Raw genomic sequence first — 54,815 nt, forward strand, 5'->3', positions numbered from 1 at the left:
TTCGACCACGGCGCCTGGGTGCCGCTGTCGCTGATGTACCCGCAGGCGGATATCCCGGTGATTCAGCTGTCGCTGCCCAGCCACCTGGGTCCTGCCCTGCAGACTCGCGTCGGTCACGCCCTGACCAGCCTGAGGGAACAAGGCGTACTGCTGATCGGTTCCGGCAGCATCACCCACAACTTGCGGGAGCTGGATTGGCACGCTGGCCCGGAAAGCATCGAACCCTGGGCCAAGGCCTTTCGCGACTGGATGATCGAGCATCTGGCGGCCAACGATGAGCCGGCCCTGCACGACTACCGGAAACGGGCGCCCCATGCCGTGCGCAGTCACCCCAGCGATGAACACCTGCTGCCGCTGTATTTCGCCCGGGGTGCCGGGGGTGACTTCAGTGTTGCCCACCAAGGTTTCACCCTGGGAGCGTTGGGGATGGACATCTACCGCTTTGGCTGACGATTCACCTGTACAAACCCACTTACTGCCTGGCTGGGCAAACCCCAGGCAAAAAAAATCCCCGAACCAGTCGGGGATTTTTTATGTTCGATCAATCAGCCCGTGGGCGGATCAATCTTCGCGGTAGCGACGCAGCTTCAACTGCTTACCGGCAACGCGAGTGTCCTTCAGCTTGGTCAGCAGTTTCTCCAGACCATCTTCCGGCAGCTCCACCAGGGAGAAGCTGTCACGCACCTGGATGCGACCGATCGCTTCACGTGCCAGGCCACCTTCGTTGAGGATGGCGCCCAGCAGGTTCTTGGCAGCGATACCGTCACGCGCGCCCAGCGCGGTACGGCAGCGAGCACGGCCTTCAGCCAGCGGGATCGGCGCACGACGCTCACGATCACCACGGTCCGGACGATCACCGGTACGCTCAGGACGGTCACCACGTGGTGCGTTGTTCGGCACCAGTGGGCGTTCCTTCTCGATGGCCGCCAGGTTCAGCGCTTGGCCATTGGTGGCCTTGCGCAGCAGCGCAGCGGCCAGGGCACGCGGGCTGCAACCGATGTCGGCGGTCAAGCGATCCAGCAGCTCACCGTGGGTCGATTCAGCATCAGCGACCAGCGGCGACAGGCTGTTGGTCAGCTTCTTGATGCGAGCATCAAGAACGGCTTGGGCGTCCGGCAGGCGAACTTCAGCAACCTTCTGACCGGTTACACGCTCGATCACTTGCAGCATGCGGCGCTCACGTGGAGTCACCAGCAGCAGCGCACGACCTTCGCGACCGGCACGGCCGGTACGGCCGATACGGTGAACGTAGGATTCCGGGTCGTACGGCATGTCCACGTTGAATACGTGGGTGATGCGCGGTACGTCCAGGCCACGAGCAGCAACGTCGGTCGCCACAACGATGTCCAGACGGCCATCCTTGAGGGAATCGATCACACGCTCACGCTGGTTCTGGGCAATGTCACCGTTCAGCGCAGCGGCTTTGTAGCCTTTGGCTTCCAGGGCGCTGGCCAGGTCCAGGGTCGCTTGCTTGGTGCGCACGAACATGATCAGGGCGTCGAAATCTTCCACTTCCAGCAAGCTGAGAACGGCAGAAGTCTTCTGATCAGCGTGAACCAGCAAGTGAGCCTGTTCGATCGCGGTCACGGTCTGGGTCTTGCTCTGGATCTTCACGTGCTTCGGATCGCGCAGGTGGCGCTCAGCGATGGCACGAATCGATTGCGGCAGAGTGGCCGAGAACAATACAGTCTGGCGGGACTCAGGCATGGCCTTGAAGATGACTTCCAGGTCATCCATGAAGCCCAGCTTGAGCATTTCGTCCGCTTCGTCGAGAACCAGGTGGTTCACGGTAGCGAGGACTTTTTCGTCGCGACGCAGGTGGTCGCACAGACGGCCCGGAGTGGCGACAACAATCTGTGCGCCATTACGGATTGCTTTCAATTGTGGGCCCATCGGCGCGCCGCCGTAGACAGCCACAACAGTTACGCCCGGCATTTGCTTGGCGTAGGTTTCGAAAGCGGTTGCAACTTGCAGCGCCAACTCACGGGTTGGGGCCAGGATCAGAGCTTGCGGCTCGCGCTTGGACGGATCGATGCGGTGCAGGATAGGCAGGGCGAACGCGGCGGTTTTACCGGTACCGGTTTGCGCCTGGCCAATCATATCGTGACCGGCAAGGATGATCGGGATCGACTGCTGCTGAATGGCCGAAGGCTCTTCATAGCCGGTAGCGACTACTGCAGCGACAATATTGGGATGAAGTTCAAGAGCGGCGAAGCCGCCGATTTCCTGGGTCATGGGTCTGCCTCTAAGTGCATCCGCAAAGACCCATGCTCCAAAGCTGCGCATGCCGTGTAAGACTCAAGAGTCGCCCTGGCAGCTTTGTCGGCGGGGATTTGCGAAAACGATTGAATGAATGGATCGTCAAGGATAGCCCGCGCAGCGGACAAGCAGCCGAAGCTGACTTCGGGGAATTGCAATACCTAAACGTGGCCCGTCTAAAGGCCGGCGCGCACTATACCGGAATTACTCAAAAAAGGGAGTTTTTTTTATCGGAAAAATCCGCTGAACGCCTCTGTGGAACGGGCTTTGCGCAGCGTCCGGCAAAGGTCTATTTTGCAAAGGCCCGCCCCTGTTGGTCATCAAGCTTAAACGGTTCACCCAGTAGCCTGGAACCGTCGGTCCGAACCCTCTCCGCCACCCGAGGAAATGCGCCATGAGTCAGCCCAGCAGCAGTCGCGTCAGCCGTGAACAGCAGGGTCATCTGTTCCTCATTGGCCTGGACCGGGTCGCCAAGCGCAACGCTTTCGACCTGGCGTTGCTGAACCAGCTAAGCCTGGCCTATGGCGAGTTCGAGGCCAGCAGCGAAGCACGGGTGGCGGTGGTGTTCGGCCACGGTGAGCATTTTACCGCTGGGCTGGACTTGGCCAATGTTGGCGCCGCCATGGCCGAAGGCTGGCAGGCGCCGACCGGCGGTTGCGACCCCTGGGGCGTATTTGCCGGGCCCAGGGTCAGCAAGCCAGTGATTGTTGCGGTGCAGGGCTACTGCCTGACCATTGGCATCGAGTTGATGCTCGCCGCCGATATCAACCTGTGTGCCAGCAATACGCGCTTTGCCCAGATGGAGGTCCAGCGGGGGATTTTTCCGTTTGGCGGTGCGACGCTGCGCCTGCATCAGATTGCCGGCTGGGGCAATGCCATGCGCTGGCTGCTCACCGGTGACGAATTCGACGCCCATGACGCCCTGCGCCTGGGGCTGGTCCAGGAGGTCATGGCCAGCGAGGACTTGCTGCCGCGGGCCATTGAACTGGCCGAGCGAATCGCCCGCCAGGCCCCGCAGGGGGTGCAAGCCACCTTGATGTCCGCGCGCCAGGCCCGGCTGGAGGGCGAAACCGCCGCCGCCCAAGGGTTACCGCCCCTGGTGAAAAAGCTGCTCAACAGCGAGGACGCCAAGGAAGGCGTACGGGCCATGGTCGAGAGACGGCCCGGAGTGTTCAAGGGCTGTTGAACGGCGCGACGGACAATGGCCTCGCCGACCAGCCGGCACCTGGCATCAGGTGGCCGGACGAATGGCCTTGATCAGTGGCAGCAACGAATAACCCAGGCGCGGTGCCAGGATCTCGGCACGCTCAATCAAGGCCGCTCGGTCCAGTTCCTGGTCCAGATCGGCGGGCACGATCAGGATCACATTGCCCTCCTTCACCGGCAGCTCCCAGTAATGCCGGTGATACAGCCCGCGCAACAAGGCCGCGCCCAACGGCTTGCCGTCGTCGGTGGCCCACTGATTGATCACCAGCCAGCCTCCCGGGTTGAGGCGTTTCTGGCAGTTTTCCAGGAACCCCCACGCCAAGTGCCCGACGCCCGGACCGACGTCGGTGTACAGGTCGACAAAAATCAGATCGGCAGACTCGGCGCTGTCCAGCAGCTCCAGGGCATCCCCGACTCTTATATAGAGACGTGGATCGTCATCCAGCCCCAAATATTCGATGGCCAGGCGCGGCACATCCGGGCGCAGCTCAATGGCTTCAACGTCTTCCAGGGGCAGGAACTTCAGGCACGCCTGAGTCAGGGTGCCGGCGCCCAGGCCGAGGAACAGCGCACTCTCCGGCGCCTCGTGGCACAGGGCGCCAATCAGCATGGCGCGGGTGTAGTCGTACTCCAGCCAGCTCGGGTCGGCAGTGAAGACACAGCTTTGCTCGATGGCATCGCCAAACTCAAGAAAGCGGTAGTCCGCCACTTCCAACACCCGGATCATGCCGAACTCATCATGCACTTCGGCGAGCAGGCGCTCGACGCGCTCCTCAGTCATGTCATCTCCTAGCTGCGACGGGGCTCAACCTCGCCATCGCGATCAACCAGCCGCTCGACCGTGAGCGGGAAAGGCGCGATTGTCGGCCAACCAAGCGGAGCAGGTCACGCACTAAATTACTGCTAACATGCCTGCCCCCACCGTAAACACTTGAGCCGACGATGAGCCAACCCTGGAGTCCTGACAGCTGGCGCGCCTTGCCGATCCAGCAGCAACCCCACTACCCGGACGCTGCACATTTGCTGCAGGTCGAGCAGACCCTGGCCAGCTATCCGCCGCTGGTGTTTGCCGGTGAGGCGCGGGAGCTGCGCCGCCAGTTTGCCGAGGTCACCCAGGGCCGCGCCTTTCTCTTGCAGGGCGGTGATTGCGCGGAAAGCTTCGCCGAGTTCTCGGCGGCGAAAATCCGCGACACCTTCAAGGTCCTGCTGCAAATGGCGATTGTCATGACCTTTGCCGCCGGCTGCCCGGTGGTCAAGGTGGGGCGCATGGCCGGCCAGTTTGCCAAGCCGCGCTCGGCCAACGATGAAACCATCAATGGCGTGACCCTGCCGGCTTACCGTGGCGACATCGTCAACGGTATCGGTTTCGACGAAAAGAGTCGGGTGCCCGATCCGGACCGCCTGCTGCAGTCGTACCACCAGGCCACGGCCACCCTGAACCTGCTGCGGGCCTTCGCCCAGGGCGGCTTTGCCGACCTGCATCAAGTGCATAAATGGAACCTGGACTTTATCGCCAACTCGGCCCTGGCCGAGAAGTACAGCCAGTTGGCCGACCGCATCGATGAAACCCTGGCCTTCATGCGCGCCTGCGGCATGGACAGTTCGCCACAACTGCGTGAGACCAGCTTCTTCACCGCCCACGAAGCGCTGCTGCTGAATTACGAAGAAGCCTTCGTGCGCCGTGACAGCCTGACCAACGACTACTACGACTGCTCGGCCCACATGCTGTGGATCGGCGACCGCACCCGTCAGTTGGACGGTGCCCATGTGGAGTTCCTGCGCGGGGTGCACAACCCGATCGGGGTCAAGGTCGGCCCGAGCATGAACACCGAGGAGTTGCTGCGCCTGATCGACATCCTCAACCCGGACAATGACCCTGGGCGCCTCAACCTGATCGTGCGCATGGGCGCCAACAAGGTCGGCGATCACCTGCCACAGCTGATCCGCGCCGTGGAAGGTGAAGGCAAAAAGGTGCTGTGGAGCTCCGACCCGATGCACGGCAACACCATCAAGGCCAGTAGTGGCTACAAGACCCGGGACTTTGCGCAAATCCTCAATGAGGTGAAGCAGTTCTTCCAGGTGCACCAGGCCGAGGGCAGCTACGCCGGCGGCATCCATATCGAGATGACCGGGCAAAACGTCACCGAGTGCATCGGCGGCGCACGGCCGATCACCGAAGACGGCCTATCAGACCGCTACCACACCCATTGCGACCCAAGGATGAACGCCGACCAGTCCCTGGAACTGGCGTTCCTGATTGCCGAGACCTTGAAGCAGGTCAAGCGCTGAGAGCCCGGCCCGCGCCTGTCGGAAGCGGGCCGGTTTAAACCAGTAGCCCACGCAAACGCTGGGCACTGGCCCGCTGGCAATTGAGCTGGATGTCCGCCAGCCCCAGCCAGTCGGCCAGTTGCCGCAGGTTCAAGGCCAGCGCCTGCATCCCGGCGTCATCCAGCCCAGGCACTTCTTCATGCACCGCGTGCACCGCCAGACGGCCCTGGGCCCGTTCGGCACGCAGGTCGACACGTGCGGCAATGCGCTCGTGGTACAGGAACGGCAGCACGTAGTAGCCGTAGACCCGCTTGTGCTGCGGGGTATAGATCTCCAGCCGATAGCGGAAGTCGAAGAGCCGCTCGGTTCGGCTACGCTCCCAGATCAACGAGTCAAAGGGTGACAGCAAGGCACTGCCCTCAACCTTGCGCGGCACCTTGGGCGCCGGCAGGCAATAGGCCGGCTGCCGCCAACCTTGCACATTACAGAGTTGCAGTTGGCCATCCTCCAGCAGCTCAGCCAGGCGCGCCCCACTCTCAGCCGGCGTCAGGCGAAAGTAATCGCGCAAGTCCTTTTCCGTGGCCACGCCCAACGCCGTCGCCGCGTGCAGTAGCAAACCGCGCTGCGCCTCAGCCTCGCTAAGGGAGGAACGCTGCAGAATCCGCTGGGGAATCACGCGTTCGGGCACGTCATACAAGCGCTCGAAACCACGACGCCCGGCCACCGTGACTTCGCCGGCGGCAAAGAGCCATTCCAGGGCCATTTTTTCCGCGCTCCAGTCCCACCAGGGCCCGGCCCGTTCCTGCCGGGTCGACAGGCTGCCAGCCCCCAATGCCCCTTGGGTCTCGACCGCTGCCAATACCTGGCGAATGGTCGCCTGCTGCTCAAGGCCAAAACGCGCCAACTGGCCATAAATGCCCTGCCCTTGGCGTGCCTGCTGCATGCGCCAGCCCATCAGCGGGTACATCTCCAGCGGCAACAGCGACGCCTCGTGCCCCCAATACTCGAAAAGCGTGCGCTGGCGTCCCTGGCTCCAGGCGGCCTGGTCGAGCAACTGCGGTGCGTAGTGGCCCAGTCGCGAGAACAATGGCAGGTAGTGCGAGCGCACCAAGGCGTTGACCGAATCGATCTGCAGCACGCCCAAACGCTCGATCAGGCGGTTGACCTGGGCCGACTTGATCGTTGCCGGCGGCTGGCGCCCGGAAAACCCTTGGGCCGCCAAGGCCAGTCGCCGAGCCTGTTTGAGGGAAAAAGACAGTTCTGCGGGCATCGCATTCTCCTGGTCAGCCCGCAAACTACCTCAGCAAGAAGCGGCTTGTGTAGCGCTTTCGTGCTCATTTTTGCAGCGGGTCATCCCAAAACCGGCGCACCGCTTCATGCTCCACATCGGCCCGACTCAGGCCCAAATCCTTGAGTGCGTCATCGCTCAAGCTGGCCAGCATGGCCCGCTCATTATTGAGCTGATGCCAACGCCACACCCTGTGCCACAACCGGCTGAGGGAGAAGCCCTGAAGCGAGAATTTCTGTGCCAGCACATAACCTTTTTGACCTTTCATCATCTTGCCCTCCGTTGGGGATGACGAAAGTCTCTCGCGAGGAATAAGATCAATCCAACGAATGTTTCTTATGCAATACATCTCGGAGCTTGATGAGTGTCCCAGTTCCCCAGTATCGATACCGACGTCCTGCGCACCTTTGTCGCCATTGCCGATCAAGGCGGCTTCACCAAGGCCGGGGAGCACGTCAATCGCACCCAATCGGCAGTGAGCATGCAGATGAAGCGCCTGGAGGAGGACGTCCTGCAGCGCCAGCTGTTCCAGCGCGATGGCCGTCAGGTCAAGTTGACTGCCGAGGGCCAGGTGCTGCTGGGGTACGCGCGTCGCATCCTGAAACTGCACAGCGAGGTGTTCAATACCCTGCGCGAACCACACATGATCGGCACCGTGCGCATCGGCACCCCGGATGATTATGTAATGCGCTTCCTGCCGGGCATCCTCTCGCGCTTCGCCCAGTCCTACCCGCTGATCCAGATCGAAGTGCATTGCGAGTCTTCCAAGCAACTGCTGCAACGCCAGGACCTGGACCTGTCCATCGTCACCCGAGAGCCGGGCAGTGAAATCGGCCAACTGCTGCGCAAGGAGCGTTTTGTCTGGGCCCAGGCCCAGGGTTTCTGCGCCCACGAGCAAACGCCCCTGCCCCTGGCGATGTTCAACAGCGACTGCTTTTGCCGAGCTTGGGCGTGCAATGCCCTGGATGCCGCCGGGCGCGATTATCGGGTGGCTTACAACAGCTCCAGCCTGTCCGCACTCATGGCAGTGGTCAGCGCCGGGCTGGCGATCACCGCCCAGCTGGAAAGCCTGATCACCCCGGACATGCGCATCCTTGGTGAAGCCGAAGGCCTGCCCCTGTTGCCTGAGGCCAGCATCATGCTGCTGCGCAACCTCAACCACCCTTCGCCCATCACGGAATGCCTGGCCGAGCACATCGTCGAAGGCTTCAAACTTTAAAGGCGAGCATCACCGCGCAGAGCACCAGGAAGCCGCAGAACAGGCCGCGCAGCAGGCGCTCGGGCATTCCATGAGCGACTTTCACCCCCCAACTGATGCTCAGCAGGCCGCCGATGGCCAGGGGCAAGCCGATGGACCAGTCCACCTGATGGTGCACACCGTAGGTCACCAGGGTCACCCCAGTGCTCGGCAGGGCCAGGGCCAGGGACAAGCCCTGGGCAACCACCTGGGTGGTGCCGAAAATACTGGTCAGCACCGGCGTAGCCACCACCGCTCCCCCCACACCAAACAGCCCGCCCATGGCGCCGGAAGCGGCCCCGAGCACACCCAGCCAGGGCCACGAATAGCGCATCTGTGCCGAAGCCGGACGATTACCCACGAACATCCGGACCAGGTTGTATGCCGACAGGACCACCAAAAACACCACAAAACCGATGCGCATCAATTGGGCATCGATGCCGACCGCCCAGATCGAACCGAGCCAGGCAAAGGTGAAGCCCATCACGGCCAGAGGCAAGGCATGCCGCAACTCGATGCGATTGCGCTGGTGGTAGCGCCACAGCGCCAACATGACGTTGGGTACCACCATCACCAGGGCCGTCCCCTGGGCAATTTGCTGGTCCAGGCCAAACCAGACGCCCAGCACCGGAATTGCGATCAAACCGCCGCCAATCCCGAACAAGCCACCCACGGTGCCCAGCGCCGCGCCCAGTAACAAATACATCACTAACTCAATCAATGTCGCACTCCTCACCTCAAGCCTCGCATGCTACCCAGTCAGCACTGGTGCGGAAACGCACAGCAACGCACAATGGCTGTGCCAATCTCGCACAAGCACACACCATGAACCCCAACACCCTTACCGATCAGCTCGGGCTGTTCCTTGATGTCATGGAGGCTGGCAGCTTTTCCGCAGCGGCCCGTCGCCACCCGCTGACCCCTTCGGCGGTGGCTCGGCGCATCGACACCCTGGAAAACGCCCTGGGCAGCAAGCTGTTCATGCGCACCACCCATGCGGTGGTCCCAACGCCCGCAGGCCAGGCCTTCGCCGAACGAGCACGACGGATTGTCGCCGAGTTGCAGTTGGCCCGGGCGGAGGCGGTTTCCCTAAGCCATGCGCCGGAAGGGCTGATCCGCGTGGACGCACCGGCAGCGTTCGGTCGCCGCCACCTGGCGCCCGCCATTGCCGACTTTCTTGGGGTTTACCCCGGGCTGGACGTACACCTGCACCTGATCGATAGCTTCGTCGACATGCAGGGCTCGCATTTGGGCAAGGTCGACCTGGTGCTGCGCGCCGGGCAAATGGTCGACACGCGGATGATCGCCACCCCGCTGGCGAGCATTGTGCGTATCGCCTGTGCCAGCCCGGAGTACCTGAAACGCCGCGGCACGCCGGCTCATCCAGGCGAGTTGCGGGAGCATGACGGCCTCGACTGGGATGGCCTGGCCCCGCTGTTCGCCTGGCGTTTCGAGCGCGATGGGCAACTGCACAGTCATCGCCCAAACCGCATCCGCATGAGCGCCAACAACGCCGAAGCCTTGCTCTCCGGGGCCTTGGCGGGCCTGGGCATTGCCCACCTGCCCACCTGGCTGGCCAGCGAGTACCTACTGCGGGGCGAATTGCTGCCTCTGTTCTGTGACAACGGCCTGCCCAAGCCCGAAAGCGCCGGCATCTACGCTTTGCGCCTGGAACAACACACCAACGCCCGCAGCCGTTTACTGCTTGAATACCTCAAGACCCGCTTCAGCCCCATTCCCCCTTGGGACTTGGCCCTGCAAAGCAGCATGGGCGGAAACGGTGAGCAATGAGCGACGAACACCGCCGGTAGAATTACCTGGCGCATTAAAGATTTGCCCGCTAGATTCAGGACGCTTAATGATCAAGGCCCTCAGATGACCACTGAACGTTCCACCCCGGATAACTGCGACGACCTGCTGCTGGATAATCAGGTCTGCTTTGCCCTGCACTCCACCTCACTGTTGATGACCAAAGTCTACAAACCTCTGCTCCAGGCCCTGGGACTGACTTATCCACAGTACCTGGCGATGATGGTGCTCTGGGAGCGAGACGGACTGACCGTCGGCGAGATCAGCAGCCGCTTGCTCACCGATCCCGGATCTCTGACCCCGCTGCTCAAGCGCCTGGAAGCCGAAGGTCTGCTCAGCCGCACCCGCAGCCGCGAAGATGAACGGGTGGTGATTGTTGAACTGACAGACCAGGGCCGGGCCCTGCGAGACAAAGCCCGTGGCATTCCGCAGTGCATCCTGGGCGCCAGCGGTCAGACCCTGGAGCAATTGCGCCAATTGCAGGCCGACCTGCTGACCCTGCGCAGCCATCTGCAAGACAGCCTTTAAGCCAGGCGGTTGCTCCGTGACCGGCTAACCAGGGCCGGCCGACAAAAATAATGCCGTGTAAAAAACACATATAAATCAACTACCTGTCACGATTTTCAGGTCATGGCGAGGCGATTTCAAAAAATATATCTTGTGCACTAAATATTAGCACTATATATTTTCTTCGAACTTACTTAGCGCACAAACATTTAGCGCAAATAATCACACTGACAGAGGTTACCGCCATGCAAACTCTCTACACCGCCGTCGCTACTGCTACAGGTGGCCGTGATGGTCGCGCCGTTTCCAACGACAACATCCTCGACGTCAAACTCGCTACCCCCAAAGAACTGGGCGGCGCAGGTGGCCAGGCCACCAATCCCGAGCAGTTGTTTGCCGCTGGCTACTCGGCCTGCTTTATCGGCGCCCTGAAATTCGTCGCCAGCCAAAGCAAACGCAAGATCCCGGATGACGCCTCAATCACTGCCCATGTGGGTATCGGTCAGATCCCTGGCGGTTTCGGCCTGGACATCGACCTGCACGTCAGCCTGCCCGGCCTGGACCAAGCCGACGCACAAAGCCTGGTGGACGCCGCCCACCAAGTCTGCCCGTACTCCAACGCCACCCGTGGCAATGTCGATGTACGCCTGCACGTCAGCGTCTGATCCTGATTGCAAACGGCAAACGCCAGGCACAAAAAAGCCCGACTCAATGGTCGGGCTTTTTCGTTCGCGCGGTTTAAGCCAGGCTTAGACCTTGGCGCGCCCCTTGTAGGAGCCACCTTCGCGGGTATCGATCTCGATCCAGTCGCCGATTTCAACGAAATCTGCAACGCTCAGCTCGGTACCGTTTTTCAGTTTGGCAGGCTTCATCACCTTGCCCGAAGTGTCGCCGCGAGCGGAACCTTCGGTGTAGTCAACCTGACGCACGATGGTGGTCGGCAGGTCAACGGAAACCAGACGGTCGTCGAAGAACACCGCTTCGCACACGTCAGTCATGCCTTCTTCGATGAACGGCAGAACCGCTTCGATGTCTTCGGCGTTCAGCTCGTACATGGTGTAGTCAGTGGTGTCCATGAACGTGTAGGTGTCGCCGCTGATGAACGACAGGGTCGCTTCTTTGCGATCCAGGATCACGTCGTCCAGTTTGTCGTCCGCACCGTAAACGGTTTCGGTCTTGTAACCGGTCAGCAGGTTCTTCAGCTTGGTCTTCATGATCGCGCTGTTACGACCGGACTTGGTGAATTCAGCTTTCTGAACCAGCCAAGGATCGTTGTCGATACGGATCACGGTACCGGGTTTGAGTTCTTTACCAGTTTTCATTGCGAATATCCGAATTTGGATGGGATTTACAAAAATCTAGGCCGCGTATCATATCCAATTTAGGTAAAACTGCACCAGCGCCGCAGCAAGATCGGCCTGCAAGGCTTGTTCCAGACACCACTGTTCACTGTGGGCAGCGACTTCGGGCCAGTGTTGCAGCAGGTTTTTCCAGCTCGCCGCCATGTTTGCCTCGGTGTTCCACGCCTGCCACAGGGCGAGCACTGCACTCTTGGCTTCTGCCGATAAACCCCGTGTGTAGCGTTCAAGGAAGGCGTCGAGCTTGTCCAGGTGGATGTCGTCGTCCTGCCGATAGATGTGCCACAGCATGGGGCGCCCCGCCCATTGCGCGCGGACGAACGAGTCTTCGCCGCGCACGGCGTTGAACTCGCAGCACCACAGCAGCCGGTCGTAATCGTCCTGGCGGACGAATGGCAGCACTTGCACGGTCAGGGCGTCGCGCGTTTGCAGGGTGCCGACGGCAACCTCCCCCTCCCCCAGCCAGCGCTGCACATCCGCGAGAATCCGCCCCTCGGGCACCAGCAGATGAGTGGGACGACTGTCAGCGGCCAACGCATCCAGCCAACTGGCCAGGCCGCCATTCTCATAGGCGAACAACGAGATTAGGCGCGCTTGCGCGGCGGGGAAAACCTGCAAACCCGCCAAGAATGCCTGCTGCTGTGAAGGGTCTTGTTGAAAGCTGCGACGCCGCTCAAGCAACCCGGCCTCACGCAGCAAACCACCGGTTCCCGGCTGGAAACCGGGGAAAAAGAAGTACTTCTGTACCTGCTTGTATTTGACCGACGGCAAGCCGTGGCAACCGCTGACCCACTCCTCAGCGCTGAGGTAGTCCAGGTTCAACCACAACGGGCTCTGCGCGCGCGCGGCCATGGCTTCCATATAGGCCGAGGGCAATTGGCAGGCGAACGCGGCGATCACCACGTCCGCCGCCGGCACAGCAACCCAATCGGCCGACCAATGACACACTTCGACGCCGGACTGCCATTGGCGGGCCAGGTCGGTATCGATCTGCGGGCACATACGCTCGAAGGCACGCAGGTCATCGACCCACAGGCGCACCTGGTATTGATGCTCGGCCACCAACTGTCGGGCCAGGCGCCAGGTCACGCCGATATCGCCGTAGTTATCGACGACACTGCAGAAAATATCCCAGGAGGCTTTCATTCCGGGCTCCGATTGGCAAAGGCGCCGATTGTCCGCATAAATCCCCCTGCGCAGAAGAGCCAACGTCGATTAATCTTCGTGCGACAATCAGGCCTCGCAACCTATCACCCGCCAGGAGGCAGCCATGCCCTATCGCACCCCACCTCGCCGCGCCCTGAGTATCCGCCTGAACGGGCTGGCGCTGAGCGGCAGTATCGCCCTGGGCCTGTGGCTGGGTTTTCTGGCAATCGCCCTGACCTGCTGGCTGGCCTCACGTTTTCTGTTCGAGCAGCAACTGGCTCCGGTGGCTCAGGCGGTACAACAACTGGCAAAGCCACCAGTCGTGGTGGAACCGCCGGCAGCGAACCCGATGTTCGAGCAGTATCAGGAAAACCTGCGCAAAAACGAGCAACAACAGGCCTTGGATAACGCACGCAATAGCCTGCGTAACCAGTCCAACCCCAAATGCCAGTTCTGGCTGCAGCAGGACCAGACGGCGCCCACCGAAAAAAGCCGGGCCAACGTCCTGCAATTCTGCGACTGACCATGAACAAATCCGCTGTCCATCAACTGATTCTGGAAAAGCTCCGGGACGATCTCGACATTGCCCAGCGCGCGGCGCAAACCGCTTACGAAACCGCGACCCACGAAGAAAACATCGCCGAGAACAAGTACGACACCCTGGGGCTTGAAGCCTCTTACCTAGCGGCCGGCCAGGCCAAACGCGTCGAAGAAATTCGCCAAGCGTTGACCCTCTGCCAGAACCTGACCTTGCGCCCCTACGATGAGCAACAGGGTATTCAAGTCGGTGCATTATTGGGCTTGGAGGACGAACACGGCCATGAACAATGGCTGTTTCTCGCGCCGGATGGGGCGGGATTGAAAGTCTACGTGGTGGGGCAATTGATCACCGTCATCACCCCGCGCTCGCCGCTGGGTAAAAACCTGCTGGGCAAGTTCGAAGGGGATGACGTGGAGATTGTGGTGGCGGGTACTCGGCAACAGTTTGCTGTCACCGAGATCAAGTAGGCCCGACGGCAATCAGTGCACCGGCAATTCAACGCCGTCGAACAGCTCTTCCAGTTCCTGCTTGTTGTGGCACTGGATGGCCTTGGCCATCACTTCGCGGGTCAGGTGCGGAGCGAATTTCTCGATGAAGTCGCACATGAAGCCACGCAGGAAGGTGCCGCGACGGAAACCGATCTTGGTGATGCTCGACTCGAACAGCTCGCTGGCATCCAGCACCACCAGGTCATTGTCGAGCTTGGTGTCGACCGCCATCTTGGCGACGATGCCTACGCCCAGTCCAAGGCGTACGTAGGTTTTGATGACGTCGGCGTCGGCGGCAGTAAACACCACTTTCGGGGTCAGGCCGCGATGGCTGAAGGCCTCGTCGAGCTTGGAACGCCCGGTGAAACCGAAAACGTAAGTCACAATCGGGTATTCGGCGAGTGCTTCGAGGGTGAGTTTCGGCAGCTTGGTCAGCGGGTGCCCCTGAGGCACAACCACGCAACGGTTCCAGCGATAGCACGGCATCATCACTAGGTCACCGAACAACTCCAGTGCTTCGGTGGCGATGGCAAAATCCACCGTGCCGTCAGCGGCCATCTCGGCGATCTGCATCGGCGAGCCCTGGTGCATGTGCAAGGCGACATCAGGGTACTGCTTGATAAAGCTGCTGATCACCGGCGGCAGGGCATAACGAGCCTGGGTGTGGGTGGTGGCGATCGACAGGGTGCCTTTCTTCTCGTTGGAGAATTCCTGGGCGATCTGCTTGATGCTTTCGACCTTGCGCAGGATTTCGCCAGCGGTGGTGATGATTCGCTCGCCGGCTGGAGTAACGCGGGTCAGGTGCTTGCCGCTGCGGGCGAAGACTTCGACGCCCAGCTCGTCTTCGAGCAGGCGGATCTGCTTGCTGATACCAGGTTGAGAGGTGTAAAGGCTTTGGGCAGTAGCGGAGACGTTGAGGTCGTGGTGCGCCACTTCCCAGATGTAGCGCAATTGTTGAAGCTTCATATGAATCCCTCAAAGCAGGTAGACGCCACGGGTATCAGCGACGAGATATAACTATATTAATGGTTGAATGAATAAATCTAGAACTTTTTTATCAGATTTTTCCAATCCATCCCTATAGATCTCCGAGACGCCGCCGCTGCACCAACGGCACCAGGTACACCGGCACTTTGGCCAGTTGCAAGACCCGTGCGGCGGTTCTGCCCAAAGGCGTTTCAGCCCCTGCGCCATGGGTGTGACTTCCTACGATCAACAAATCCACAGAGAGTTTCGCCGCCTGCTCGAGAATGACCTGGGAAGGATCGCCCTGGAAAACCCGCACCGACTGAATCAGCGTCAGCTCCTGCAAATCCTCACCCAGCTCCTCTCGAAAGCTGTCGAGCACTCGCTGCTCGATACTGGCCATGACCGTGCTCAGCCCCTGCTTGTGGAACTCGTTCAGCGCTTGCTCGTCGAGATAGCTCTGCAGCACGGATTCGGCAAATAGCCCCATGGGCTCCACGGCGTGCACCACATGTAAGTCGGCATTGAACGTTCGAGCCAGTTCCAGCGCGTGCTGCATCACATAAGGTGCATACAGACCGAGGTCAGTGGCATACAGCATCGAACGAATCATATGACCTCCTCAACTGCCAAGATGGCGGAGATTGATTCAGCTTAGCAGCGCCCGGAAGACTGCGAGGCCTGGCGCAAAACCTTGTGCTGCGGGGCTTTACGCCTGGCTCTCGTTACTGATGCCGTGGGGCACGTGACCGGTGGCAACCACTTCACGAGCCAACTCGCAGTGACCCGCCTGGTCATCGAAAAACACGTCGGCAGCGAATGCCTCAAGAAACGCCGCCTTCTCCAGGCCGCCGAGGAACAGCGACTCATCCAGGCGAATGTCCCACTCACGCAAGGTACGAATCACCCGCTCGTGGGCTGGAGCCGATCGCGCCGTGACCAGGGCCGTGCGAATTGGACAGGCATCGTTGGGAAATTCGCCCTGCAGCAGGTTCAGTGCCGCCAGGAAGCCTTTGAACGGGCCGCCCGGTAACGGCTGGCGTGCCGACTCACGCTCATTGGCCTGAAAGGCTTCCAACCCACCCAGTTGATAGACCCGCTCCGATTCATCGGAGAACAGCACCGCATCGCCGTCGAAGGCGATGCGCAACTCGGCATTGGCCGCCCGTTGTGCGCCGCCGGACAGAATCGTCGCCGCAGCAAACCCCGCACCCAGTGCATTGCGCACATCTTCCGCATGGGTCGACAGAAACAGGTCGCAACCGAACGCCGCCAGATAAGGATAGGGGCTACGCCCGCCGACAAAAGCCGCTCGGGAAATATCCAGGCCGTAGTGCTGGATTGAGTTGAACACCCGCAGACCAGTGTCCGCACTGTTGCGCGAAACCAGCACCACCTCGACCCGTGCGCGCCCCAGGCTGGCATTCAGGCTGAGCAGTTTCTTGACCAGGAGAAAGGCATCGCCAGGCTCGAGGACCTCCTCTTCATGTTCGATCTGATACTGCCGGTAGGCTTCGACCCCCTCGGCCAGATAGACCTTGTGGCTGTCACTCAGATCGAACAAGGCTCGCGATGAAATCGCCACCACCAATTTGCCACCCAAGCCCTTTGCCATGCCTTACTCCCTGCCTGACGGCGTCAAGCGTTGTATCGATCGATAAAACTCAAGGCCTGGAACAAGGCCTCGATTCTCGGCAACTCGCAGCCCGCCGCCCGAGCAGCCGCCAGGGGCGCCTCATAGATGGCAGCCAACTCCAGCGCACGTTTATGCACATGGTCGTGATACATGCTCGGCCAATAATCAGGCATTTTTTCGGTCATGTTGAACAGCTGCTCCGCATAACCGTCAGGCAGGTGGTGGCCGCAGGCTCTGGCGCCCTGTACCACTTCATCCATCAAGGCCAGGATCAATGCGCGGCTGCTGGCATCAGCCATCAAGGGCGCAGTGCTAGCCTTGAGCAACACCGACAAGCCGTTGTAAGGCACGTTCCACACCAGCTTTTGCCAGCGCGCCTGTTGCAGGTTGCCCATGGCCAGAGCGTCGACGCCCGCCTGGCGGAACAGCGCAGCGCCCTCCTCGACGATCCCCTGGCGCAGAGGCTCGTTTTCGGCGGCAGGACCGCTGTGGTAACCCAGATGAACCGCCCCCAGCGCCTGATGCTCGATCAGGCCGGCCCCAGAGCGACTCACGCAAATAAAGCACAGACCGCCCAGCAGGTGCAGCGAGTCGGGCAACAGGCGCCGCAGGTCCTCTTCAACATCGAGGCCATTTTGCAGCAACAGCACCTTTGCACCCGGAGCCGATGCCTGAACGATCGTCGGCGCCAAATCTATATTGCCCGTGGTCTTGGTGCCCACCAGCAGCCAATCACAAGGCGGCATGTCTTCAGCAGCGCGGTAGGCCTGGACTGGGTTCAGGTTCAACGCACCATGCACGGCGCTGTTGAGTTGCAGCCCGTGCTCGACCACGGCGGAGAAATCACTGCGCAGCAGAAAGTGCACATCGAGACCTGCTCGGGCCAGCATCAGCCCATAAAATCCACCGATCGCACCGGTACCGATAATACCGATACGCGGCTTCTGGTTTGACTCCATCAAGGCAACTCCTCCGGAGTTCTGTTCAGCGCCTGCTCGAGGGTTTCGCTGAGCTCACGGGCATTCAGCCGCGAATGCACGGCACCGTAAAACTCGCCATCGCGCACCACGAACAACGCGGGCAAGTGAAAAACCTGATAACGCTGTACCACGCCACCGTTGTTCCCGGCATCGATCCAGCACAGACGGTCGATTGGCAATTTCAGGCCTGGAAGTTGCTGACGAGCCCAACGGCAACTGGCACAACCGGGGCTGGTGAAAATCACCAGCGAAACCCCGCTCAACGCCAGCAACCGTTGGTCTGCATCGAAATCGGTCAGTTCCAGTTCGGCCACTATACTGGCTGAAACAATGTCAAATAGCTGAGACTTGGAGTCCGCGCTCATGGGACGTTTTTTACCTCATCCTGATGATGTTCCGGTCGAGCTGACCTTACGTAAACACTCGTGTATTTCCCGTCAGCGGCTGCACACTATCAGCCTCGGCGGCATGGCTTGCAATTACCACCGGGCCTGGCGCCGCGGTACGGCGCTGGAGGTACGCATGCCCTCTCTGGGCGAGCACATCTGTTATCACGGCTATGTGGCCTGGTGCCTAAGGCGCAAGCATGGCTACCTGGTGGGCATCGCCTTTGTCGATGAACAGACCCTGTTTGGTGCGCGAATGGGCGAACAGGTTTTCCAGATCGAGCGCTATTGCCGCCTGCATGAACCCAAGGCCGAACAACAGCAGATGCAGGCGCTGGCACTGGAGTGGGTTCAGCAGCATGCCGAGGATTTTTCCCATGAACAGGTCCGTCAGGCTTTTGTGCAGCCTTAGCGGGATAAAACCCCTGTCTGCCCATTGTCGAGTCACCGGGTAACGCGCTAAGGTTCGGCTCCCCGACGCGCTTAAATCCGCTGTGCTCCGCCGCGCGGGGATCGCTGGCGGCCGGCACCCGTGACCTGACGAGTAACACGATGGCTGATTTACCGATCAACGACCTTAACGTCGCCTCGAACGAGACTCTGATCACCCCCGATCAGCTCAAGCGAGACATCCCTCTGAGCGACACTGCCCTGCGTACCGTAACCAAAGGTCGCGAGGTGATCCGCAATATTCTCGATGGCACCGATCACCGCCTGTTCGTCGTGATCGGACCGTGCTCGATCCACGATATCAAGGCGGCCCACGAGTACGCCGAGCGATTGAAAGTCCTGGCGGCTGAAGTCTCCGACACGCTCTATATCGTCATGCGCGTCTACTTCGAGAAGCCGCGGACCACCGTCGGCTGGAAAGGCCTGATCAACGACCCGTACCTGGATGACTCGTTCAAGATCCAGGACGGCTTGCACATCGGTCGTCAACTGCTGCTGGACCTCGCGGAAATGGGCCTGCCCACCGCCACCGAGGCCCTGGACCCGATCTCCCCGCAGTACCTGCAGGACCTGATCAGTTGGTCGGCCATCGGCGCACGCACCACCGAATCCCAGACCCACCGTGAAATGGCGTCCGGCCTGTCCTCGGCCGTAGGCTTCAAGAACGGTACCGATGGCGGCCTGACCGTGGCGATCAACGCCCTGCAGTCGGTTTCCAGCCCGCACCGGTTCCTGGGCATCAACCAGGAAGGCGGCGTGTCCATCGTCACCACCAAAGGCAACGCCTATGGCCACGTGGTATTGCGCGGCGGCAACGGCAAGCCGAACTACGACTCGGTCAGTGTCGCCCTGTGCGAGCAGGCCCTGGTCAAGGCCAAGATCAAGCCGAACATCATGGTCGACTGCAGCCACGCCAACTCCAACAAGGACCCGGCACTGCAGCCACTGGTGATGGAGAACGTCGCCAACCAGATTCTCGAAGGCAACCAGTCGATCATCGGTCTGATGGTCGAGAGCCATCTGAATTGGGGCTGCCAGGCCATTCCGAAAGACTTGGCCGAACTGCAATACGGCGTGTCGATTACCGATGCCTGCATCGATTGGGAAAGCACCGAGAAAACCTTGCGCAGCATGCACGCCAAGCTCAAGGACGTGTTGCCGAAACGCAATCGCAGCTGATTGCTTTTGGCAGACACAAAAACGCCGGGCATTGCCCGGCGTTTTTTATGGAGCGGCCTCGATCACAGCTTCGCGGCGTGGCGCTGATGACGCTCCATGTAGCGCTCGACATAGGAGCATGACGGAATGACCGTGTAGCCCATGCTCTCAGCGTAATCCAGCGCCTGCTCGGTCAGCGCAGCAGCAATGCCGCGGCCACGCAGCGCATTAGGTACAAAGGTCCGATAGATATCCAGGGTCTGCTTACCCAGGTCCATATAGGTCAGGTAGGCACGATGACCGTCCACATTGGTCTCGAACTGATGACCAGCCTGGTCATGGTGGATGGACAACGCCTCGCTCATCACTACTCCTTGCGGGTCTGGAATTATGACCCCTACCTTACCGATGTTTTTCCGGCGAAGGAACAACTACGCCACCCCGTGCCAGTTGGACACCGAGGAGAGCTATCGCTCTCGAACAACGAGCACGATACAAATAGTAGGCGTCATTGGCGCAAATGCTCAAGGCACGCTCGTCTTGGCAATCCATGACACAAGACCGCCAAGCCCCGATCAGCGTTTCACACAGATAGCACAATGAAAGCACTGCAAAATGGCCCACGGTCCAAACATCGCCGGATGTTGAACTTTAAGACGAGCGCACCTTCTTAAAGTCACCTCAACATGGATAAAGATACCTGGAGAGCGGTTGGCAAATCTGAAGAAAAGTGTAGCCCAGGCAATATAAAGCGACTCTAGCCTACACTCCGAAACTGCGACCTGGCTGGCCCGACAGAGCTATCACAGCGTGAGCCACAGCCCCCGGCCAGACCTTGCCATTGCATATTTTTTATACAACCGAATGAAAAGTTGCCCTAAAAAGATTCACCGCCTAGAATTTTTTTTGCTTCTTGCGCTACGTCAGTTTACTTACTACAAGTAATGGGTAGTATGTACGCCGGCTATTTCCTCACTCTGGGGTGATAGCTATTAATAGAAAGTCCTTGAAGGGGAACACGATGAACAACGTTCTGAAATTCTCTGCTCTGGCTCTGGCCGCAGTTCTGGCTACCGGTTGCAGCAGCGTAACTAAAGAAACCGAAGCTCGTCTGACTGCTACTGAAGATGCAGCAGCTCGTGCTCAGGCTCGTGCAGACGAAGCCTACCGTAAAGCTGATGAAGCTCTGGCTGCTGCTCAAAAAGCACAACAGACTGCTGACGAAGCTAACGAGCGCGCTCTGCGTATGCTTGAAAAAGCTAGCCGCAAGTAATAGTCCCTCGGGATTGTTATAAAGCCGATCCATTTTATGGGTCGGCTTTTTTATGGCCTGGACTTTCTTCCAGCCATAAAAAAACCCGCCGATACCCCCAGGTATAGACGGGTCTCTGCCCCATCGCTTACTGCTGCAGATCGATAGGCGCGCTAGACACGACGGGCGCATTGTTGGGTATGGCGATCTCTACCGGCAGGCCGTCTTCGGCTGCCACGACGTCACGCACCACGTCCCAATTCATACGCAGGTTGTTCGCCAGGTCCTCACGCTTGAGCAAGGCGTTGATCACCGCCGTGTGCTTGTCCACCACCGACGGGTTGCCCTTGTCATCCAACGGTGTATGGGCCTCCAGATAGACTTTGCCGGCGCTGATGCCGAACTTGTACGGGTCGTTGATAATCCGCACCGACGTACCCACCGGAACCATCCCGGCCATTTCCAGCACGTTGTTGTTGAACATGCGGAAGCAACCATGGCTGGTGCGCATGCCGATACCAAACTTCTTGTTCGAGCCGTGGATCAGGTAGCCAGGCGTACCCAGGGTGAACTTGAAGGGCCCCAGGGGATTGTCCGGGCCCGCCGGCACCACATTCGGCAGAGGATCACCATCGGCCGCATGCTCCGCCTTGATCGATGCAGGTGGCGTCCAGGTCGGGTTCGGCGTCTTGGCGGTGATGCTGGTGTGGGCGATAGGCGAGCCCCAACCTTCGCGACCGATCCCCAAGGGGAAGGTGTAGACCACGTTCCGGCCCTTGGGGAAGTAGTACAAACGGTACTCGGCCAGGTTGATGACAATGCCTTCGCGAGGCCCTGGAGGCAGGATGAAGCGCGTCGGCAACACCACTTCGGTGCCCGCACCGGGCAACCATGGGTCCACCCCCGGGTTGGCCGCGACCATCTCCAGGTAACCCAGGTCGTAGGTCGTGCCCAGGTCAGCAAAGGTGTCTTCGTATTTGGCCTTGATCACCTGCACCTGGCCGACAATGTCTTCGCCAGGCGGTGGTAGAGGCAATTCCAACGCTGCAACGGGGCCGGCCACACACAGTGCAGCAAGGGTCAGGCAGCGGGTGACGGCGGGAAAACGCGGCAACATCCGGAAAATCCTTCGCATGATCAACGGGAAATAAAAACGATTGTACACCGCCACCCAAGGCTGAGGCAGCCGCCTGGGCAGAAGCGCAGTCAGACGAAATCCCTGTCGAAATACCAGCAGCCGCGATGGCCTAGAGTTCGAAGCGTAACTCGGGCCAGATCGGTGGCGTGCCGCGCTTCTGCGATTCCAGAATCGCCCGACACAGTGGACAGAGCCGCTGGTCTTGGAAAATGGTTCGGTCCACGCTCGACCAGCGAGGTTGCGCCGGCAACAAGGTGCCGCACAAGGTCCGGTCGGCGGACCCACCCAACTCCAACTGCCGCGTGACCAGATGCACCTTAACTTCCTGGCAAGCGAACAGGTCAAGCTGTTCATCAGGCTCGATCAGTTGATAGGCAAACAGGGACCAGGCGGGACGCGGCATCGGGGGCTCCAAATCGGGGCGCCACATTAGCCGAAACACTGCCGCTAGAAAAGCGTCAAAGCAGCGGTTTTAGCGTCGGCCAGACATTTTCCAGCAACTTGCCCTGAGCGACTGCAGCGGGGTGCAGACCATCGGCCTGCATCAGCCCGGGAATCCCGGCAATGCCCTCCAGGAAAAATGGCACCCAAGCGACCTTCTTCTCGTCGGCCAGGTTGCTGTACACCGCCGCAAACGCCTGGGTGTAACGCACGCCATAGTTAGGTGGAATGCGCATGCCCAGCAGCAGCACCTTGGCACCGCTGGCCCGGGAGCTGTCGATCATCGACGCAAGATTTTGTTGCAATTGCTTTGGCGGTTGCCCACGCAGGCCGTCATTGCCCCCCAGCTCCAGGATCACCAACTCGGGCTTATGCTCTGCAAGCAGCGCCGGCAGGCGCGCCTGGCCTCCTGCACTGGTGTCGCCACTGACCGACGCATTGACCACCTGGTCATCGAAACCTTCGGCCTTGAGCCTCTGTTCGAGCAATGCGACCCAGCCTTGTCGGGTATCCAGGCCGAAAGCCGCACTGATACTATCGCCAACGATCAGGACTGTACCCGCCGCTGCGTTATGGGCCATGCACATCAGGGCCAAGCCAGCACTCAAAAACCACACACGCATCGGACTCTCCATGGGCGCAAGCATTCTCACTGCGCGGAACCTTAGCAAAGTGGTTCCCAGCGCGGAAGGTGAACTGACCATCCTGCACGAACTCAGCCTGGACCTGAACCAGGGCGACAGCCTGGCCATCGTCGGCGCCTCGGGTTCCGGAAAATCCACCCTGCTTGGCCTGCTGGCCGGGCTCGACCTTCCCAGCAGCGGCGAAGTCACGCTCGCCGGCCGCGCCCTGAGCACATTGGATGAAGATCAACGGGCGCGAGTCAGGGCCGAGCATGTGGGGTTCGTCTTTCAGTCCTTCCAGTTGCTCGACAGCCTCAACGCCCTGGAAAACGTCATGCTGCCGCTGGAGCTGGACGGTCGCAAAGATGCCCGGGAACGCGCCACACAACTGCTGCAACGGGTTGGCCTTGGGCAGCGCCTGAGCCATTCGCCACGGCAACTCTCCGGCGGCGAACAACAACGCGTCGCCATTGCCCGAGCCTTCGCCGCCGAACCCGACGTGCTGTTTGCCGACGAACCCACTGGCAACCTCGACAGCCATACAGGCGAGCGCATCAGCGATCTGTTGTTCGAGCTCAATCAGGAGCGCGGCACCACCCTGGTGCTGGTCACCCACGATGAACGCCTGGCCCATCGCTGCCGGCGCCTGATCCGTCTTGAAGCGGGCCTGCTGGTCGCCCCTCTGGAGCCTTGATGGCACGCTTGCCACTGTTGCGCTTGTTCAGCCTCGCCCTCCGCCAATTGCTGCGCGACACCCGCGCCGGCGAACTGCGGGTCCTCTTTTTCGCCTTGCTGGTGGCCGTTGCGGCCAGCACCGCCATCGGCTACTTCGGGGCCCGTCTCAACGGCGCGATGCTTTTGCGTGCAACGGAGTTCCTGGGGGCAGACCTGGTGCTTGAAGGCAGTTCGCCAGCGCGCGCTGAGCAGCTTAACAGCGGCCGAGAGCTGGGCCTCGAACACGCCCGCATCGTCGAATTTTCCAGCGTCATCGCCACGGACAACAGCATCCAGCTGTCCAGCATCAAGGCCACCGATGAGGCCTACCCCCTGCGCGGCCAACTAAAAAGCGCTGCCGCCCCTTATGCCGCAGAAGAAGCGGGGGGCGGCCCCAAACCGGGCGAAGCCTGGGTGGAGTCGCGCCTATTGACGGCCCTGGACCTGAAGATTGGCGACAGCATCGACGTTGGCATGAAAAGCCTGCGCCTGACCCGGGTCCTGACCTATGAACCCGACCGTGCCGGCAACTTCTACAGCCTGACGCCCAGAGTGTTGATCAACCTTTCGGACCTGGACGCCACCGGTGTGGTCCAGCCCGGCAGTCGAGTCAGCTACAAGGAACTGTGGCGCGGCACCTCATCAGCCTTGGAAACCTACCGGCAGCTGCTCAAGCCTGGCCTGGCGGCCAACCAGCGCCTGCAGGATGCCCGGGACGGTAATCAGCAGATCGGCGGTGCTCTGGGCAAAGCCGAGCGCTATCTGAATATGGCCAGCCTGGTGGCCGTGCTGCTTTCCGGGGTTGCGGTCGCGTTGTCGGCCAACCGTTTTGCCGCCCGTCGCTTTGATGCCAGCGCCTTGCTGCGCTGCCTGGGCCTGTCACGGCGGGAAACCCTGCTGCTGTTCAGCATGCAATTGGCCGTTCTCGGTCTACTGGCCAGCCTAAGCGGCGCCCTGCTTGGCTGGCTGGCCCAGTTCGGCCTGTTTTCCCTGCTTCATGACCTGCTGCCCAACGATGTGCCACCCGGCGGTTTACTGCCAGCCATCGCCGGCATCGGCACCGGGCTGGTCGCCCTCGCCGGCTTTGCCTTGCCGCCCTTGGCGGCATTGGGCCGCGTGCCGCCCCTACGGGTGCTACGTCGAGACCTGCTACCGATTCCCTCCAGCACCTGGCTGATCTACGGCGCCGCGCTCTTTGCCCTGGGGCTGATCATGTGGCGCTTGAGTCTGGACCTGGTGTTGACCTTCGCCCTGCTCGGCGGCGGTGTAGTGGCGGCGGTGATCCTCGGCGGGTTGCTGCTGCTTGTGTTGCAAAGCCTGCGACGCTTGCTGGCCCGCTCGTCCCTGCCCTGGCGCTTGGGCCTGGGGCAGTTGTTGCGCTACCCATTGGCCGCAGCCGGACAATCCCTGGCGTTTGGCTTGATCATCTTGTCGATGGCGCTGATTGCCCTGTTGCGCGGCGAGTTGCTGGACACCTGGCAGAACCAGTTGCCGAAAAACGCCCCCAACTATTTCGCTCTGAACATCCTGCCCGCCGACAAACAAGCCTTTACCGAGCGCCTGGTGCAACTCTCCGCACCGTCGGCACCGCTCTACCCGGTGGTGCCGGGAAGGCTGATCAGCATCAACGGTGAGGCCGTCCAGGAAATCGTCAGCAAAGACTCCAGCGGCGATCGCGCCGTGCAGCGCGACCTGAGCCTGACTTGGGCCGCCGACCTGCCGGCGGGCAACAGCATTACCGCAGGCACTTGGTGGTCGGCACAGCCCAGCGCTGATCTGCCTGGCGTCTCGGTGGAAGGCAAGGTTGCAGAGAGCCTGAAGCTGAAACTGGGGGATCGCCTGACGTTCACTGTGGCGGGCGTCAACCGAGAGGCCCAGGTCACCAGCCTGCGCAAGATCAACTGGGATAACTTCCAGCCGAACTTCTTCATGATCTTCCAGCCAGGCACCTTGAAAGACTTGCCGACCACTTACCTGACCAGCTTCTACCTCGGCGCCGGTAACGATCAGCAAATCGTCGAGCTGTCTCGGGCCTTCCCGGCGGTGACCATTCTTCAGGTCGAAGCCTTGCTCGAGCAACTGCGCAGCATCCTTGCCCAGGTCACGCTGGCCGTGGAATACGTGTTGCTGTTTGTCTTGGCGGCGGGGCTGGCAGTGCTGTTTTCCGGCCTGCAAGCCACCCTGGATGAACGTATTCATCAGGGTGCACTGCTGCGGGCACTGGGCGCGGAACGACGGTTGTTGGTCAAGGCACGCCGGATCGAGTTCGGCCTGCTCGGCGCCATGAGCGGCCTGTTGGCAGCCCTGGGTTGTGAGGTAATCAGCCTGGTGCTTTACCGCTTCGCCTTCGACCTGCCGTGGCACCCTCACCCTTGGTTACTGCTGTTGCCATTGATCGGCGCATTGCTGGTCGGAAGCGCCGGGGTATTCGGTACACGCCGCGCCCTGAACGCCAGCCCGCTGACGGTGCTGCGCGAGGGCTGAAGAGCTCAGCCCGCCGCACCTCGGGGCGGGCTTAGCGGTTGTACTCGATCAGGTTGATCCACCAGCAGGTCTCCCCCCCTGGCGTCTGAACCAACGCCTCATCGCCCACTTCCTTCTTCAGCAAGGCCCGAGCCATGGGGGCGTCGATAGAGATGTAGTCGTTACGCCCGTAAATCTCGTCGTAACCGACGATGCGAAAACGCTTGGTCTCACCCTCTTCGTTTTCAACTTCGACCCAGGCTCCGAAAAATACCCGTCCCTCCTGCTCAGGGACATAAGGAACAACTTTCATGTCCTCCAGGCGCTTGCGCAAATAGCGCACCCGGCGGTCAATCTCTCGGAGGAGCTTCTTGTTGTACTGGTAGTCCGCATTCTCACTCCGATCCCCCAAGGAGGCGGCCCACGTGACTTTTTGCGTAATGTCGGGGCGATGTTCCCGCCACAGATAATCGAGCTCTTTCTTCAGAGCTTCGTAACCTTCCTGCGTAATGAGCTTGGTACTCAATTGGCTAACCACCCTGGTGCTTTGAAGTCGCTGTTGCGCTGCCGAAACAAGCCCTGATAACTGATTCACGCCTCACTTCTGAATGCTCGAAGTCTTGCGCTGCCTTGCTAAAAACCTCAGTCCAGAGCCGCCTCGGTTAGGCCGCTGGGTAAGTTACCTTGCCGAGCCCGGATAATAAATCAACGCCGCCTGGCCGGCCCGCTTCGACAGCGAAAACCCTACCCGCAACAAGCCTTCCACGACCCTCACGGCCCCTCTCGACAAACCGGACACAACTATCAGATTTGTCCGATTTAGATTTCAGAGAGGTCAGACAATCATAAGCCTGAACAACAGCAACACGTTCAACCCAAGACTTAGCAACGACTTCCCGGCGCAAGCCACGACCACCCAAATGTTCAACCCACCAAAGGGAACGTACTCAATGGGAAACATCATTATCGTCGACGACCACCCGCTGATTCGGTTAGCGATAAGATCCATACTCGAACCCCATCACCACCGGATTATCGCCGAGGCCGACAACGGCGCCGATGCCGTTCAATTGGTGCGCAAGCACCTTCCGGACTTGCTGATTCTCGACCTGGGCATCCCCAAGCTTGACGGTTTCTCGGTCATCGCCCACATCAAATCAGCCGGGCTGCAAGTCAAGACCCTGGTCCTGACCTCCAGCGATTCCAAGAACTTCGCGCTGCGCTGCCTTCAAGCCGGTGCGGCAGGGTTTATCTGCAAAACTGAAAACCTGCATGAACTGGCCAGCGCCGTCAAAGCGATTTTGGCGGGTTACAGTTACTTCCCGGAAGACACCATCAACATCCTGCAGCAGAACACCAGTGCCGCAAGCCAGGAAAGCGTCTTGATCTCTCGGCTCACAGACCGAGAAATAACCGTCCTCAAAATGTTGGCCACAGGGCTCAATAACCAACAGATCGCTGAGACGCTGTTAATCAGCCACAAAACCGTCAGTACTTATAAAGTGCGACTGCTCAAACGGTTCAATATCTCCAACCTGGTGGCCCTGGCAGAGTTGGCCAAGCGCAACGCCGTCGTTTGAGGTAGGGATGTTTGCACCACTCGTTCGCTGTGCCGGTGAGCACCGTGCTCACTGGCGAACGATCACCGGGTGATATCAGCGCCGAGTCAGCAATCCCTGGCGGGCAATGCGGGTCAGATGCTTGATGACATCGGCGGCCTGCTCGGCATTGGGTGCCTGAACCACCGCCAGATCGAAACTGTCGTTGGCAAAGCGCGCCAATGATTCGCCATCTTCGACAAACTGAATCAGAAAGGCCGCCGGGCCTGCATTTCGCCGTGGCCAACCGTCGAGATAACGCAGCAGTGTGGGCTGGTGAGTGCCCGAGAGAAGGATTTTGGGATTGCGCAAGGCGAGGTTCGCCGTGATCGGCTCAAGACGTACAAAGGGGCGTAGTGCATTCATCGTGTCGTGTCTCTGCCTCAAGTTTCTGCCGGGCAGGTGAGAGGCAACACCGAACCAGCGCTTTAGCGGTATTTCGAAGCCTTGTTCAAGCTTCTATCGGTGGTCTTCTGACTCACCTGGCGCCCCGCAAGTAGCTGTTTAAATCGGCGCATGGGCAGCATCCTAGAGAAACGGGTAGGACAGTGTCAAGAATCTGCTGCAACGAAAAAGGCCCGCATTGGGCGGGCCTTTTTTGTTCAAACTCCGTGTTTACTTAATGATCGCGCCGTCCAGCGACAGCTTGCCAGCGCCTTCGAACAGGACAGCGATGGTGCCCCCCAGCAGAGCCAGGGCGAACTCATAACCGTTGTTGGCCATGAACAGGCCGTTGCTGATATGCACCGAGAAAATCGCCACCAGCAGCGTGAACGACAAGCCCAATGCCGCCGGCCGTGCCAACAGGCCGATGATCAATGCCAGGCCGCCGAAAAACTCCGTACCGCCCGCCAGCAATGCCATCAAGTAACCCGGCGCCAAGCCGATGCTCTCCATCCATTGCGCGGTCCCGGCCAAGCCATAGCCACCAAACAGTCCGAAGAGTTTCTGCCCACCGTGTGCGGCAAAAATGATACCGACAAAGATTCGCAAGACAGTCAAGCCATAGCCAGCGCGGGTGCTCAACAGCTTAGTGATCAGAGTGCTCATGGGGGTGTTCCTTGTGTTTGGAGAAGAATTGGTCGCCATACTAATCAGTTTTTATAATGATAAAAGCCGAAAAAACCCGTCAAAACAATCAGATTTATCGATTATTTGCGTGAGGCAACTTTTCTCTCCTGAGGCTCCAACGAGTCACGCTCCCGATCGAACGCCAAATAGTATTTATTGACGCTATTAACATAGCTGACCGCCCCCATTCCCACCTGCTCCATGGCGATGCGCTCCACCTGGAAGAACCACTGGTTCGGGTTCAAGCCCCTGCGCTTGGCCTCCGTGCGCATCCCTTGTACCCGCTCCGGCCCCATGTTGTAGGCCGCCAGCACAAAGGCCATGCGCTCGCGCTCATTCAGCTTGGGACTGGCGAAAAACTTGCGGCGAATCATCGCCAGGTACTTTGCGCCGGCCTGCACGTTGTTATCCAGGGACTGGATATTGCTCACCCCCACCCGCTGCGCCGCCGACGGCGTAATCTGCATCAACCCAGTGGGGCCGCTGCCGCTTTTGGCATTGGGTTGCAGCGCTGACTCCTTGAAGGCAAGCGCCGCCAGGTTCAACCAGTCCATACCCTGTTCACCGGCATGCTTCTGCAACACCGGACGCAGCTTCTCCAAGCGCTGGCGATCAGCCCGGGCCAACGGGTAATGCACTTGGTAAAGACGGCGGTAGATACGCAAGAAAGCCACGTCCAGGTCGGCCGGCGTTTTATAGGTCTTGAGGAAGCGGTCGATACTGGCACGCAACATTGACGCGTCACGCCGCACGAACCAATGCTCCTGCCCCGGCTCACTGATCTTCAGTTGCTTGTCAAAACGCAACTTGGGCAGGATCTTGCTCCAGCGCTCGGCAATCGGCTGCTCAACGATGGTCAGGTGGAATATCCCGCCCTGGACCATTTCCAGCACATCCTCGACCGCCAGGCTGGGATCGACCCACTCCACCTTGATCGGCGCCAACTTGTGCAGGGCCAGTTGTTGATTGAGCAAGCTCACAGAATCACCTGCAGCGCTGCCCGTGGTCAGCGCGAGGGTCTTGCCGGACAACTGCTCGACCCGGGTGTAACGACGCTCGCCCTTTTTCCCCACCAACAACAGTGGAACATTGCTGGCAATGGGGTCACTGGGACTAACAGCCTGCCCGGACTGAGCCTCCAGCAGTTCCCCGGGCGCTACCAGGTCGCCCTCTCCTCGCTGCAAGGCACCCAGCAGTTGGTCCTTGGCTTTGGGAATAATCTTGAGTTTGATGGCCTGGCCGTCACGGGCATACCCATTGAGGTATTGCTCAAAGGCCCTCAAGCGGTGGTACTCGACGCCAATGGCCTGGCCCTGGACCTCACCGGAGCTGTTGCGACTCTGATTGACCAGCACCCGTAGCACCCGGCTACTGCGAATCTCCGCCAGGTCGCGAACCTGGCCCGCCGCAATGACTTCCGGCGGGCCAGTCAAGCGCGCAACCGCAGGCAAGGGCAGCAGCCACGACAGGCACAGCACGAGTAAAACAGAGGGTCGGGTCATCCGCTCTCCGGAAGAATACGGGGTCAATCCTTCTTGCTTCTTGAAGAATTGCTCGAAAGAAACAGAGCGCCTGGAGCGCTGGCAACGTGCGAAAGACGGAGCGCGGCACGTGTGGATATCACAGGCAGTGCGTTCTTCCGGCAGCAACAGACAGCTTCAAGTCGTTGTAGTTCTTGGCTTTTCTTATAAATCCACAGCTCTGATATGCTTTCCGGCCGCAGGCGGAGGTAGCACCATGCAACTCATCGATATCGGCGTCAACCTGACCAACTCCAGTTTCGCCGAAAAACACCAAGCCGTTCTCGACCGAGCCTACGCGGCTGGCGTCTGCCAACTGGTCCTGACCGGCACCAGTATCGAAGGCAGCGAGCAGGCCCTGGAACTGTGCCTGCAACTGGACGAAAGCAACCAGCGACTGTTCTCCACCGCCGGTATCCACCCCCACTCCGCCAAGGACTGGAATGCCGACAGCGGCCGACGTCTACGTGGCTTGTTGAGTGAACCGCAAGTGCGGGCAGTGGGCGAATGCGGGCTGGATTTCAACCGCGACTTTTCCCCGCGCGCGCAGCAGGAAAAGGTCCTGGAAGAACACCTGGCCCTGGCCGTCGAGTTGCAATTGCCGGTCTTTCTCCATGAGCGCGACGCCAACCAGCGCATGCTGGAGATTCTGCGGGACTTTCGCGACCGCCTGCCGGCCGCGGTAATTCACTGCTTCACCGGTGAACAGCGAGCCCTGTTCAGCTACCTGGACCTGGACCTGCACATCGGCATCACCGGCTGGATTTGCGATGAGCGCCGAGGCACCCACCTGCACCCGCTGGTACGCGACATTCCTCGTGGACGCCTGATGCTGGAAAGTGATGCGCCCTATCTATTGCCACGCAGCCTGAGGCCCAAGCCTAAGAACGGGCGTAACGAACCGGCCTACCTGACGGAAGTCCTGCGCGAAGTGGCCCTGCATCGTAACGAAAGCCAGGAAGACCTGGCGGCCCACAGCACAGCGTGCTCACGAGCCTTCTTCGGTTTGCCAGAAATAGCTTGACCCATATCAAGATTCGTCTGACTGAGTAGCGGCAAAATAATGGCACCTTGCCAATACTGTTCCGCTCAATCAGAGAAGACCTTCCATGGGTGCCTGGCTTAGCAATATCTCGCTGAAGTACAAATTCTGGGCGGTCAATGCGGTCGCCTTTGTCACCACCCTGCTCCTGGTGCTGTACGCAGTACAGCTTGAACAACAAGCACGCAGCCAGGCTTCGCAACAATCCGCCCAGGCCCAGGCGCGATTGCTCAGTGCCTGGCCAAACGGGCAGCCCTTGCCCACTGCAGACCATCTGCTGAGCGTTCATCAGGGCCAGACACCCAGCCTCAACCAACAACCGCTCCCGGAACTGAGCACCGCCAAAGGCTGGGTCGAGCTCAGCTACATGCCGCTGTTCGGCGACAACCCGTTGATGGGTGCCGAAGTGGTCAGCCGAGCCGACGGTCAGCAGGTGGCGGTACTGGCTTACGGTCCTAGCCTGAGCCAGGTGTTCGGCGAACGTTTTGCCAACTATGCGGTGGCGGTGTTCATCCTTATGCTGGCGATGCTCGGGGCCTCCCAATTACTGATCCGCTTTCTCCTCAGCCAACTCAACACCCTCAAAGACGTGATGCTGCACGTGGAGAAAACCGGCGATCTGTCGGCCCGTGTCCCCCTAGCCTGCAAGGATGAAGTCGGGCAAATGGCCAACGCCTTCAACGCCATGCAGGCCGGTTATCAGCGGGTGGTCAACACCGTGGCCAACACCGCCCGGCAACTGGATCAAGGCGCGGCGCGCCTGGCCTCCAGCATGAACGAGGTGCGCCACGGCATGCTCGGCCAGCAAAGCGAGACCGATCAGGCCGCCACGGCCATCAACGAAATGTCCGCCACCGTCTACCACATCGCACAACACGCGGGCGCCACGCGGGACCTGTCAAAAACCGCCGATACCCTCGCCGGCAGCGGCCAGGAAGTGGTCAGCCGGGTACAAAAGTCCATCGCCGGCCTGTCCAGCGGGGTCCAACAAACCGCAGAAATGATTCAACGCCTGGCCGAAGACAGCCAGAAGATCAACAGCGTGGTCAGCGTTATCCACAGCATCGCCGAGCAAACCAATCTCCTGGCCCTGAACGCCGCGATCGAAGCCGCGCGAGCCGGCGAGATGGGTCGCGGTTTTGCCGTGGTGGCCGACGAGGTGCGAAACCTGGCCAAACGCGTACAAGCCTCCACCGACGAAATCACCACCATGGTGTCGGCGCTGCAAGCCGGAACCCGGGACGCGGTGGACTTCATGCAGGAAAGCTCGTTCAAAGCTGACGATTGCGTGCAACAGGCCCAAGAGGCGGGTGCAGCGCTGGCAGACATTACCGGTGCCGTGGCACAGATGCGTGAAAGCAATACTCAGATTGCGGTCGCCGCCGAGCAGCAAAGCCAGGTCGCGGAGGAAATGAATCGCGCGGTGGTGAGCATTCGCGATGTCACAGAAAACACGGTGCAACAGACCGTCAACTCGGCCACCACCAGCAACGAACTGGCGACCCTGGCCGGCGAATTGAGCAAAGCCATCGGTCAGTTGAAGCTGTAGCGGCATCCCACTCGCCCCGCTCTCTGTCAGGCGGCGCCTATGAACCCGATAGCCAGCCTTGATTCGTCGAGGCCACGGCGGCGAACTATTCTTGGCTCACGAGTTTTCATGAACTAAGGATGATCACCATGGGCAAACGTCACCCCAACCTTCCAGCCTGGCAATGGCGCGCCTACCCGGACAATCACCGCAACCCGACCAACCTGGTGTTGCACCTGATTGCCGTGCCGCTGTTCATCATCGGCTTCCTGTTGATTGCCTCGGGGATCTTCTCGTTGAGTTTCTTGAGCATTGCCATCGGGGTGGTCGGGTTGCTCGCTGCACTGGGTTTGCAGCGCCACGGCCACAGCCTGGAGGCGCAAGCAGCCGAGCCCTTCAGCGATCGCAAAGACGCCGTCCAACGCCTGTTGCTGGAGCAGTTCCTGACCTTCCCGCGCTTTGTGCTCAGCGGTGCGTGGTGGCGAGCCTGGCGCCAGCGCCACCACCGTTGATCAACGCCTCAGCCAAAAATCGTCACCGTCTGCCGGCTCAGGGCGATCAACTGGCCATCGGGACTCCACAAGGTGGCGGCGGTGTGCCCGTAACCGTCGCGGCCATGTTCGATCTCCACCCGATACTTGCACCAGTCCAGGGTGCTTAACGCCAACAAGGGCTGCACAAACTCAATGGTCCAGGTCAGGGTGCTGCCCGCCGCCGGCTTGGTCAGATGCGGCAACAGCGCCGGTGGCCAGGCATCCACCAGGGCCAGAAGATGGGCCTCGGTCAGCGGCTCCTCTTTGACGTCACCGCGCAAGCGCACCCAACCGCCCATCTCGCGGGATTGACTGCCGGTAAACGGCAGGTCGCCCAAGCCCCAGCGCATCGCCAGATGACGCAGGAACTCCGGGGTCACGCCCTTGATATAAGGCAGCTCCTGGCATTCATCCCAGTGTTTCATCGCAGGTGCAGGCAGCGCCGGAACCGTAACTTCGGACGGTCTTGAGGCACCAAAACTGCCTTGCACCAAGGTCACCACCTGCTCCTTCTGCATGACCCGTCCCAGCACTTGGCTGACTGCTTTGCCTTCGCGCAGCACGTCCACCTCAAAGCTCACCGGCACCTCCGGCTCCACCGGCCCGACAAAGGTAATCGCCAGAGAACGCAACGGCCGATCGAGCGGCACTTTGGCGCGCATCGCCTCGTACTGCAAGGCCACCACCAATCCGCCAAAACTGGCACGGCCCTGGGCCCACTCAGCCGGGATCGACAATGCCGATGGCTGGGCGCGAACAGCTTCGAGCAAATCGTAAAAGCGCATGCAAACCTCAAGGCAACAGAAGAAGACTCGGGGATCTTAACCAGCAGCGTACTGCCACACAGCCATTATTCCCGCCAAACCCGCGGACAGATAAGCCGAAGCGTCAGCGCTTGAAGCAATCGAGGCTGAGCCTGGCGAGGACCTTATCGGCACGGGCTTCGGCTTTGAGCATGGTGCTGCGCCAGACCGGCACACAGGGCAGCAGGTCGGGTTCGTGTTCGGCTCGCGCCAGCCATTGCCAGCAATCATGCCAATCCCCCAGCGCGCCTTGGGCGGCCTTGAGTCGGGACATGGCTTTGGCGGGCAACTGCCCCAGTTCCGGGTAGGCGTCAGCCGCGTAGCGCACGCGCTTGATCAACAAACGCAGGCGATGGCGATCATGGGCCGGGTCATGCAGGGTCTGGTCCAGGGCCCCCCACTGCTTGGCCAGGCGTTTTTCAATGCGCTGGCGCAAGCCTCGCAGTATCTTCTGGCGCTGCGCGGCCCGTAAGAATCGTGGAAACGCGTCCAACACCAAGAGCAATTGTGCCAACTCCGGCCCTTGCGCCACATTCGGATAGGCTTCGGCCATTTGCGCCATGCGCCGTGTGGCAGCCTCATGCTGGCCATGCTCATGCAGGTAGGCGGCCAGCACCTCTCGGTCGCGCAAAGGCGTGGTCACTTGGCCCACCGCCGACGCGGCTGCCTCCAGTTGCTCCACGCCCGGCAAACCACGCAACGGGCGCAACAGGCTGCGCAAGCGACGCACCGTAGTGCGCAAGTCATGCAGCGCTTCCGGATCGGTGGCCACCGCCAAACGCGCCTGACACGCCAACAAACGGACTTCCAGGCCCAGGACCTGAGCCACCAAACGATCAACCAAGGCAGACATTATTGACCCTCGAATCGAGCAATCCAGAGGACGGCTCCCTGCCGCCGCCCCAGTTGTCTCAAGAATGACACCGCAGGATGCCACAGCATTGCGCTGCGTCATAAAGGCCTGCGGAGCCCACAGCGTGAGTCCGAGGGCCGGCCCGCATCAGCGGCCGGCGCGGGATTCGCGAATGTAGAAGCGTGCTTTCTCGGCTTTCTTGGTGCAACCCTCGAAGGCCTCGAACTGCTGCTGGGTCTTGGCGCCGGTCAGCAACGACAGGGCTTTGGAATAGCTGACGGTGCCGGCGAAACCTTCGGCCTTGGCCAGGTCGAGCTCATGCCAGGCCGCGTCCAACTGGGTGCCGCAGCTGTCACGGTAGGCGGTTTTGCCGGCGCAACCTGCCAGGGCCAACGCAATCAGGGGTAAACAGATCCAGGCTTTCATCGATGACACCTCAAAAGAGCAAACAGTCGTAGAGCTTAAGACGGTGCCGACACTGAAAAGTGCCTAGCCCCTACAACGGAAAATCCAACTCGCCAGAGCATAGCCGGGCGATGGCATCGCCCCTAGAAAAACCCGCGCTGCTCGCGGCCGGGAATTGAACCCAGGCACCCAATAGGTGCATTGTTGCAAACTGATTGCCGAAGGGATGAGTCATGAAAAAGCGCGTTGCATTGGTCCTGGGCTCTGGCGGCGCCCGGGGATACGCCCATATCGGGGTCATCGAAGAAATCGAAAAGCGCGGTTACGACATTGCCTGCATCGCCGGCTGCTCCATGGGCGCAGTGGTGGGTGGGATCTACGCCGCCGGCAAGCTCAATGAATACCGGGACTGGATCGAAAGCCTGGACTACCTAGACGTGCTGCGCCTGGTGGATGTCAGCTTTCGCCTGGGGGCCATTCGCGGGGAAAAGGTCTTCGGGCAAATCCGCAAGATCGTTGGCGAAATCAACATCGAAGAGCTGCGCATCCCCTACACGGCCGTGGCCACGGACCTGACCAATCAGCAGGAAATCTGGTTCCAGGAGGGCTGCCTGCACCAAGCCATGCGTGCCTCGGCAGCGATTCCCAGCCTGTTCACTCCAGTGATGCAGGGCAACCGCATGTTGGTGGACGGCGGCCTGCTCAACCCACTGCCGATCGTGCCGGTGGTGTCCAGTCATTGCGACTTGATCATTGCCGTCAACCTCAACTCCACCAACCAGCGCCACTATCAACTGCCGGTCATCCAGCGCCCGCCGGCCTTCAAAAGCCGCTTCGACAGCCTGATCAACTCCCTCGGCTCGCACCTACCGTTCCGCCGCAAGCAGGCCGAGCAATTGTTGTTGCTCGAACAGGAAGCACTGAAGGCCCAAGCTGCCGATATCAACCCATGGATCGAGTCCGCCGAGCCCGAGGCCCAGCAACCGGCCGCAGCTCCGGAGTCCGAAGGCGCGCCGAAGTCGGCCAGTGGCTCGTTCATCATCGATAACGTCGGCCCGGCGTCCCTGCTGGACCTGATCAACCAGAGCTTCGAGGTGATGCAGACGTCATTGGCGCAGTACAAGATCGCCGGTTACCCCCCGGATATCCTGATCAACGTGCCCAAGCGGGTGTGCCGCTTCTTTGAGTTCTACAAGGCCCCGGAGCTGATCGCGCTGGGACGGGAAATTGCCCGCGATACCCTGGACCGCTACGAGAACGATTTGCCTTGAATGCACCGGCGGCCAGCCAGGCCCTGCCATGTTTTGCAGGCCGCGGAGAGCGGGTCATCAATGCCCTCAACCCTCGCCTGCCAACAAGCGGTAACCCACCCCCGCCTCGGTGACAATGAAGCGCGGCTGGGTCGGGTCATCCGCCAGTTTCTGCCGCAGATGGCCCACCACAATACGCAGGTAATGGCTGTCCTCGGTGTGGGTTGGGCCCCAGATATCCTTGAGCAATTGCTGTTGGGTGATCACCCGCCCCGGGTGCCGGGCCAACTGCGCCAGCACCGCATATTCCTTGCGGGTCAGAGCCACCTCGGCCCCGTCCAGCAACACACGGCGATAGGCCAGGTCCACAGTCAGCGGGCCCACTTGCAACGCCGCTTCCTGGGCCTCGCCCGCCGGTGCCTGACGCAACAAGGCGCGGATCCGCGCCAGGAATTCCTGAATGCCGAAAGGCTTGGTCACATAGTCGTTGGCGCCGCCGTCCAGGGCTTGGACCTTCTGCCCTTCGCTGGCCCGCACCGACAGCACCAGCACCGGCACCGCGGACCACTCGCGAAATTCACGCAGCACTTGCTGCCCGTCCATGTCCGGCAGGCCCAGGTCGAGCACCAGCAAGTCCGGTTTGTTCAGCGCCGCCTGGGCCAGGCCCTCGGTACCGGTACCGGCTTCCAGCACTTTGTAGCCCTGGGAGGCCAGGCTGATGCGCAGAAATTTGCGAATCTGCGGTTCGTCGTCGATGACCAGGATGGTCGCGATCTGGCTCATGGTGTGAATTCAACGCTGATAGAGGGCTGCAGAGTAGCGCAGCCAGCGGTGACACGGAGCTTGGCATTCAAGGTTCGCCCTCCAGCCCGGGCTGGGTCGGCAAAGGCAGGTGCAAGGTGATGCAGGTGCCATGACCCTCAATGCCGTCGCCAACACTGATGTGCCCACCATGGGCACCCACCATGCCCTTGCAGATGGCCAGGCCCAGCCCCGTACCTTGCCCACCCCGATCACCTCGCGCCGCCGTATAGAACATGTCGAAAATCTTGCTGCGCTCCTCGGGCGGAATTCCTGGCCCCTCGTCACTCACGGCAAAGCACAGTTCGCCGTCAGCGGCCGCGACCCGCAGTTGCAAGCGCCCTTGGACCGGGGAGAAGCGTGCGGCGTTTTCCAGGACATTGACCAGCGCCTGCTCAATCAGCGCGGCATGCACATAAAGCAGCGGCAACGCGGCTGGCACCTCGGTCGTGACGTGCAGGGGCGCCAACACCGCTCGCAAATGGCCCAGGGCGCTGCCGACAATGTCGCCGGGGGCCACCCAATCGCGGGCCAGCTTCAAGGCGCCGTGGCCCAGGCGCGTCATGTCCAGGAGGTTCTGGATGTAGCGATCCAGGCGCTCGGCTTCATCCCGGGTGCCCTCCAGCAGTTCGCGACGATCCTCCAGGGGAATCGCCTCGCCCAGGGCCAGCAGGCTGTCGATGCTGCCGCGCATCGAGGTCAATGGCGTGCGCAGATCATGGGACACCGAAGCCAGCAAGGCGCTGCGCAACTGTTCGGTTTCCCCATGCAGACGGGCCGCTTCCAAGTCTTCGGCCAGTTGCGCCCGGGCCAGGGCCTGAGCCAAGGGCTGGCTCAGGGCAGTCAGCAGGCGCCGCCGCTGACCACTGAAGGTCTCGCCCTCTTTGGGGCAGACACCCAGCAACCCCAAAGGTCCGTCCTCCACGGACAACGGCCACCACCACCAGCGCCCGGAAGGCAGGGTTCCGGTGCCCAGCCCGGCGGGCTGATCGTGCTGCCAGGCCCAGTCCGCGGCCGCCCGCTCCGACTCGGAAAACACCAAGGGCCCACCGGTTTCCACCTTCCAGCCACCTTGGCCGTCACGGTTGAGCAGGCAGAGCTGCATCTCCTCCCAGCCATTCAAATGCTGGGCGGCGGCGCTGATGACGGCTTGCCGATCCGTGGCGGCAGTCAACTTGCGCGACAGGTCCAGCAATTCGCTGGTTTCTTCCTGGGTATCACGCAGGGCCTGCAACTGCCGGCGCTGTCGCGCGGCAAGGTTGCCGGTCAGCGCCGCCATCATCAGGAAGAACAACAGGGTCAGGACATCCTCTTCGCGCTGGATGGAAAACGAGAAGTTCGGCGGGATAAACAGAAAGTCATAGGTCAGGAACGACAGCGCCGCACAGGCCAGGGCTGGGCCCAGGCTGCTGCGCACCGCCACCAGCAACACCGCGGCGAGGAACACCAGGGAGATATTGGGCAACGGCAGGACACTGGCCACGCCCCAGGCCAGGGCACTGGCCAAGGCCGTCGCCACCAGGGCCAGGGCGTAGTCAAACCAGACCGGGGAAGGTCGCACCCGCAGCCCCGGGGCTTGCTGTTGCAGTTCCGTGTCGAGGACGTTGATTTCCAGGCCCCGTGCATGGCGCAGCAGGCGCTCCGCCAACCCCCCACCGAACCAGCGACGACGAAAGCGTTGCCGCGACTGGCCCACCAGCACCAGGCTGGCGCGGCGCTCAGCGGCGTGTTGGATCAGGGTTTTCGCCACCTCGCCGGCGCGCAACAGCACCACCTCGCCACCCAGGCGCTCGGCCAATTGCTGGGCAGCCTGCAGACGCAAGCGTGACTGCTCATCGGCCGCCCGGCCGTTATCCACGTGCACCAGACTCCAGGGCAGGTGACGCCGCTGGGCCACCCGGCTAGCGTGACGCACCAGGCGTTCGGCCTGGTCATCGCCGTCCACACCCACCAACAGGCGGCCACGAACCGCCGGTGCCGCCTGCCCCAACTGGCGATAGCCCTGGGCCAGATCGTTATCAACCTGGGCCGCCGCCGTCTGCATGGCCAACTCACGCAGGGCCGTGAGGTTGGTCTGTGTGAAGAACGCATCGATGGCAGCCCGCGCCTGCTCCGGCACATAAACCTTGCCATCGCGCAGGCGCTCCAGCAGTTCCCGCGGCGGCAGGTCCACCAGCAGCAACTCATAGGCTTCTTGCAGGACCCAGTCGGGCAGGGTTTCCCGCACCTGGACACCGGTGATCCCGCGCACCTGGTCGTTGAGGCTTTCCAGGTGCTGGACGTTGACCGTGGTGAATACATCGATGCCGGCGGCGAGCAGCTCCTGGATATCTTGCCAGCGCTTCGCGTGGCGGCTGCCCGGGGCGTTGCTGTGGGCCAGTTCGTCCACCAGCACCAGGCTTGGCCGCGCTTTGAGCAGACCGTCGAGGTCCATCTCTTCGAGCATCACGCCGCGGTATTCGGAACGCACCAAGGGCTGCTGAGGCAAGCCGCCCAACAGGGCTTCGGTTTCCGCCCGGCCGTGGGTTTCCACCACCCCGGCCAGGAGTTTCACCCCCTGGCGCAATTGGGCGTGGGCCGCCTGGAGCATGGCGTAGGTCTTGCCGACGCCGGGGGCGGCGCCCAGAAAGACTTTGAGTCGACCACGACCGTCCCGGGGCAAATCAGCTAACAGCGCATCGGCGCGGTCGGAATCACTCATGCCATTCTCTCTCTGAACTCAAACCTATCCATCCTGCTGCGAGCCTGTGGTTACCTGTGTAGCGCAAGCCTGTCCGCACCTACAACGCTAGCCGTTGCAACGCCATGTTCAGCGCCAGCACATTGACCACCGGTGGCCCCACCAACGGTTGCTCAGTATGGGCAGCGACCAGTTGCTGCAAGGTCGCTGGCGGCAGGTTACGCGCCGCGGCGACCCGCGCCAGTTGATAGTTAATCGCTGCGGGAGGCAAGTGCGGATCCAGACCGCTGCCCGACGTGGTCAGCAACGCCAGGGGCACCGGCCCCTGACCGGGTACCTGCAACTTGTTGGCGTCGTCGATCACCCGCGTGGCCAGGGCCGGGTTGCTCGGCGCCAGGTTGCTGGCACTGCTGGATACCGTCGCAAAGGCCCCCGCCGAAGGACGCGGGTGAAACCAGGCATCGCCGGTAAAATCCTGGGCGATCAGGGCCGAGCCCCGCACCTTGCCGTCGGCATCTCGCACCAGGCTGCCATTGGCCTGATCCGGGAACGCCACCTGGGCCACACCCGTCACCACCAAGGGGTAGACCACGCCAGTGATCAGGGTCATCAACACCATCAGGCTCAAGGCCGGACGCAATACGCTAGACATCTCTCAATCCTCGATTCAGTCAGTCCCTGCAAGAGCCGGCGAACCGGCCCCTGCAAAAAGGGTTACACCAGATGCAGTGCGGTGAGCAGCATGTCGATCAGCTTGATGCCCACGAACGGCACCACGATCCCGCCCACGCCATAGATCAGCAGGTTGCGCCGCAGCAGGTGCGCCGCACTCGCCGCCTGCACCCGCACACCGCGCAGGGCCAGGGGAATCAGCACTACGATGATCAGGGCGTTGAACACAATGGCCGAGAGAATCGCACTCTGCGGGCTGCTCAAGCCCATGATGTTGAGCACGCCAAGCTGTGGATAAATCGCCGCGAACAGGGCCGGCAAAATGGCAAAGTACTTGGCCACGTCGTTGGCAATGGAAAAGGTGGTCAGGGCGCCACGGGTAACCAGCAGTTCCTTGCCGATCTGCACCACGTCCAGCAACTTGGTCGGATCGCTGTCCAAGTCCACCATATTGGCGGCCTCGCGGGCGGCCTGGGTGCCGTCGTTCATGGCCATGCCCACATCCGCCTGGGCCAGGGCCGGGGCGTCGTTGGCGCCGTCACCGCACATGGCGACCAGGCGCCCGTCGTTTTGCTCATGACGAATCCGTGCCAGCTTCTTCTCCGGAGTGGCTTCGGCCAACACGTCATCCACTCCCGCTTCAGCGGCGATGGCCGCAGCGGTCAAGGGGTTGTCGCCGGTGACCATCACCGTACGGATCCCCAGCTTGCGCAGCTCGGCGAAGCGCTCACGAATCCCGGGCTTGACCACGTCCTTGAGGTGGATGGCGCCCAACAACCGGCCCTCGGCACACACCAGCAACGGGGTGCCGCCACTCTGGGCAATCTTGTCGATTTCCCGCGACAGGGCCGGCGCCAGGTCGCTGCGTTGCTGGCCGACGAAGCTGAGTAGCGAATCCACCGCCCCCTTGCGGTAAACACGGCCTTGGTAATCCACCCCCGACAAACGGGTTTCGGCGCTGAACGGCACACCAATCAATGCATCGGCACCCGGCTCAGGCTGTGGATAAAGTCCGCGCAGGTAGTCAACGATGGATTTGCCTTCCGCCGTGTCGTCGGCCAGGGATGCCAACAAGGCGCCTTCGGCCATCTCCTTGGCGGTCACGCCCGGGGCAGCATGAATCGCCGCACAACGACGGTTGCCAAAGGTGATGGTGCCGGTCTTGTCCAGCAGCAACACGTGCACGTCCCCCGCCGCTTCCACCGCTCGGCCGGACTTGGCGATCACGTTCAGGCGCACCAGGCGGTCCATGCCGGCGATGCCGATGGCCGACAGCAGGCCACCAATGGTGGTAGGGATCAGGGTCACCAATAAGGCCACCAGAAACACCAACGGCAGGCTGCCGTTGGCGAAGTGGGCGAAGGGCTGCAGCGTCACGACCACCAGCAGGAAGATCAGAGTCAGGCCGATCAGCAGGATGTCCAGGGCCACTTCATTGGGGGTTTTCTGGCGTTTGGCGCCCTCCACCAGCGCAATCATGCGGTCCAGGGTCGACTCCCCCGGGTTGGCAGTGATCCGCACCAGCAGCCAATCGGACACCAGCCGGGTGTTGCCGGTGACGGCCGAGCGGTCGCCCCCGGACTCACGAATCACCGGCGCAGATTCGCCGGTGATCGCTGCCTCGTTGACCGCCGCGATGCCTTCGATGACTTCGCCGTCACCGGGGATCATCTCCCCGGCCTCAACCCGCACCACATCGTCTTTGCGCAACTGAGCGGCCGGGACAATCTGGAAGCCACCATCGGCTTGCCGACGCCGCGCACTGAGGCCCTCACTGCCCGCTTTAAGGCTGTCGGCACGAGCCTTGCCACGACCTTCGGCCAAGGCTTCGGCGAAGTTGGCGAACAGCACGGTGAACCACAGCCACAGGGCGATCTGCGCCGCGACGAAGGTCGGCACCGCGGTGTCGGGAATAAAGCACAGCACGGTGGTGAGGATCGCCGTCAGCTCGACCACCAGCATCACCGGCGAGCGTTGCAACTGGCGCGGGTCGAGTTTGACGAAGGCTTGCACCAACGCCGGGCGCCAGAGCGCTGCGATGGAGGTTTTCTGTTGCTCGGAGGCGCCGTGCCTGGCGTTGGCGCGCTGGCCCTCGGCAACCTGGGAAGCGGCCTTGTTCGAGGCTGGAATCTGCATATTCATGTTGGAATCCTCAGAAGCCCATGCTCAGGTGTTCGGCGATCGGGCCCAACGCCAGGGTCGGCAGGAAGGTCAAGCCGCCCACCAGCAAGATGGTCACCGTCAGCAACGCCACGAACAGCGGGCCATGGGTGGGAAAACTGTTCTGGCCGATGGGCGCGGTTTTCTTCAACGCCAGGCTGCCGGCCAGGGCCAGTACCGGAAGGATGTAACCGAAACGGCCAATCAACATGCCCAACCCCAGCATCAGGTTATGAAAGGGCGTGTTAGCGCCAAAGCCGCCAAACGCCGAACCGTTGTTGGCACTGGCAGAGGTGTAGGCGTAGAGCAACTGGCTGAAGCCGTGGGCCCCGGGATTGCTGACTGCGGCCACCGGCCCAGGCAGGCTGGCGGCAATCGCACCCAGCACCAGCACGCCGATCGGCATCACCATCAGGGTCAACACCAGCAGTTGCACTTCCTTGGCCTGAAGCTTCTTGCCCAGGTATTCGGGGGTACGACCGATCATCAAGCCGGCCAGGAACACCGCGATCAGCACGTTGAGCAACATGCCGTAAAGACCGGCCCCAACACCGCCGAAGATCACCTCGCCAACCATCATGTTGATCAACGCCACCATTCCGCTGAGGGGGTTGAGGCTGTCGTGCATGCCGTTGACCGAACCGTTGGACGCCGCCGTGGTGGTCACCGACCAGAGCACGGTGGCGGTGGTTCCGAAGCGCGACTCCTTGCCTTCCAGCGGCGCCGCTTGCTCGACCGCCGGGTTATTCAGCGCCGGGTTGGGCTGGTATTCGGCCCACAGCGAAGTGGCACCGCCAATCAGGAACAAGGCCAGCATGCAGGCGACGATGGCCCTGCTCTGCCGCAGGTCTTTCACGTAGTGACCAAAGGTGAAAACCAGGGCCACCGGAATGAGGATGATCGAGGCCAGTTCGAACAGGTTGCTCCAGGCGGTCGGGTTCTCGAAGGGATGGGCCGAGTTGACACCGAAAAAGCCCCCGCCATTGGTGCCCAGTTGCTTGATCGCAATCTGACTGGCTGCCGGCCCCAACGGGATCACTTGATCGGCGCCCTGCACCGTCAACGCATTCACATACTGGGCAAAGGTTTGTGGCACCCCCTGCCAGACCAGGAACAGCGCCAACAGCAGACACAGAGGCAACAGCCCATAAAGAGTGGCGCGAGTCATGTCAACCCAGAAGTTGCCCAGGGTCTGTGCCGAACGCCGGCCGATACCGCGACACAGGGCCACCAGCACCGCAAGCCCGGTGGCAGCGCTGACAAAGTTCTGCACCGTCAGGCCGGCCATCTGGCTGAGGTAGCTCAGGGACGCCTCACCGCTGTAGGACTGCCAGTTGGTGTTGGTCATGAAGCTGACCGCCGTGTTGAAGGCCAAGGTCCACTCCTGGCCCGGCAAGTGCTGCGGGTTGAGGGGCAGGTGATCTTGAAACAACAACATCGCGAACAGCAGGAGAAAACCTGCAAGGTTGAACGCGAGCAAGGCAAGGGTGTACTTCTGCCAGCTCTGTTCAACCTGCGGATCAACCCCAGCCAGCCGATAACAGCCCCGCTCCACAGGGCCGAGCAACGGACTCAGCCAGGTGCGCTGCCCCTCCATGACCAGGTAATAAAAACGCCCCAGGAAAGGGGCCGGCAATAGCACCAGGGCAAAGAAGGCGAGGATCAGCCAATAGTCATTACTGTGCATAACCGCAGCTCCTAGTTCCGATCCGCGCGCAACAGCGCAACCAGTAGATAAACGAACAGCCCCACTGCCAGCAGCAGTGACACCCCGTCCAGAACACTCATGGAATTTCTCCGTCGTACGGCGATTGCCGCGTGTAGGGGGATTGTCCCCAGGAGCGCCGTAAAGGAACGAGAGCGAGGCCGCGCACAGGCCATAAAGAAAGCGTAAAGACTGGCGGCATTGCACGGCCTGTCAGCGATCTGAGAGCGATGGGCGTTGATCACGATGCCCCTGAGCGTTGCATGCCCCTGCACCACGCTGAGCGATTTTTCCTGAGAAATAGCGCTGAACATCCTCGATACGACAGCTTTCCAGCCTTTGCGACGCTTTTTTGCGGACTGGCACAGCCGATGCAGAGCCCCTTTGGAGCACTTCAAACCGTTCAGGGAGCAACCGATGAACACACAACTAAAACCCACCTTGGGGACGTTGCATTTATGGGGCATCGCGGTCGGCCTGGTGATCTCCGGGGAATACTTCGGCTGGAGTTATGGCTGGGGCGTCGCCGGGACACTGGGCTTTCTGCTCACGTCACTGATGGTCGCGGCCATGTACACCTGCTTTATCTTCAGCTTCACCGAACTGACCACGGCGATTCCTCACGCAGGTGGCCCATTTGCCTATAGCCGCCGGGCTTTCGGCGAAAAAGGCGGGCTGATTGCCGGGCTCGCGACCCTGATTGAATTCGTCTTCGCCCCGCCGGCCATCGCCCTGGCCATCGGCGCCTACCTGAACGTGCAGTTCCCCGCCCTGGACCCAAAGCACGCTGCGGTTGGCGCCTATTTCGTGTTTATGGGCCTGAACATCCTCGGGGTGAAACTGGCCGCCACCTTTGAGTTGGTGGTGTGCATGTTGGCCGTGGCCGAACTGCTGGTGTTCATGGGAGTGGTGGCGCCAGCCTTCAGCTTCAGCAATTTCGCCCTCAATGGCTGGGCCGGTTCCGATACGTTTGGTGCCCCGGCGATTGCCGGCATGTTTGCTGCCATCCCCTTTGCCATCTGGTTCTTCCTGGCCATCGAAGGCGCGGCAATGGCCGCCGAAGAAGCCAAAGACCCTAAACGCACCATTCCAAAGGCCTACATCAGCGGCATCCTGACCCTGGTTTTTCTGGCGATGGGGGTGATGTTCTTCGCGGGCGGCGTGGGCGACTGGCGGACCTTGTCGAACATCAACGATCCCCTGCCCCAGGCCATGAAAACCGTGGTAGGCGACAGCTCCGGCTGGCTGCACATGCTGGTGTGGATTGGCTTGTTCGGCCTGGTGGCCAGCTTCCACGGGATCATCCTTGGTTACTCACGGCAATTCTTCGCCCTGGCCCGCGCAGGCTACCTGCCGGCCTCGCTGGCCAAGTTATCGCGATTCCAGACCCCGCACCGCGCCATCATTGCCGGCGGGCTGATCGGTATCGCGGCGATCTACAGCGACGGCCTGATCAACCTCGGCGGCATGACCCTGACCGCAGCGATGATCACCATGGCGGTCTTCGGCGCAATCGTGATGTACATCATGAGCATGCTCAGCCTGTTCAAGCTGCGCAAAACCGAACCTGAACTGGAACGCACCTTCCGCGCTCCAGGCTACCCGCTGGTACCGGCCATCGCCTTGGTCCTGGCCGTGGTGTGCCTGGTCGCCATGGCTTGGTTCAACACCCTGATCGGCCTGATTTTCCTGGGTTTCATGGCCGCAGGCTTCGTCTACTTCCAACTCACTGCCCAGTTGCGTGCCGATGCGCCGGCAGACGCCATGTTGACCGGGCTGTAAACCGCGCCAAAGCGGGGCCAAAGGATCAGGCATACAATGGAACCACTGTGAAATACCTTCACTCAAAGTGGTACAGGCAGGCCCGCGAGCGAACCCCTTCGCCACCCGGCCTGCTGTTAAGGAGAGCCCTATGCCCTGGTATGCCTGGTTGATTCTGGTGATTGCAATCGGTTCGATTGTCGGCGGCTTGATGATGTTGCGCGACACCGCCAACAAGGTGGAACTGACCGATGAGCAACGTAAGCGCGTGGCCGAACGCAACGCACAAATGGACGCCAAGGAAGCGCAAGACCGTTAACCTGCAAAGCCCCTGGCTGCAATGGCCAAGGGGCTTCTGGATACTTCAAGGCAAGGCTTGAAGCTTTAACGACAGTCCAGATACTTGAACAACGTGTAACGCACAAGACGCTTAAACGGTTGAAGGCCGGTCATTGACCGGCCTCCGCCCAAAAGCAACGCTCCGTCAATTGACCTCGAGTTTGTCCCGGTTGCGCTCCAGGAGCGTCTTGCCAATGCCTTTGACCTCCAGCAACTCATCTACGGAGGCAAAAGGCCCATGACTATCGCGATAGTCGACGATTGCTTTGGCCTTGGCCGCACCAATACCGAACAGCTCACGCTGCAGCGTCGGCAAATCTGCGGTGTTCAGGTTGACCTTGTTTACCCGGTCGGCGGCAGTGGGCGCCTCGATCACGGCGGGGCTTGTCTGAGCCGAAACAGCAGGGGCCGCGTTAACGACCAGGGAAGTGCTGGCCAACAGAGCGAAGATCAGCGAGGAAAAATAAGGGATACGCATAGGTGACACTCCATGACATCGATTGGGAAAGCAACTTTTCCAAAGCTGCCTCCCAAACCTAGGTGATGCCACGGGCAAGTCAAAAACCACTGAGTTACAGCTTATGTAGGCTCAAGGTTCCAAACGGCGCTGCTGATGAATCCAGTCGACAATTTCCCCGTCAGGCGAGTACCCGCTGACCGTTTCCCGAAGCAACTGACGAACCCTCGGATAGTCGTCTTGATCAATGGCAGCAAGGAGTTCGCTCAACTTAGCCTTCAAGACCTCCCACGGCAGGTGATCTTCGTTGGCGCTCATGATCATTGGGTGCTGAGTGGCAGAAACCTTGTCGCCAATCAGTAACTCCTCGTAAAGCTTTTCACCAGGGCGCAGGCCGGTGAACTCAATGGCGATATCGCCTTGCGGATTCTTTTCCGAGCGCAGGCTAAGTCCGGACAGATGAATCATTTTCTCTGCCAACTCGGCTATTTTCAACGGCTCGCCAATGTCCAAGACAAATACGTATTCGCCCCATCGAGCCAACTTGGATGACCAGTTGCTTCGCTTCGGAAATGGTCATGAATTAGCGAGCGGCACGATACTTGAAGTTACTAATACGTAAACTGCGAAGAGCGGAAATGTGCGGATGTTGAGTGAGATATTTTCACGAACTGAAGACAGAATGGGCACTGACACCGCTTAGCAGAGGTGTTTCCCTGACAAAAAATATCGGTAAGTGCCTGGGACGTAGCACACATCAAATCAACTCTATGAAAGGCAGACGTCCAATCTAGCCAGGAAAACTGAACGCAGCGCCTAAACGAGTGGCTGAATATATTCGACATCTATTACAAAAAACTGTGTAACACAAAATAAATAAAGCAAGCAGGCTTGAGGGCTTAGATGTGAGGATATCAATATTTAAAATCAAATAACTTACAGGTAAAACGGCTATCACATCAGCGCGAGCAGAATCATGACTTACGAAGCTCTTTCCAACGTAAGCCTAGCTAAGCTACATCAACACCAGACAGGTGATCAATGAAAGTCTGCGCCCTCTTCCTCGTCCTCATTAACTCGATCCCTAAGCTCCTTTCCTGGCTTGAAGTGAGGAACAAACTTGCCATCAAGGCTAACGGACTCTCCGGTCTTTGGGTTGCGGCCGACTCGCGGTGCTCGGTAATGCAAAGAGAAACTGCCAAACCCGCGAATCTCGATGCGATCCCCCGTCGCTAGACATTGAGACATCTGCTCAAGCATCGTCTTGATAGCAAGTTCAACATCCTTGGATGAAAGCAGCCCCTGATGGGTAACAATTCGCTCAATCAACTCCGACTTGGTCATATTTTTCCCTTCTTTTTCAAGCAGCTAGGAAAGTTCTCAAAAGGTTTTAGCATGCCGAGACGACTTTGAACAGCCCACCTATTGACTTATCTTCACTTAACCAGCTTGTACCTCCAGCACCCCGGCTGAAGCTCTAGAAAGCCCTAAACTTCTACTACTTACACATGACCAGCATGGTGCGAGTCAGGTATCCCGCCGGGTTCCAGCCAAAGGGGTAGTCTCCCTCCTCTTCTTTTGCGTCATCAGACCGGGTAATGACCTTATAGCCCTGAAGCTTGCATTCGCGTGCTGCACGCTTGTGACACTGCTCCCAGGTGCCCCCCAGGCCTGAACAATCAACCTCTATACCGCTCACCCCGCGCACCGCATGGGTCTTTACATTGGTCGTGCACCCCACCAAGAGAGCCAAGACAACAACGACACTTAGCTTGCTCATTCTCATCCCTATGCAGCAGGCGCTGCTCTGCCATCACTCAGGTGAAGCCTAGACTCGAATGAGCAATTAGCTCATGGATAAAAGCGCGTTCCGATCCCGCAAAAAATTCCAGGCACAAAAAAGGGCGACCGAAGTCGCCCTTTTTATGGTCTGACAGAACTTAGTTCTGTTTTTCCATCTGTGCACGCAGCAGGTCGCCCAGAGTGGTAGGACCAGCAGCGATATCCGAAGTGGCTGGCTTGTCGCGCAGGCTTTGGATAGCTTCTTTCTCGTCTTCAACGTCTTTCGACTTGATCGAGAGCTGGATTACGCGGCTCTTACGGTCAACGCTGATGATCTTGGCTTCAACTTCTTCGCCTTCTTTCAGAACGTTACGCGCATCTTCGATGCGGTCACGGCTGATTTCGGAGGCTTTCAGAGTAGCTTCGATATCGTTGGCCAGGGTGATGATGGCGCCTTTAGCGTCAACTTCTTTTACAACACCCTTAACGATTGCGCCTTTGTCGTTCTCTTGTACGTACTCGGAGAACGGATCGCTTTCCAGCTGCTTGATACCCAGGGAGATACGCTCACGCTCTGGATCAACAGACAGGATGACGGTGTCGAGCTCGTCGCCCTTCTTGAAGCGACGTACGGCTTCTTCGCCCACTTCGTTCCAAGAGATGTCGGACAGGTGAACCAGGCCGTCGATGCCGCCGTCCAGACCAATGAAGATACCGAAATCGGTGATCGACTTAATGGTGCCGGAGATTTTATCGCCCTTGTTGAACTGGCCAGAGAAATCTTCCCATGGGTTAGATTTGCACTGCTTGATGCCGAGGGAGATACGACGACGCTCTTCGTCGATGTCCAGAACCATAACTTCCACTTCGTCGCCGACTTGTACGACTTTCGAAGGGTGGATGTTCTTGTTGGTCCAGTCCATTTCGGAAACGTGTACCAGACCTTCAACGCCTTCTTCCAGCTCAGCGAAGCAGCCGTAGTCGGTCAGGTTGGTTACACGAGCGGTAACGCGGGTGCTTTCTGGGTAACGAGCCTTGATAGCGACCCATGGATCTTCGCCCAGTTGCTTCAGGCCCAGGGAAACACGATTGCGTTCGCGATCGTACTTCAGAACCTTGACATCGATCTCGTCGCCAACATTGACGATTTCGGAAGGATGCTTGATACGTTTCCAAGCCATGTCGGTGATGTGCAGCAGGCCATCGACGCCACCCAGATCGACGAATGCGCCGTAATCGGTGAGGTTTTTGACGATACCTTTGACTTGCTGACCTTCCTGCAGGGATTCCAGCAGAGCTTCACGCTCAGCGGAGTTCTCGGCTTCGAGGACGCTACGGCGGGAAACGACAACGTTGTTGCGCTTCTGGTCGAGTTTGATGACTTTAAACTCGAGCTCTTTGCCTTCCAGGTGCGTGGTGTCGCGCACTGGACGGACGTCAACCAGAGAACCTGGCAGGAACGCACGGATGCCGTTAACGTCGACAGTGAAGCCGCCTTTAACCTTACCGTTGATAACGCCCTTGACCACTTCTTCGGCTGCGAAGGCTGCTTCCAGAACGATCCAGCATTCAGCGCGCTTGGCTTTTTCACGGGACAGCTTGGTTTCACCAAAGCCATCTTCAACCGAGTCCAGCGCAACGTGAACTTCGTCACCGACGTTGATAGTCAGGTCGCCAGCGTCGTTGTAGAACTGCTCAAGCGGGATGAGTGCTTCAGACTTCAGGCCAGCGTGAACGGTTACCCAGCGAGCTTGGTAATCGATATCAACGATAACACCGGTGATGATGGAGCCTGCCTGAAGGTTCAGGGTTTTTAGGCTTTCTTCAAAGAGTTCCGCAAAGCTTTCGCTCATTTTAATTCCTGTTGATAAGGGCGAAGAATACGCCCATCTGCCACATCCCAGACGATGTGGGTTACGTTCATATAAAAGAAAGACCGCAGGACTATGACTGGTCCCCTGCGCCCTTTCTTGTTCATCCGGCGATATCGCGAATGGCGATTTCACTCATGATGCGTTCAAGCACCTGATCGATGGACAACTCCGTAGAATCCAGCAGTATGGCGTCAGCCGCCGGCTTGAGCGGGGCTACTGCGCGCTGGGTATCACGCTCGTCGCGTGCACGGATCTCATCTAGCAGACTCGACAGACTAACACCATCGACTTTCCCCTTCAACTGCAAGTAACGGCGACGGGCACGTTCCTCGGCGCTGGCGGTCAGGAAAATCTTCAATGGAGCGTCGGGAAACACCACAGTGCCCATATCGCGCCCATCAGCCACCAGTCCGGGAGGCTCTTGGAAGGCCCGCTGACGCTGCAGCAGTGCGTCACGCACTGCCGGTAGCGCCGCCACTTGAGATGCCCAGGCGCCAACCTGCTCATTGCGCAGGTCGTCGGTTACATCATCCCCTTCAAGGATGATGCGTTGCGGATGACCTTCGGTCGCCCCAAGAAATTGCACGTCCAGATGAGCCGCCAGCAGCTTCAGCGATTCCTCATTGGTCAGATCGACACCGTGATTCCTGGCAGCGAACGCCAGCAGGCGATACAGGGCACCGGAGTCCAGCAGACACCAGCCCAAACGCTTGGCGAGAATGCCGGCGATAGTGCCTTTGCCAGACCCGCTTGGCCCATCGATGGTGATCACGGGTGCCTTGATGTTCACGACTTGGCCTCTTGCGCAACGCGGATACCGACTTGGGCGCACAAGGCGAGGAAGTTCGGGAAAGAGGTGGCAACGTTGGCACAGTCGTGAATACGGATCGGCGCATTGGCCCGCAACGAGGCCACACTGAACGCCATGGCAATACGGTGATCGCCGTGACCGTGTACTTCACCACCGCCAATCTGGCTACCGTCGATGATGATCCCGTCCGGGGTTGGCTCGCACTTGACGCCCAAGGCAAGCAGGCCGTCAGCCATCACCTGAATACGATCCGACTCTTTTACCCGCAGCTCTTCCGCGCCGCGCAGCACGGTACGGCCTTCAGCGCAGGCCGCCGCCACGAACAGCACCGGGAATTCGTCAATCGCCAATGGAACCAGCTCTTCGGGAATCTCGATCCCCTTGAGCTTAGCCGCCCGAACCCGCAGGTCCGCTACTGGCTCGCCACCGACTTCGCGCTGGTTTTCCAGGCTGATATCCGCACCCATCAAGCGCAGGATGTCGATCACCCCGGTACGAGTCGGGTTGATGCCGACGTGCTCAAGCACCAACTCGGAACCTTCGGCAATGGAAGCAGCCACCAGGAAGAATGCCGCGGAAGAAATGTCCGCCGGCACTTCAATATGGGTCGCCTTCAGCTTACCGCCAGACTCGACCGACGCCGTAGCGCCCTCGACCGTTACCGGGTAGCCGAAACCACGCAACATGCGCTCGGTATGGTCCCGCGTCGGCGCAGGCTCAGTGACCGTAGTCTTGCCTTCAGCGTACAAACCAGCCAACAGCAGGCAGGATTTCACCTGGGCGCTGGCCATCGGCATGGTGTAAGTCAGGCCCTTGAGCTTGTGACCACCGCGAATGACCATCGGTGGACGGCCCTCCGGTGCGGTTTCGATGACCGCGCCCATTTCTCGCAACGGGTTGGCTACGCGATTCATTGGACGCTTGGACAGCGAGGCATCCCCGGTCAGGGTGCTGTCGAAGTTCTGTGCGGCCAGCAGGCCCGACAACAGACGCATCGAAGTGCCGGAGTTACCCAGATAGATCGGGCCCGGAGCAGGCTTGAGGCCGTGCAGGCCAACGCCGTGAATGGTCACGCGACCATGGTGCGGGCCTTCGATCACCACCCCCATATCACGGAACGCCTGGAGCGTTGCCAAGGCATCTTCACCCTCGAGGAAGCCTTCGACTTCGGTAGTGCCTTCAGCCAGGGAGCCGAGCATGATCGAGCGGTGAGAAATCGATTTGTCGCCTGGTACACGAATCCGCCCATTGAGGCGGCCACCAGGATTTGCCAGGAAAATCAGGTCGTTGGAATTCATAGCGTCCACATAGGCCCGGCGGGCCAGGATTTTACTGAAATGCTCGCGGGCAACCCGGGCGCGAGTGAATACGCCCAACAGCTGGTGCCCGTCCCCTGCATCGACCGCGTCGCGCAAGGCGTCGAGGTCGTTGCGAAATGTATCGAGTGTGCGCAAAACCGCTTCGCGATTGGCGAGGAAGATGTCATGCCACATGACCGGGTCACTGCCGGCGATTCTCGTGAAATCGCGGAAACCGCCAGCAGCGTAACGGAAGATGTCGAGATTTTCACTGCGCTTGGCCAAGGAGTCGACCAAACCAAACGCCAACAAGTGCGGCAGATGACTGGTCGCGGCCAACACTTCATCGTGACGCTCAACCTGCATGTGCTCGACATCCGCCCCCAGCTCGCGCCAAAGCCGGTCGACCACGGCCAGTGCGGTCGGATCCGTCTGCGCCAGCGGCGTCAGAATCACCTTATGTCGACGGAACAACTGGGGGTTGGAGGCTTCGACACCGCTCTGCTCGGAGCCGGCGATCGGATGCCCGGGCACGAAGTTCGCAGGCATGGCACCAAAGGCTTCGCGGGCAGCACGCACCACGTTGCCCTTGGCACTGCCGACGTCGGTCAGGATCGCCTGCCCCAGATCCATATCCGCCAATAGGGCGAGCAACTTTTCCATGGCAAGGATCGGCACCGCCAGCTGAATCACGTCAGCCCCCTGGCACGCTAGCGCCAGGTCTTCCTCACATCGGTCCACCACCCCCAGCTCAACCGCCAACTGACGGGATTGCGGGTCGAGATCGACGCCGACTACTTCACGACAAACACCGCTTTCACGCAGGCCTTTGGCAAAGGAGCCGCCAATCAGCCCCAGGCCGACCACCACTAGGCGACCGATCATAGGCTTGGCAGATTGCATTGAAATGACATCACCCACGAGCCAGAACCTTGGTCAGCGCTTCGAGAAAGCGGCTGTTCTCCGCCGGCAGCCCGACGGTGATACGCAAGTGGTTCGGCATGCCGTAGTTGGCCACCGGCCGCACGATCACACCCTCACGCAACAGGCCCTGAAACACCGGCGCCGCCACCTGCCCCAGGTCCACAGCAATGAAGTTGCCCTTGGAAGGGATCCAGCTCAGGCCCAGCGCCAGGAAGCCGGCTTCCAACTGCTGCATGCCCGCCTCGTTCAGGCGCCGGCTTTCCGCCAGGTAATCAGCGTCCTGCAATGCTGCACAGGCGGCAGCCAGGGCCAGGCTGTTGACGTTGAACGGCTGGCGCACGCGGTTCAGCACATCGGCCACCACCGGCGTCGACAAGCCATAACCCACACGCAAAGCGGCCAAGCCATACGCCTTGGAGAAGGTTCGCGAGACCAGCAGGTTCGGGTAGGCCGCGAGGAAATCCAGGCCGTCCGGCAGGTCGCTGCCCTCGGCATACTCGATATAAGCCTCATCCAGCACCACCAACACGTGGGCGGGCACGTCTTGCAGGAATTCGTCCAGCGCCTCGGCACCGAACCAGGTCCCGGTCGGGTTGTTCGGGTTAGCGATGAAGACTACGCGGGTGTTGGCGTC

General features: G+C 60.4%; 58 protein-coding genes and 1 pseudogene (2 of these 59 running past the window's edge). 22 read left to right on the top strand and 37 right to left on the bottom strand.

From position 1 onward, the window contains the following. Positions 1 to 450, top strand: partial view of a DODA-type extradiol aromatic ring-opening family dioxygenase gene (locus M1B35_RS07055; protein ID WP_268261588.1) — the 3' portion only. The gene continues 318 nt to the left of window position 1, outside the view; only the last 450 of its 768 coding nucleotides appear in the window; its start codon lies beyond the left edge, outside the window; it ends in the stop codon at positions 448 to 450. 111 nt (positions 451 to 561) lie between these two features. On the opposite strand, the gene M1B35_RS07060 is transcribed toward M1B35_RS07055, so the two are convergent. After that, complete coding sequence (locus tag M1B35_RS07060; protein ID WP_123328230.1) at positions 562 to 2,235, bottom strand: DEAD/DEAH box helicase; 1,674 nt, start codon at positions 2,233 to 2,235, stop codon at positions 562 to 564. Positions 2,236 to 2,345: 110 nt separating this feature from the next. On the opposite strand from M1B35_RS07060, the gene M1B35_RS07065 reads away from it, so the two are divergent. Next, positions 2,346 to 2,657, top strand: a complete 312-nt coding sequence (locus M1B35_RS07065; protein ID WP_185039059.1) for a hypothetical protein — start codon at positions 2,346 to 2,348, stop codon at positions 2,655 to 2,657. Further along, positions 2,654 to 3,445: a crotonase/enoyl-CoA hydratase family protein gene (locus M1B35_RS07070; RefSeq protein ID WP_123328231.1), complete on the top strand. Its 792-nt coding sequence runs from the start codon at positions 2,654 to 2,656 to the stop codon at positions 3,443 to 3,445. The genes M1B35_RS07065 and M1B35_RS07070 overlap by 4 nt, the downstream gene beginning before the upstream one ends. A 45-nt stretch (positions 3,446 to 3,490) precedes the next feature. Here M1B35_RS07070 and M1B35_RS07075 read toward each other — a convergent pair whose 3' ends face one another. Next, positions 3,491 to 4,246, bottom strand: a complete 756-nt coding sequence (locus M1B35_RS07075) for a spermidine synthase (RefSeq protein ID WP_123328232.1) — start codon at positions 4,244 to 4,246, stop codon at positions 3,491 to 3,493. Positions 4,247 to 4,407: 161 nt separating this feature from the next. On the opposite strand from M1B35_RS07075, the gene M1B35_RS07080 reads away from it, so the two are divergent. Beyond that, complete coding sequence (locus M1B35_RS07080) at positions 4,408 to 5,754, top strand: class II 3-deoxy-7-phosphoheptulonate synthase (protein ID WP_123328233.1); 1,347 nt, start codon at positions 4,408 to 4,410, stop codon at positions 5,752 to 5,754. A 34-nt stretch (positions 5,755 to 5,788) separates the two neighbouring features. On the opposite strand, the gene M1B35_RS07085 is transcribed toward M1B35_RS07080, so the two are convergent. Further along, positions 5,789 to 7,003, bottom strand: coding sequence for a winged helix-turn-helix domain-containing protein (locus M1B35_RS07085; protein ID WP_268261589.1), 1,215 nt, complete (start codon positions 7,001 to 7,003; stop codon positions 5,789 to 5,791). Between the two features lie 64 nt (positions 7,004 to 7,067). Then, positions 7,068 to 7,289, bottom strand: a complete 222-nt coding sequence (locus M1B35_RS07090; RefSeq protein ID WP_123328797.1) for a DUF1127 domain-containing protein — start codon at positions 7,287 to 7,289, stop codon at positions 7,068 to 7,070. A 96-nt stretch (positions 7,290 to 7,385) separates the two neighbouring features. On the opposite strand from M1B35_RS07090, the gene M1B35_RS07095 reads away from it, so the two are divergent. Continuing rightward, positions 7,386 to 8,240 (top strand): LysR substrate-binding domain-containing protein, encoded by an 855-nt coding sequence (locus tag M1B35_RS07095; RefSeq protein ID WP_268261590.1) that lies wholly within the window; start codon positions 7,386 to 7,388, stop codon positions 8,238 to 8,240. Here M1B35_RS07095 and M1B35_RS07100 read toward each other — a convergent pair. Beyond that, positions 8,230 to 8,979, bottom strand: coding sequence for a sulfite exporter TauE/SafE family protein (locus M1B35_RS07100; RefSeq protein ID WP_123328236.1), 750 nt, complete (start codon positions 8,977 to 8,979; stop codon positions 8,230 to 8,232). The genes M1B35_RS07095 and M1B35_RS07100 overlap by 11 nt on opposite strands. 104 nt (positions 8,980 to 9,083) lie before the next feature. On the opposite strand from M1B35_RS07100, the gene M1B35_RS07105 reads away from it, so the two are divergent. From M1B35_RS07105 to M1B35_RS07115, 3 genes are all read left to right on the top strand, one after another. Then, a complete protein-coding gene (locus tag M1B35_RS07105) occupies positions 9,084 to 10,049 on the top strand; it encodes a LysR family transcriptional regulator (RefSeq protein ID WP_123328237.1) in 966 nt (321 codons plus the stop codon). 84 nt (positions 10,050 to 10,133) lie between these two features. Further along, positions 10,134 to 10,595 carry a MarR family winged helix-turn-helix transcriptional regulator gene (locus tag M1B35_RS07110; protein WP_268261591.1) on the top strand — a complete coding sequence of 154 codons (462 nt, stop codon included), beginning with the start codon at positions 10,134 to 10,136 and terminating at the stop codon, positions 10,593 to 10,595. A gap of 224 nt (positions 10,596 to 10,819) precedes the next feature. Continuing rightward, positions 10,820 to 11,239, top strand: a complete 420-nt coding sequence (locus tag M1B35_RS07115; RefSeq protein WP_123328239.1) for an organic hydroperoxide resistance protein — start codon at positions 10,820 to 10,822, stop codon at positions 11,237 to 11,239. A gap of 84 nt (positions 11,240 to 11,323) precedes the next feature. Here the strand turns inward: M1B35_RS07115 and M1B35_RS07120 are convergent, their stop codons facing one another. Both M1B35_RS07120 and earP read right to left on the bottom strand, forming a co-directional pair. Next, entirely contained in the window at positions 11,324 to 11,896 is a 573-nt protein-coding gene (locus M1B35_RS07120; RefSeq protein ID WP_123328240.1) for an elongation factor P, read from the bottom strand. Positions 11,897 to 11,944: 48 nt separating this feature from the next. Then, positions 11,945 to 13,078, bottom strand: coding sequence for an elongation factor P maturation arginine rhamnosyltransferase EarP (gene earP, locus M1B35_RS07125; protein ID WP_268261592.1), 1,134 nt, complete (start codon positions 13,076 to 13,078; stop codon positions 11,945 to 11,947). Positions 13,079 to 13,202: 124 nt separating this feature from the next. On the opposite strand from earP, the gene M1B35_RS07130 reads away from it, so the two are divergent. Both M1B35_RS07130 and M1B35_RS07135 read left to right on the top strand, forming a co-directional pair. Continuing rightward, positions 13,203 to 13,601 (top strand): hypothetical protein, encoded by a 399-nt coding sequence (locus M1B35_RS07130; RefSeq protein WP_123328242.1) that lies wholly within the window; start codon positions 13,203 to 13,205, stop codon positions 13,599 to 13,601. 2 nt (positions 13,602 to 13,603) lie between these two features. Further along, complete coding sequence (locus M1B35_RS07135) at positions 13,604 to 14,086, top strand: GreA/GreB family elongation factor (protein WP_123328243.1); 483 nt, start codon at positions 13,604 to 13,606, stop codon at positions 14,084 to 14,086. A 12-nt stretch (positions 14,087 to 14,098) separates the two neighbouring features. Here M1B35_RS07135 and cysB read toward each other — a convergent pair whose 3' ends face one another. The 5 genes from cysB to M1B35_RS07160 form a co-directional block, all read right to left on the bottom strand. Beyond that, positions 14,099 to 15,073 (bottom strand): HTH-type transcriptional regulator CysB, encoded by a 975-nt coding sequence (cysB, locus tag M1B35_RS07140; RefSeq protein ID WP_123328244.1) that lies wholly within the window; start codon positions 15,071 to 15,073, stop codon positions 14,099 to 14,101. A gap of 112 nt (positions 15,074 to 15,185) precedes the next feature. Further along, a complete protein-coding gene (locus tag M1B35_RS07145) occupies positions 15,186 to 15,686 on the bottom strand; it encodes a universal stress protein (protein ID WP_123328245.1) in 501 nt (166 codons plus the stop codon). Between the two features lie 96 nt (positions 15,687 to 15,782). Further along, positions 15,783 to 16,688 carry a 5'-nucleotidase gene (locus M1B35_RS07150; RefSeq protein ID WP_123328246.1) on the bottom strand — a complete coding sequence of 302 codons (906 nt, stop codon included), beginning with the start codon at positions 16,686 to 16,688 and terminating at the stop codon, positions 15,783 to 15,785. A gap of 23 nt (positions 16,689 to 16,711) precedes the next feature. After that, the gene (locus tag M1B35_RS07155) at positions 16,712 to 17,668 is read right to left on the bottom strand and encodes a putative 2-dehydropantoate 2-reductase (RefSeq protein ID WP_268261593.1); all 957 of its coding nucleotides are present in this window, start codon (positions 17,666 to 17,668) and stop codon (positions 16,712 to 16,714) included. Then, positions 17,668 to 18,054: a thioredoxin family protein gene (locus M1B35_RS07160; protein WP_268261594.1), complete on the bottom strand. Its 387-nt coding sequence runs from the start codon at positions 18,052 to 18,054 to the stop codon at positions 17,668 to 17,670. Before M1B35_RS07160 ends, M1B35_RS07155 begins: the two co-directional genes overlap by 1 nt. Here M1B35_RS07160 and M1B35_RS07165 point away from each other — a divergent pair. Then, complete coding sequence (locus M1B35_RS07165) at positions 18,053 to 18,487, top strand: PilZ domain-containing protein (protein ID WP_123328249.1); 435 nt, start codon at positions 18,053 to 18,055, stop codon at positions 18,485 to 18,487. The two genes, M1B35_RS07160 and M1B35_RS07165, sit on opposite strands and share 2 nt — an antisense overlap. A 140-nt stretch (positions 18,488 to 18,627) precedes the next feature. Next, entirely contained in the window at positions 18,628 to 19,704 is a 1,077-nt protein-coding gene (locus M1B35_RS07170; protein WP_123328250.1) for a 3-deoxy-7-phosphoheptulonate synthase, read from the top strand. A gap of 62 nt (positions 19,705 to 19,766) precedes the next feature. Here M1B35_RS07170 and M1B35_RS07175 read toward each other — a convergent pair whose 3' ends face one another. Beyond that, complete coding sequence (locus M1B35_RS07175) at positions 19,767 to 20,048, bottom strand: GNAT family N-acetyltransferase (RefSeq protein ID WP_123328251.1); 282 nt, start codon at positions 20,046 to 20,048, stop codon at positions 19,767 to 19,769. A 656-nt stretch (positions 20,049 to 20,704) separates the two neighbouring features. Between M1B35_RS07175 and oprI the strand changes: the two genes are divergently transcribed. Continuing rightward, positions 20,705 to 20,956 carry an outer membrane lipoprotei OprI gene (gene oprI, locus M1B35_RS07180; protein WP_013791646.1) on the top strand — a complete coding sequence of 84 codons (252 nt, stop codon included), beginning with the start codon at positions 20,705 to 20,707 and terminating at the stop codon, positions 20,954 to 20,956. 127 nt (positions 20,957 to 21,083) lie between these two features. On the opposite strand, the gene M1B35_RS07185 is transcribed toward oprI, so the two are convergent. The 3 genes from M1B35_RS07185 to M1B35_RS07195 all read right to left on the bottom strand — a co-directional run bounded on the left by M1B35_RS07185 (position 21,084) and on the right by M1B35_RS07195 (position 23,137). Next, complete coding sequence (locus tag M1B35_RS07185) at positions 21,084 to 22,052, bottom strand: L,D-transpeptidase family protein (RefSeq protein ID WP_123328252.1); 969 nt, start codon at positions 22,050 to 22,052, stop codon at positions 21,084 to 21,086. 130 nt (positions 22,053 to 22,182) lie between these two features. After that, a complete protein-coding gene (locus M1B35_RS07190; protein ID WP_025127171.1) occupies positions 22,183 to 22,476 on the bottom strand; it encodes a hypothetical protein in 294 nt (97 codons plus the stop codon). Between the two features lie 55 nt (positions 22,477 to 22,531). Further along, positions 22,532 to 23,137, bottom strand: coding sequence for an arylesterase (locus M1B35_RS07195; RefSeq protein ID WP_123328253.1), 606 nt, complete (start codon positions 23,135 to 23,137; stop codon positions 22,532 to 22,534). A gap of 10 nt (positions 23,138 to 23,147) precedes the next feature. On the opposite strand from M1B35_RS07195, the gene M1B35_RS07200 reads away from it, so the two are divergent. After that, the gene (locus tag M1B35_RS07200) at positions 23,148 to 23,831 is read left to right on the top strand and encodes an ABC transporter ATP-binding protein (RefSeq protein WP_123328254.1); all 684 of its coding nucleotides are present in this window, start codon (positions 23,148 to 23,150) and stop codon (positions 23,829 to 23,831) included. After that, positions 23,831 to 26,335 (top strand): ABC transporter permease, encoded by a 2,505-nt coding sequence (locus M1B35_RS07205; RefSeq protein WP_268261595.1) that lies wholly within the window; start codon positions 23,831 to 23,833, stop codon positions 26,333 to 26,335. Before M1B35_RS07200 ends, M1B35_RS07205 begins: the two co-directional genes overlap by 1 nt. Before the next feature lie 31 nt (positions 26,336 to 26,366). On the opposite strand, the gene greB is transcribed toward M1B35_RS07205, so the two are convergent. After that, positions 26,367 to 26,840: a transcription elongation factor GreB gene (gene greB / locus M1B35_RS07210; RefSeq protein WP_221178410.1), complete on the bottom strand. Its 474-nt coding sequence runs from the start codon at positions 26,838 to 26,840 to the stop codon at positions 26,367 to 26,369. Positions 26,841 to 27,264: 424 nt separating this feature from the next. Between greB and M1B35_RS07215 the strand changes: the two genes are divergently transcribed. Next, positions 27,265 to 27,894, top strand: coding sequence for a response regulator transcription factor (locus M1B35_RS07215; protein ID WP_123328256.1), 630 nt, complete (start codon positions 27,265 to 27,267; stop codon positions 27,892 to 27,894). Positions 27,895 to 27,969: 75 nt separating this feature from the next. Here the strand turns inward: M1B35_RS07215 and M1B35_RS07220 are convergent, their stop codons facing one another. From M1B35_RS07220 to M1B35_RS07230, 3 genes are all read right to left on the bottom strand, one after another. Continuing rightward, positions 27,970 to 28,278: a class I SAM-dependent methyltransferase gene (locus tag M1B35_RS07220; RefSeq protein WP_123328257.1), complete on the bottom strand. Its 309-nt coding sequence runs from the start codon at positions 28,276 to 28,278 to the stop codon at positions 27,970 to 27,972. Positions 28,279 to 28,527: 249 nt separating this feature from the next. Then, on the bottom strand, positions 28,528 to 28,962 hold the full coding sequence (locus tag M1B35_RS07225) for a DoxX family protein (RefSeq protein WP_268261596.1): 435 nt from the start codon (positions 28,960 to 28,962) through the stop codon (positions 28,528 to 28,530). A gap of 101 nt (positions 28,963 to 29,063) precedes the next feature. Next, the gene (locus M1B35_RS07230) at positions 29,064 to 30,485 is read right to left on the bottom strand and encodes an MltF family protein (protein WP_123328259.1); all 1,422 of its coding nucleotides are present in this window, start codon (positions 30,483 to 30,485) and stop codon (positions 29,064 to 29,066) included. 235 nt (positions 30,486 to 30,720) lie between these two features. Between M1B35_RS07230 and M1B35_RS07235 the strand changes: the two genes are divergently transcribed. From M1B35_RS07235 to M1B35_RS07245, 3 genes are all read left to right on the top strand, one after another. Then, positions 30,721 to 31,527, top strand: coding sequence for a TatD family hydrolase (locus M1B35_RS07235; RefSeq protein ID WP_123328260.1), 807 nt, complete (start codon positions 30,721 to 30,723; stop codon positions 31,525 to 31,527). Between the two features lie 85 nt (positions 31,528 to 31,612). Beyond that, positions 31,613 to 33,094, top strand: a complete 1,482-nt coding sequence (locus M1B35_RS07240) for a methyl-accepting chemotaxis protein (RefSeq protein ID WP_268261597.1) — start codon at positions 31,613 to 31,615, stop codon at positions 33,092 to 33,094. Between the two features lie 128 nt (positions 33,095 to 33,222). Beyond that, the gene (locus M1B35_RS07245; protein ID WP_268261598.1) at positions 33,223 to 33,585 is read left to right on the top strand and encodes a terminase; all 363 of its coding nucleotides are present in this window, start codon (positions 33,223 to 33,225) and stop codon (positions 33,583 to 33,585) included. A gap of 8 nt (positions 33,586 to 33,593) precedes the next feature. Here M1B35_RS07245 and M1B35_RS07250 read toward each other — a convergent pair whose 3' ends face one another. The 3 genes from M1B35_RS07250 to M1B35_RS07260 all read right to left on the bottom strand — a co-directional run bounded on the left by M1B35_RS07250 (position 33,594) and on the right by M1B35_RS07260 (position 35,688). Continuing rightward, positions 33,594 to 34,391, bottom strand: coding sequence for an acyl-CoA thioesterase (locus M1B35_RS07250; protein WP_268261599.1), 798 nt, complete (start codon positions 34,389 to 34,391; stop codon positions 33,594 to 33,596). Positions 34,392 to 34,494: 103 nt separating this feature from the next. Further along, a complete protein-coding gene (locus M1B35_RS07255; RefSeq protein WP_268261600.1) occupies positions 34,495 to 35,262 on the bottom strand; it encodes a CHAD domain-containing protein in 768 nt (255 codons plus the stop codon). 147 nt (positions 35,263 to 35,409) lie between these two features. Then, on the bottom strand, positions 35,410 to 35,688 hold the full coding sequence (locus M1B35_RS07260) for a hypothetical protein (protein ID WP_123328264.1): 279 nt from the start codon (positions 35,686 to 35,688) through the stop codon (positions 35,410 to 35,412). A gap of 212 nt (positions 35,689 to 35,900) precedes the next feature. Here M1B35_RS07260 and M1B35_RS07265 point away from each other — a divergent pair, with 212 nt between their 5' ends. Beyond that, positions 35,901 to 36,938 (top strand): patatin-like phospholipase family protein, encoded by a 1,038-nt coding sequence (locus tag M1B35_RS07265; RefSeq protein WP_123328265.1) that lies wholly within the window; start codon positions 35,901 to 35,903, stop codon positions 36,936 to 36,938. 66 nt (positions 36,939 to 37,004) lie between these two features. On the opposite strand, the gene M1B35_RS07270 is transcribed toward M1B35_RS07265, so the two are convergent. The 6 genes from M1B35_RS07270 to kdpF all read right to left on the bottom strand — a co-directional run bounded on the left by M1B35_RS07270 (position 37,005) and on the right by kdpF (position 45,018). Next, on the bottom strand, positions 37,005 to 37,700 hold the full coding sequence (locus M1B35_RS07270; protein ID WP_123328266.1) for a response regulator: 696 nt from the start codon (positions 37,698 to 37,700) through the stop codon (positions 37,005 to 37,007). Positions 37,701 to 37,767: 67 nt separating this feature from the next. Continuing rightward, positions 37,768 to 40,419 (bottom strand): sensor histidine kinase, encoded by a 2,652-nt coding sequence (locus M1B35_RS07275; RefSeq protein WP_268261601.1) that lies wholly within the window; start codon positions 40,417 to 40,419, stop codon positions 37,768 to 37,770. 79 nt (positions 40,420 to 40,498) lie between these two features. Further along, the gene (gene kdpC, locus M1B35_RS07280; RefSeq protein ID WP_268261602.1) at positions 40,499 to 41,050 is read right to left on the bottom strand and encodes a potassium-transporting ATPase subunit KdpC; all 552 of its coding nucleotides are present in this window, start codon (positions 41,048 to 41,050) and stop codon (positions 40,499 to 40,501) included. Between the two features lie 62 nt (positions 41,051 to 41,112). Further along, positions 41,113 to 43,212 carry a potassium-transporting ATPase subunit KdpB gene (kdpB, locus tag M1B35_RS07285; RefSeq protein WP_268261603.1) on the bottom strand — a complete coding sequence of 700 codons (2,100 nt, stop codon included), beginning with the start codon at positions 43,210 to 43,212 and terminating at the stop codon, positions 41,113 to 41,115. A 10-nt stretch (positions 43,213 to 43,222) separates the two neighbouring features. Then, complete coding sequence (gene kdpA / locus M1B35_RS07290; protein ID WP_268261604.1) at positions 43,223 to 44,917, bottom strand: potassium-transporting ATPase subunit KdpA; 1,695 nt, start codon at positions 44,915 to 44,917, stop codon at positions 43,223 to 43,225. An 11-nt stretch (positions 44,918 to 44,928) separates the two neighbouring features. Next, positions 44,929 to 45,018 carry a K(+)-transporting ATPase subunit F gene (gene kdpF, locus M1B35_RS07295; RefSeq protein ID WP_123328800.1) on the bottom strand — a complete coding sequence of 30 codons (90 nt, stop codon included), beginning with the start codon at positions 45,016 to 45,018 and terminating at the stop codon, positions 44,929 to 44,931. A 334-nt stretch (positions 45,019 to 45,352) separates the two neighbouring features. Here kdpF and eat point away from each other — a divergent pair, with 334 nt between their 5' ends. Next, entirely contained in the window at positions 45,353 to 46,717 is a 1,365-nt protein-coding gene (gene eat / locus M1B35_RS07300; RefSeq protein WP_268261605.1) for an ethanolamine permease, read from the top strand. 130 nt (positions 46,718 to 46,847) lie between these two features. Continuing rightward, complete coding sequence (locus M1B35_RS07305; RefSeq protein WP_123328272.1) at positions 46,848 to 47,015, top strand: DUF2897 family protein; 168 nt, start codon at positions 46,848 to 46,850, stop codon at positions 47,013 to 47,015. Positions 47,016 to 47,180: 165 nt separating this feature from the next. On the opposite strand, the gene M1B35_RS07310 is transcribed toward M1B35_RS07305, so the two are convergent. The 8 genes and pseudogenes from M1B35_RS07310 to hisC form a co-directional block, all read right to left on the bottom strand. Beyond that, positions 47,181 to 47,513 carry a ComEA family DNA-binding protein gene (locus tag M1B35_RS07310; RefSeq protein ID WP_123328273.1) on the bottom strand — a complete coding sequence of 111 codons (333 nt, stop codon included), beginning with the start codon at positions 47,511 to 47,513 and terminating at the stop codon, positions 47,181 to 47,183. Positions 47,514 to 47,624: 111 nt separating this feature from the next. Next, positions 47,625 to 48,075: pseudogene (locus M1B35_RS07315) on the bottom strand (polysaccharide biosynthesis protein); the annotation flags it as partial. A 455-nt stretch (positions 48,076 to 48,530) separates the two neighbouring features. Then, the gene (gene ihfB / locus M1B35_RS07320) at positions 48,531 to 48,836 is read right to left on the bottom strand and encodes an integration host factor subunit beta (RefSeq protein ID WP_123328274.1); all 306 of its coding nucleotides are present in this window, start codon (positions 48,834 to 48,836) and stop codon (positions 48,531 to 48,533) included. A gap of 154 nt (positions 48,837 to 48,990) precedes the next feature. Further along, positions 48,991 to 49,272, bottom strand: coding sequence for a hypothetical protein (locus tag M1B35_RS07325; protein ID WP_268261606.1), 282 nt, complete (start codon positions 49,270 to 49,272; stop codon positions 48,991 to 48,993). 160 nt (positions 49,273 to 49,432) lie between these two features. Next, positions 49,433 to 51,127 (bottom strand): 30S ribosomal protein S1, encoded by a 1,695-nt coding sequence (gene rpsA, locus M1B35_RS07330; protein WP_123328275.1) that lies wholly within the window; start codon positions 51,125 to 51,127, stop codon positions 49,433 to 49,435. Between the two features lie 121 nt (positions 51,128 to 51,248). Beyond that, positions 51,249 to 51,938: a (d)CMP kinase gene (gene cmk / locus M1B35_RS07335; RefSeq protein WP_123328276.1), complete on the bottom strand. Its 690-nt coding sequence runs from the start codon at positions 51,936 to 51,938 to the stop codon at positions 51,249 to 51,251. Next, positions 51,935 to 54,142, bottom strand: a complete 2,208-nt coding sequence (locus tag M1B35_RS07340; protein ID WP_268261740.1) for a bifunctional prephenate dehydrogenase/3-phosphoshikimate 1-carboxyvinyltransferase — start codon at positions 54,140 to 54,142, stop codon at positions 51,935 to 51,937. Before M1B35_RS07340 ends, cmk begins: the two co-directional genes overlap by 4 nt. 28 nt (positions 54,143 to 54,170) lie before the next feature. Beyond that, on the bottom strand, positions 54,171 to 54,815 hold the 3' portion of the coding sequence (gene hisC, locus M1B35_RS07345; RefSeq protein WP_123328278.1) for a histidinol-phosphate transaminase. It continues 468 nt past the right edge of the window; only the last 645 of its 1,113 coding nucleotides appear in the window; the start codon falls outside the window, past its right edge; the stop codon is at positions 54,171 to 54,173.

The organism is Pseudomonas morbosilactucae (genome assembly GCF_023241665.1).
Lineage (GTDB): Bacteria > Pseudomonadota > Gammaproteobacteria > Pseudomonadales > Pseudomonadaceae > Aquipseudomonas > Aquipseudomonas morbosilactucae.

Bases quoted from the DNA above. Each gene is read 5' to 3' on its own strand.
- M1B35_RS07060 (WP_123328230.1), bottom strand. From the start codon at position 2,235: ATGACCCAGGAAATCGGCGGCTTCGCCGCTCTTGAACTTCATCCCAAT.
- M1B35_RS07070 (WP_123328231.1), top strand. From the start codon at position 2,654: ATGAGTCAGCCCAGCAGCAGTCGCGTCAGCCGTGAACAGCAGGGTCAT.
- M1B35_RS07075 (WP_123328232.1), bottom strand. From the start codon at position 4,246: ATGACTGAGGAGCGCGTCGAGCGCCTGCTCGCCGAAGTGCATGATGAG.
- M1B35_RS07080 (WP_123328233.1), top strand. From the start codon at position 4,408: ATGAGCCAACCCTGGAGTCCTGACAGCTGGCGCGCCTTGCCGATCCAG.
- M1B35_RS07085 (WP_268261589.1), bottom strand. From the start codon at position 7,003: ATGCCCGCAGAACTGTCTTTTTCCCTCAAACAGGCTCGGCGACTGGCC.
- M1B35_RS07090 (WP_123328797.1), bottom strand. From the start codon at position 7,289: ATGAAAGGTCAAAAAGGTTATGTGCTGGCACAGAAATTCTCGCTTCAG.
- M1B35_RS07105 (WP_123328237.1), top strand. From the start codon at position 9,084: ATGAACCCCAACACCCTTACCGATCAGCTCGGGCTGTTCCTTGATGTC.
- M1B35_RS07110 (WP_268261591.1), top strand. From the start codon at position 10,134: ATGACCACTGAACGTTCCACCCCGGATAACTGCGACGACCTGCTGCTG.
- M1B35_RS07115 (WP_123328239.1), top strand. From the start codon at position 10,820: ATGCAAACTCTCTACACCGCCGTCGCTACTGCTACAGGTGGCCGTGAT.
- M1B35_RS07120 (WP_123328240.1), bottom strand. From the start codon at position 11,896: ATGAAAACTGGTAAAGAACTCAAACCCGGTACCGTGATCCGTATCGAC.
- earP (WP_268261592.1), bottom strand. From the start codon at position 13,078: ATGAAAGCCTCCTGGGATATTTTCTGCAGTGTCGTCGATAACTACGGC.
- M1B35_RS07130 (WP_123328242.1), top strand. From the start codon at position 13,203: ATGCCCTATCGCACCCCACCTCGCCGCGCCCTGAGTATCCGCCTGAAC.
- M1B35_RS07135 (WP_123328243.1), top strand. From the start codon at position 13,604: ATGAACAAATCCGCTGTCCATCAACTGATTCTGGAAAAGCTCCGGGAC.
- cysB (WP_123328244.1), bottom strand. From the start codon at position 15,073: ATGAAGCTTCAACAATTGCGCTACATCTGGGAAGTGGCGCACCACGAC.
- M1B35_RS07145 (WP_123328245.1), bottom strand. From the start codon at position 15,686: ATGATTCGTTCGATGCTGTATGCCACTGACCTCGGTCTGTATGCACCT.
- M1B35_RS07150 (WP_123328246.1), bottom strand. From the start codon at position 16,688: ATGGCAAAGGGCTTGGGTGGCAAATTGGTGGTGGCGATTTCATCGCGA.
- M1B35_RS07155 (WP_268261593.1), bottom strand. From the start codon at position 17,668: ATGGAGTCAAACCAGAAGCCGCGTATCGGTATTATCGGTACCGGTGCG.
- M1B35_RS07165 (WP_123328249.1), top strand. From the start codon at position 18,053: ATGGGACGTTTTTTACCTCATCCTGATGATGTTCCGGTCGAGCTGACC.
- M1B35_RS07160 (WP_268261594.1), bottom strand. From the start codon at position 18,054: ATGAGCGCGGACTCCAAGTCTCAGCTATTTGACATTGTTTCAGCCAGT.
- M1B35_RS07170 (WP_123328250.1), top strand. From the start codon at position 18,628: ATGGCTGATTTACCGATCAACGACCTTAACGTCGCCTCGAACGAGACT.
- M1B35_RS07175 (WP_123328251.1), bottom strand. From the start codon at position 20,048: ATGAGCGAGGCGTTGTCCATCCACCATGACCAGGCTGGTCATCAGTTC.
- oprI (WP_013791646.1), top strand. From the start codon at position 20,705: ATGAACAACGTTCTGAAATTCTCTGCTCTGGCTCTGGCCGCAGTTCTG.
- M1B35_RS07185 (WP_123328252.1), bottom strand. From the start codon at position 22,052: ATGTTGCCGCGTTTTCCCGCCGTCACCCGCTGCCTGACCCTTGCTGCA.
- M1B35_RS07190 (WP_025127171.1), bottom strand. From the start codon at position 22,476: ATGCCGCGTCCCGCCTGGTCCCTGTTTGCCTATCAACTGATCGAGCCT.
- M1B35_RS07195 (WP_123328253.1), bottom strand. From the start codon at position 23,137: ATGCGTGTGTGGTTTTTGAGTGCTGGCTTGGCCCTGATGTGCATGGCC.
- M1B35_RS07200 (WP_123328254.1), top strand. From the start codon at position 23,148: ATGGGCGCAAGCATTCTCACTGCGCGGAACCTTAGCAAAGTGGTTCCC.
- M1B35_RS07205 (WP_268261595.1), top strand. From the start codon at position 23,831: ATGGCACGCTTGCCACTGTTGCGCTTGTTCAGCCTCGCCCTCCGCCAA.
- M1B35_RS07215 (WP_123328256.1), top strand. From the start codon at position 27,265: ATGGGAAACATCATTATCGTCGACGACCACCCGCTGATTCGGTTAGCG.
- M1B35_RS07220 (WP_123328257.1), bottom strand. From the start codon at position 28,278: ATGAATGCACTACGCCCCTTTGTACGTCTTGAGCCGATCACGGCGAAC.
- M1B35_RS07225 (WP_268261596.1), bottom strand. From the start codon at position 28,962: ATGAGCACTCTGATCACTAAGCTGTTGAGCACCCGCGCTGGCTATGGC.
- M1B35_RS07230 (WP_123328259.1), bottom strand. From the start codon at position 30,485: ATGACCCGACCCTCTGTTTTACTCGTGCTGTGCCTGTCGTGGCTGCTG.
- M1B35_RS07235 (WP_123328260.1), top strand. From the start codon at position 30,721: ATGCAACTCATCGATATCGGCGTCAACCTGACCAACTCCAGTTTCGCC.
- M1B35_RS07240 (WP_268261597.1), top strand. From the start codon at position 31,613: ATGGGTGCCTGGCTTAGCAATATCTCGCTGAAGTACAAATTCTGGGCG.
- M1B35_RS07245 (WP_268261598.1), top strand. From the start codon at position 33,223: ATGGGCAAACGTCACCCCAACCTTCCAGCCTGGCAATGGCGCGCCTAC.
- M1B35_RS07250 (WP_268261599.1), bottom strand. From the start codon at position 34,391: ATGCGCTTTTACGATTTGCTCGAAGCTGTTCGCGCCCAGCCATCGGCA.
- M1B35_RS07255 (WP_268261600.1), bottom strand. From the start codon at position 35,262: ATGTCTGCCTTGGTTGATCGTTTGGTGGCTCAGGTCCTGGGCCTGGAA.
- M1B35_RS07260 (WP_123328264.1), bottom strand. From the start codon at position 35,688: ATGAAAGCCTGGATCTGTTTACCCCTGATTGCGTTGGCCCTGGCAGGT.
- M1B35_RS07265 (WP_123328265.1), top strand. From the start codon at position 35,901: ATGAAAAAGCGCGTTGCATTGGTCCTGGGCTCTGGCGGCGCCCGGGGA.
- M1B35_RS07270 (WP_123328266.1), bottom strand. From the start codon at position 37,700: ATGAGCCAGATCGCGACCATCCTGGTCATCGACGACGAACCGCAGATT.
- M1B35_RS07275 (WP_268261601.1), bottom strand. From the start codon at position 40,419: ATGAGTGATTCCGACCGCGCCGATGCGCTGTTAGCTGATTTGCCCCGG.
- kdpC (WP_268261602.1), bottom strand. From the start codon at position 41,050: ATGTCTAGCGTATTGCGTCCGGCCTTGAGCCTGATGGTGTTGATGACC.
- kdpB (WP_268261603.1), bottom strand. From the start codon at position 43,212: ATGAATATGCAGATTCCAGCCTCGAACAAGGCCGCTTCCCAGGTTGCC.
- kdpA (WP_268261604.1), bottom strand. From the start codon at position 44,917: ATGCACAGTAATGACTATTGGCTGATCCTCGCCTTCTTTGCCCTGGTG.
- kdpF (WP_123328800.1), bottom strand. From the start codon at position 45,018: ATGAGTGTTCTGGACGGGGTGTCACTGCTGCTGGCAGTGGGGCTGTTC.
- eat (WP_268261605.1), top strand. From the start codon at position 45,353: ATGAACACACAACTAAAACCCACCTTGGGGACGTTGCATTTATGGGGC.
- M1B35_RS07305 (WP_123328272.1), top strand. From the start codon at position 46,848: ATGCCCTGGTATGCCTGGTTGATTCTGGTGATTGCAATCGGTTCGATT.
- M1B35_RS07310 (WP_123328273.1), bottom strand. From the start codon at position 47,513: ATGCGTATCCCTTATTTTTCCTCGCTGATCTTCGCTCTGTTGGCCAGC.
- ihfB (WP_123328274.1), bottom strand. From the start codon at position 48,836: ATGACCAAGTCGGAGTTGATTGAGCGAATTGTTACCCATCAGGGGCTG.
- M1B35_RS07325 (WP_268261606.1), bottom strand. From the start codon at position 49,272: ATGAGCAAGCTAAGTGTCGTTGTTGTCTTGGCTCTCTTGGTGGGGTGC.
- rpsA (WP_123328275.1), bottom strand. From the start codon at position 51,127: ATGAGCGAAAGCTTTGCGGAACTCTTTGAAGAAAGCCTAAAAACCCTG.
- M1B35_RS07340 (WP_268261740.1), bottom strand. From the start codon at position 54,142: ATGATCGGTCGCCTAGTGGTGGTCGGCCTGGGGCTGATTGGCGGCTCC.